The sequence below is a fragment of the Glycomyces harbinensis genome (genome assembly GCF_900101745.1).
Lineage (GTDB): Bacteria > Actinomycetota > Actinomycetes > Mycobacteriales > Micromonosporaceae > Glycomyces > Glycomyces harbinensis.
The window spans coordinates 226,607-283,751 of sequence record NZ_FNAD01000001.1 but is presented as its reverse complement, the minus strand read 5'-3'; the positions used below and the strand labels follow the sequence as shown (position 1 = coordinate 283,751).

The 57,145-nt window shown below is 71.3% G+C and carries 50 protein-coding genes (2 of these 50 cut by a window edge); 28 read left to right on the top strand and 22 right to left on the bottom strand.

Annotated features, from left to right (window positions below; genetic code table 11):
- Positions 1-356: the start of a short-chain fatty acyl-CoA regulator family protein gene (locus BLQ63_RS01210; RefSeq protein ID WP_177154769.1), read on the bottom strand. The gene continues 1,063 nt to the left of window position 1, outside the view; only the first 356 of its 1,419 coding nucleotides appear in the window; it begins with the start codon at positions 354-356; its stop codon lies off the left edge, out of view.
- A 154-nt stretch (positions 357-510) separates the two neighbouring features.
- Here BLQ63_RS01210 and BLQ63_RS01205 point away from each other — a divergent pair, with 154 nt between their 5' ends.
- From BLQ63_RS01205 to BLQ63_RS01165, 9 genes are all read left to right on the top strand, one after another.
- The gene (locus tag BLQ63_RS01205) at positions 511-2,013 is read left to right on the top strand and encodes an MmgE/PrpD family protein (protein ID WP_091027320.1); all 1,503 of its coding nucleotides are present in this window, start codon (positions 511-513) and stop codon (positions 2,011-2,013) included.
- A complete protein-coding gene (gene prpB / locus BLQ63_RS01200; protein ID WP_091027319.1) occupies positions 2,013-2,918 on the top strand; it encodes a methylisocitrate lyase in 906 nt (301 codons plus the stop codon). Before BLQ63_RS01205 ends, prpB begins: the two co-directional genes overlap by 1 nt.
- Positions 2,915-4,045, top strand: coding sequence for a bifunctional 2-methylcitrate synthase/citrate synthase (locus BLQ63_RS01195; protein WP_091027318.1), 1,131 nt, complete (start codon positions 2,915-2,917; stop codon positions 4,043-4,045). The genes prpB and BLQ63_RS01195 overlap by 4 nt, the downstream gene beginning before the upstream one ends.
- Positions 4,046-4,244: 199 nt before the next feature.
- On the top strand, positions 4,245-4,733 hold the full coding sequence (locus BLQ63_RS01190; RefSeq protein ID WP_091027317.1) for a GNAT family N-acetyltransferase: 489 nt from the start codon (positions 4,245-4,247) through the stop codon (positions 4,731-4,733).
- Between the two features lie 104 nt (positions 4,734-4,837).
- Positions 4,838-5,200 carry a DUF2089 domain-containing protein gene (locus BLQ63_RS01185; protein ID WP_091027316.1) on the top strand — a complete coding sequence of 121 codons (363 nt, stop codon included), beginning with the start codon at positions 4,838-4,840 and terminating at the stop codon, positions 5,198-5,200.
- A complete protein-coding gene (locus BLQ63_RS01180; protein WP_091027315.1) occupies positions 5,197-5,457 on the top strand; it encodes a hypothetical protein in 261 nt (86 codons plus the stop codon). The genes BLQ63_RS01185 and BLQ63_RS01180 overlap by 4 nt, the downstream gene beginning before the upstream one ends.
- Before the next feature lie 32 nt (positions 5,458-5,489).
- Complete coding sequence (locus BLQ63_RS01175; RefSeq protein WP_091027314.1) at positions 5,490-5,912, top strand: SHOCT-like domain-containing protein; 423 nt, start codon at positions 5,490-5,492, stop codon at positions 5,910-5,912.
- A 182-nt stretch (positions 5,913-6,094) separates the two neighbouring features.
- Complete coding sequence (locus tag BLQ63_RS01170) at positions 6,095-6,895, top strand: ABC transporter ATP-binding protein (RefSeq protein ID WP_091027313.1); 801 nt, start codon at positions 6,095-6,097, stop codon at positions 6,893-6,895.
- Positions 6,895-7,656, top strand: coding sequence for an ABC transporter permease (locus BLQ63_RS01165; protein WP_091027312.1), 762 nt, complete (start codon positions 6,895-6,897; stop codon positions 7,654-7,656). Before BLQ63_RS01170 ends, BLQ63_RS01165 begins: the two co-directional genes overlap by 1 nt.
- Positions 7,657-7,682: 26 nt before the next feature.
- Here the strand turns inward: BLQ63_RS01165 and BLQ63_RS01160 are convergent, their stop codons facing one another.
- Positions 7,683-8,405 carry a TioE family transcriptional regulator gene (locus BLQ63_RS01160; RefSeq protein WP_091027311.1) on the bottom strand — a complete coding sequence of 241 codons (723 nt, stop codon included), beginning with the start codon at positions 8,403-8,405 and terminating at the stop codon, positions 7,683-7,685.
- Between the two features lie 80 nt (positions 8,406-8,485).
- On the opposite strand from BLQ63_RS01160, the gene BLQ63_RS01155 reads away from it, so the two are divergent.
- The gene (locus tag BLQ63_RS01155; RefSeq protein ID WP_091027310.1) at positions 8,486-9,613 is read left to right on the top strand and encodes an erythromycin esterase family protein; all 1,128 of its coding nucleotides are present in this window, start codon (positions 8,486-8,488) and stop codon (positions 9,611-9,613) included.
- 46 nt (positions 9,614-9,659) lie between these two features.
- Here the strand turns inward: BLQ63_RS01155 and BLQ63_RS01150 are convergent, their stop codons facing one another.
- From BLQ63_RS01150 to BLQ63_RS01100, 11 genes are all read right to left on the bottom strand, one after another.
- Positions 9,660-10,643, bottom strand: coding sequence for an aldo/keto reductase (locus tag BLQ63_RS01150; RefSeq protein WP_091027309.1), 984 nt, complete (start codon positions 10,641-10,643; stop codon positions 9,660-9,662).
- Positions 10,644-10,703: 60 nt separating this feature from the next.
- Complete coding sequence (sigJ, locus tag BLQ63_RS01145) at positions 10,704-11,603, bottom strand: RNA polymerase sigma factor SigJ (RefSeq protein WP_091027308.1); 900 nt, start codon at positions 11,601-11,603, stop codon at positions 10,704-10,706.
- Between the two features lie 75 nt (positions 11,604-11,678).
- Positions 11,679-12,650, bottom strand: coding sequence for a carbohydrate kinase family protein (locus BLQ63_RS01140; RefSeq protein ID WP_091027307.1), 972 nt, complete (start codon positions 12,648-12,650; stop codon positions 11,679-11,681).
- On the bottom strand, positions 12,647-13,924 hold the full coding sequence (locus BLQ63_RS01135; protein ID WP_091027306.1) for an AGE family epimerase/isomerase: 1,278 nt from the start codon (positions 13,922-13,924) through the stop codon (positions 12,647-12,649). Before BLQ63_RS01135 ends, BLQ63_RS01140 begins: the two co-directional genes overlap by 4 nt.
- On the bottom strand, positions 13,925-16,024 hold the full coding sequence (locus tag BLQ63_RS01130) for an alpha-galactosidase (protein ID WP_091027305.1): 2,100 nt from the start codon (positions 16,022-16,024) through the stop codon (positions 13,925-13,927). It abuts the gene before it with no gap.
- 65 nt (positions 16,025-16,089) lie between these two features.
- A complete protein-coding gene (locus BLQ63_RS01125) occupies positions 16,090-18,636 on the bottom strand; it encodes a glycoside hydrolase family 2 protein (protein ID WP_091027304.1) in 2,547 nt (848 codons plus the stop codon).
- A 57-nt stretch (positions 18,637-18,693) separates the two neighbouring features.
- Positions 18,694-19,608 carry an ABC transporter ATP-binding protein gene (locus tag BLQ63_RS01120; protein WP_091027303.1) on the bottom strand — a complete coding sequence of 305 codons (915 nt, stop codon included), beginning with the start codon at positions 19,606-19,608 and terminating at the stop codon, positions 18,694-18,696.
- On the bottom strand, positions 19,605-20,570 hold the full coding sequence (locus BLQ63_RS01115; protein ID WP_091027302.1) for an ABC transporter ATP-binding protein: 966 nt from the start codon (positions 20,568-20,570) through the stop codon (positions 19,605-19,607). Before BLQ63_RS01115 ends, BLQ63_RS01120 begins: the two co-directional genes overlap by 4 nt.
- Positions 20,567-21,610 carry an ABC transporter permease gene (locus BLQ63_RS01110; protein ID WP_091027301.1) on the bottom strand — a complete coding sequence of 348 codons (1,044 nt, stop codon included), beginning with the start codon at positions 21,608-21,610 and terminating at the stop codon, positions 20,567-20,569. The genes BLQ63_RS01115 and BLQ63_RS01110 overlap by 4 nt, the downstream gene beginning before the upstream one ends.
- A gap of 15 nt (positions 21,611-21,625) precedes the next feature.
- Positions 21,626-22,615, bottom strand: a complete 990-nt coding sequence (locus BLQ63_RS01105) for an ABC transporter permease (protein ID WP_091027300.1) — start codon at positions 22,613-22,615, stop codon at positions 21,626-21,628.
- 28 nt (positions 22,616-22,643) lie between these two features.
- The gene (locus BLQ63_RS01100; protein ID WP_091027299.1) at positions 22,644-24,323 is read right to left on the bottom strand and encodes an ABC transporter substrate-binding protein; all 1,680 of its coding nucleotides are present in this window, start codon (positions 24,321-24,323) and stop codon (positions 22,644-22,646) included.
- Positions 24,324-24,463: 140 nt separating this feature from the next.
- Between BLQ63_RS01100 and BLQ63_RS01095 the strand changes: the two genes are divergently transcribed.
- The 3 genes from BLQ63_RS01095 (at position 24,464) to BLQ63_RS01085 (ending at position 29,377) form a co-directional block, all read left to right on the top strand.
- A complete protein-coding gene (locus BLQ63_RS01095; protein WP_091027298.1) occupies positions 24,464-25,684 on the top strand; it encodes an ROK family transcriptional regulator in 1,221 nt (406 codons plus the stop codon).
- Positions 25,685-25,872: 188 nt separating this feature from the next.
- On the top strand, positions 25,873-28,008 hold the full coding sequence (locus BLQ63_RS01090) for an alpha-galactosidase (protein WP_177154732.1): 2,136 nt from the start codon (positions 25,873-25,875) through the stop codon (positions 28,006-28,008).
- Between the two features lie 157 nt (positions 28,009-28,165).
- Entirely contained in the window at positions 28,166-29,377 is a 1,212-nt protein-coding gene (locus BLQ63_RS01085) for an ROK family transcriptional regulator (RefSeq protein WP_091027296.1), read from the top strand.
- Here the strand turns inward: BLQ63_RS01085 and BLQ63_RS01080 are convergent.
- Both BLQ63_RS01080 and ligD read right to left on the bottom strand, forming a co-directional pair.
- Positions 29,374-29,772: a DUF427 domain-containing protein gene (locus BLQ63_RS01080; RefSeq protein WP_091027295.1), complete on the bottom strand. Its 399-nt coding sequence runs from the start codon at positions 29,770-29,772 to the stop codon at positions 29,374-29,376. The two genes, BLQ63_RS01085 and BLQ63_RS01080, sit on opposite strands and share 4 nt — an antisense overlap.
- A gap of 102 nt (positions 29,773-29,874) precedes the next feature.
- Positions 29,875-30,816: a non-homologous end-joining DNA ligase gene (gene ligD, locus BLQ63_RS01075; protein WP_091027294.1), complete on the bottom strand. Its 942-nt coding sequence runs from the start codon at positions 30,814-30,816 to the stop codon at positions 29,875-29,877.
- A 285-nt stretch (positions 30,817-31,101) separates the two neighbouring features.
- Between ligD and BLQ63_RS01070 the strand changes: the two genes are divergently transcribed.
- From BLQ63_RS01070 to BLQ63_RS01040, 7 genes are all read left to right on the top strand, one after another.
- On the top strand, positions 31,102-32,772 hold the full coding sequence (locus tag BLQ63_RS01070) for an extracellular solute-binding protein (protein ID WP_091027293.1): 1,671 nt from the start codon (positions 31,102-31,104) through the stop codon (positions 32,770-32,772).
- Complete coding sequence (locus BLQ63_RS01065; RefSeq protein WP_218124979.1) at positions 32,769-33,752, top strand: ABC transporter permease; 984 nt, start codon at positions 32,769-32,771, stop codon at positions 33,750-33,752. Before BLQ63_RS01070 ends, BLQ63_RS01065 begins: the two co-directional genes overlap by 4 nt.
- Positions 33,749-34,639: a carbohydrate ABC transporter permease gene (locus BLQ63_RS01060; protein ID WP_091027292.1), complete on the top strand. Its 891-nt coding sequence runs from the start codon at positions 33,749-33,751 to the stop codon at positions 34,637-34,639. Before BLQ63_RS01065 ends, BLQ63_RS01060 begins: the two co-directional genes overlap by 4 nt.
- Positions 34,640-34,714: 75 nt before the next feature.
- Positions 34,715-35,305, top strand: coding sequence for a TetR/AcrR family transcriptional regulator (locus BLQ63_RS01055; RefSeq protein WP_091027291.1), 591 nt, complete (start codon positions 34,715-34,717; stop codon positions 35,303-35,305).
- A 112-nt stretch (positions 35,306-35,417) separates the two neighbouring features.
- On the top strand, positions 35,418-36,371 hold the full coding sequence (locus tag BLQ63_RS01050) for an NAD-dependent epimerase/dehydratase family protein (RefSeq protein ID WP_091027290.1): 954 nt from the start codon (positions 35,418-35,420) through the stop codon (positions 36,369-36,371).
- Positions 36,372-36,449: 78 nt separating this feature from the next.
- On the top strand, positions 36,450-37,958 hold the full coding sequence (locus BLQ63_RS01045; protein WP_091027289.1) for a multicopper oxidase family protein: 1,509 nt from the start codon (positions 36,450-36,452) through the stop codon (positions 37,956-37,958).
- A gap of 219 nt (positions 37,959-38,177) precedes the next feature.
- Positions 38,178-40,172 carry a glycosyl hydrolase gene (locus BLQ63_RS01040; RefSeq protein ID WP_218124978.1) on the top strand — a complete coding sequence of 665 codons (1,995 nt, stop codon included), beginning with the start codon at positions 38,178-38,180 and terminating at the stop codon, positions 40,170-40,172.
- Between the two features lie 51 nt (positions 40,173-40,223).
- Here BLQ63_RS01040 and BLQ63_RS01035 read toward each other — a convergent pair whose 3' ends face one another.
- Positions 40,224-40,988, bottom strand: coding sequence for an SDR family oxidoreductase (locus tag BLQ63_RS01035; RefSeq protein WP_091027288.1), 765 nt, complete (start codon positions 40,986-40,988; stop codon positions 40,224-40,226).
- A 111-nt stretch (positions 40,989-41,099) separates the two neighbouring features.
- Here BLQ63_RS01035 and BLQ63_RS01030 point away from each other — a divergent pair, with 111 nt between their 5' ends.
- Positions 41,100-41,939: a helix-turn-helix transcriptional regulator gene (locus BLQ63_RS01030; RefSeq protein WP_091027287.1), complete on the top strand. Its 840-nt coding sequence runs from the start codon at positions 41,100-41,102 to the stop codon at positions 41,937-41,939.
- A gap of 40 nt (positions 41,940-41,979) precedes the next feature.
- Here the strand turns inward: BLQ63_RS01030 and BLQ63_RS01025 are convergent, their stop codons facing one another.
- The 6 genes from BLQ63_RS01025 to BLQ63_RS01000 all read right to left on the bottom strand — a co-directional run bounded on the left by BLQ63_RS01025 (position 41,980) and on the right by BLQ63_RS01000 (position 48,376).
- Complete coding sequence (locus BLQ63_RS01025; protein WP_091027286.1) at positions 41,980-42,669, bottom strand: response regulator; 690 nt, start codon at positions 42,667-42,669, stop codon at positions 41,980-41,982.
- A complete protein-coding gene (locus tag BLQ63_RS01020) occupies positions 42,666-43,805 on the bottom strand; it encodes a sensor histidine kinase (RefSeq protein ID WP_143014721.1) in 1,140 nt (379 codons plus the stop codon). Before BLQ63_RS01020 ends, BLQ63_RS01025 begins: the two co-directional genes overlap by 4 nt.
- Entirely contained in the window at positions 43,802-44,473 is a 672-nt protein-coding gene (locus tag BLQ63_RS01015) for a DUF2306 domain-containing protein (protein WP_091027284.1), read from the bottom strand. The genes BLQ63_RS01020 and BLQ63_RS01015 overlap by 4 nt, the downstream gene beginning before the upstream one ends.
- Positions 44,474-44,593: 120 nt before the next feature.
- Entirely contained in the window at positions 44,594-45,673 is a 1,080-nt protein-coding gene (locus tag BLQ63_RS01010; RefSeq protein WP_091027283.1) for a tartrate dehydrogenase, read from the bottom strand.
- 107 nt (positions 45,674-45,780) lie between these two features.
- The gene (locus BLQ63_RS01005) at positions 45,781-46,662 is read right to left on the bottom strand and encodes a LysR family transcriptional regulator (protein ID WP_091027282.1); all 882 of its coding nucleotides are present in this window, start codon (positions 46,660-46,662) and stop codon (positions 45,781-45,783) included.
- Between the two features lie 85 nt (positions 46,663-46,747).
- Positions 46,748-48,376 carry an SLC13 family permease gene (locus tag BLQ63_RS01000; protein WP_091027281.1) on the bottom strand — a complete coding sequence of 543 codons (1,629 nt, stop codon included), beginning with the start codon at positions 48,374-48,376 and terminating at the stop codon, positions 46,748-46,750.
- Between the two features lie 250 nt (positions 48,377-48,626).
- On the opposite strand from BLQ63_RS01000, the gene BLQ63_RS00995 reads away from it, so the two are divergent.
- The 7 genes from BLQ63_RS00995 to BLQ63_RS00965 form a co-directional block, all read left to right on the top strand.
- On the top strand, positions 48,627-49,724 hold the full coding sequence (locus BLQ63_RS00995; RefSeq protein WP_218124977.1) for a cellulose binding domain-containing protein: 1,098 nt from the start codon (positions 48,627-48,629) through the stop codon (positions 49,722-49,724).
- Between the two features lie 104 nt (positions 49,725-49,828).
- Complete coding sequence (locus tag BLQ63_RS00990) at positions 49,829-50,842, top strand: LacI family DNA-binding transcriptional regulator (protein ID WP_091027280.1); 1,014 nt, start codon at positions 49,829-49,831, stop codon at positions 50,840-50,842.
- Between the two features lie 137 nt (positions 50,843-50,979).
- Positions 50,980-52,233: an ABC transporter substrate-binding protein gene (locus BLQ63_RS00985; RefSeq protein WP_091027279.1), complete on the top strand. Its 1,254-nt coding sequence runs from the start codon at positions 50,980-50,982 to the stop codon at positions 52,231-52,233.
- A gap of 76 nt (positions 52,234-52,309) precedes the next feature.
- On the top strand, positions 52,310-53,260 hold the full coding sequence (locus BLQ63_RS00980; RefSeq protein ID WP_091027278.1) for a carbohydrate ABC transporter permease: 951 nt from the start codon (positions 52,310-52,312) through the stop codon (positions 53,258-53,260).
- A complete protein-coding gene (locus tag BLQ63_RS00975) occupies positions 53,257-54,111 on the top strand; it encodes a carbohydrate ABC transporter permease (RefSeq protein WP_091027277.1) in 855 nt (284 codons plus the stop codon). The genes BLQ63_RS00980 and BLQ63_RS00975 overlap by 4 nt, the downstream gene beginning before the upstream one ends.
- Positions 54,108-55,367: a family 1 glycosylhydrolase gene (locus BLQ63_RS00970; protein WP_091027276.1), complete on the top strand. Its 1,260-nt coding sequence runs from the start codon at positions 54,108-54,110 to the stop codon at positions 55,365-55,367. The genes BLQ63_RS00975 and BLQ63_RS00970 overlap by 4 nt, the downstream gene beginning before the upstream one ends.
- A 159-nt stretch (positions 55,368-55,526) precedes the next feature.
- On the top strand, positions 55,527-57,145 hold the 5' portion of the coding sequence (locus BLQ63_RS00965; protein WP_143014720.1) for a WD40 repeat domain-containing protein. It continues 193 nt past the right edge of the window; 1,619 of the gene's 1,812 nt are visible here — the first part of the coding sequence; it begins with the start codon at positions 55,527-55,529; its stop codon lies off the right edge, out of view.

Here is a 57,145-nt window from a genome sequence, read left to right as displayed (position 1 = left end):
AGGGCGTGCCGGTAGCGGCGGTGGAGGTCGACGACGTAGCGCGCGAGTTCGGGGGCGCCCTCGGCGAGCTCCCGGGTCTCGGCGGGCGGCACCTGCTCGGCGTGGGCGGTGTCGGCGAGGGCGTCGCGCAGCTGGGCGGCGAGGCGGTCGCTCTCGGCGGCGGAGAAGCGCTGGACGTCCACGTCGTAGACCTCGGCGAGGCGCAGCAGGACCGGCCCGGTGATGGGCCGCTGGTTCGACTCCATCTGGTTGACGTAGCTGGTCGAGATGCCCAGGGCCGAGGCGAGCGCGGCCTGGGTGAGGCCCTGCTCCTCGCGGAAGCGGCGGAGCCGCAGCCCGACCTTCGCCTTCTTCAACGCCATGACCACGTCCTTTCACAAGATTCACAATCGTGCCCGAAAATTTCCACAAGAAACCACATTTACAGCTGTTTCAGGCGGATCAGGATCTGTGCATACTGTGAACCTACTCCTCGATCCGATGCGTCGAAGCAGTGCAGGGAGATGCCAGTTGAAGACACACGCCGTCCGCGCCCACGCGTCCGTGGAGGACTTGGCGCGCGAGGACCAGCTCGCGTGGAGACTCGCTCAGGTCGCGGTCGATCCGGTGGCGGTCGACGCCGACGTGGCCGAGATGATCGGGAACCGGGTCATCGACAACGCCGCCGTCGCGGCCGCTTCGCTGCGCCGCTCCCCGGTGGCGAACGCCAGGGCGCAGGCGCTGGCGCACCCGTACCGGCCCGGCGCGGGCGTGTTCGGCGCCGGGGCCGACGTCCGTGTCTCGCCGGAGTGGGCGGCGTGGGCGAACGGGGTCGCGGTGCGGGAGCTGGACTTCCACGACACGTTCCTGGCCGCCGACTACTCGCACCCGGGCGACAACGTCCCGCCGGTTCTGGCGGTCGCGCAGCACCGCGGCCTCGACGGTCGGGACCTGGTGCGCGGCATCGCGACCGGGTACGAGATCCAGGTCGCCCTGGTGCGCGGGATCTGCCTGCACGAGCACCGGATCGACCACATCGCGCACCTCGGGCCGTCGGCGGCGGCCGGCGTCGGGACGCTGCTGGGGCTGGACGCCGCCACGGTGTACCAGGCCGTGGGCCAGGCGCTGCACACCACGACGACCACGCGGCAGAGCCGCAAGGGCGCGATCTCGTCGTGGAAGGCGTACGCGCCGGCGTTCGCGGGCAAGATCGCGGTCGAGGCGGTCGACCGGGCCATGCGCGGCGAGGGCGCGCCGTCGCCGGTCTACGAGGGCGAGGACGGGGTGATCGCGCGGCTGCTCGGCGGCCCCGACGCCCGCTACGAGGTGCCGCTTCCCGAAGCGGGGGAGCCCAAGCGCGCGATCCTGGACACCTACACCAAGGAGCACTCGGCGGAGTACCAGAGCCAGGCGCTCATCGACCTGGCGCGGCGGCTCGCGCCGCGCATCGGGGACCTCTCGAAGGTCGCCGAGGTCGTGATCCGCACGAGCCACCACACCCACAACGTGATCGGGACGGGCGCGAACGACCCGCAGAAGACCGACCCGGGCGCGAGCCGCGAGACCCTGGACCACTCGATCCTCTACATCTTCGCGGTGGCGCTGGAGGACCGGGACTGGCACCACGAGCGGTCCTACACCCCCGAACGGGCGCACCGGGAGTCCACGGTGGCGCTGTGGCACAAGGTCCGCACGGTCGAAGATCCGGAGTGGACGGACCGCTACCACGACCCGGACCCCGACCGGCGGGCCTTCGGCGGCCGGGTGGAGGTGACGCTCGAGGACGGCTCGCGGGTCGTGGACGAGATCGCCGTGGCCGACGCGCACCCGAAGGGCGCGCGCCCGTTCGCGCGCGAGCAGTACATCGAGAAGTTCCGCCGGCTCGCCGAGGGCGTGGTCGACGCGTCCGAGCAGGACCGGTTCCTGGACCTGGCGTGCCGCGTCGACCGGCTCGACGCCGACGAGGTCCGGCGATTGCATCTGGCGGCCCCGGCCGGGGCCCTCACCGCACCGATTCGCGGAGGACTGTTCTGATGACGCAGCGGATCTCGCCTTCCCGCAAGCGCCGGCGCCTGCGCGAGGGCCTGGCCTCAGGAAGGCTCCAGCGGCTGCCGGGGGCGTTCTCGCCCCTGGCCGCGCGGGCCGTCGCCGATCACGGCTTCGACGGCGTCTACGTCTCCGGCGCCGCGCTCGCGGCCGACCTCGCCCTGCCCGACATCGGGCTGACGACGCTGACCGAGGTGGCCGGGCGCGGCGGGCAGATCGCCCGCGCCACGGACCTGCCGACGCTCATCGACGCGGACACCGGCTTCGGCGAGGTGTCCAATGTGGCGCGTTCGATCGCAGCGTTCGAGGACGCCGGGCTCGCCGGGCTGCACCTGGAGGACCAGGTGAACCCCAAGCGCTGCGGGCACCTCGACGGCAAGCAGGTCGTGCCGGCCGCGGAGATGGTCAGGCGCGTCCAGGCCGCCGTGCGCGCCCGGACCGACCCCGACTTCGTCGTCTGCGCCCGCACCGACGCCCGGGCCGTCGAGGGCCTGGACGCCGCGATCGACCGGGCGAAGGCCTATGTGGACGCCGGGGCGGACATGGTGTTCCCCGAGGCGATGCGCGACGAGGCCGAGTTCGCGGCGTTCCGCGCGGCGGTCGACGTGCCGCTGCTGGCGAACATGACCGAGTTCGGCGCCTCGCCGCTGCTCACCGTCGATCAGTTGCAGGACCTGGGCTACAACGCCGTCATCTGGCCGGTGAGCAGCCTGCGCGCCGCCATGGGCGCGGTCGAGGCGCTGCTGGGCACCTTGCACGAGCAGGGCACGCAGGCGAGCGTGGTGGACCGGATGCAGACCCGGGCCCGCCTGTACGAGCTGGTCGACTACGCCTCCTACGCCGAGTTCGACCGGGCGCTGTACGACTTCGAGATCCCCGGGAGGGACGCATGAACGCCGACATCCGCAAGGGCCTGGCCGGGGTGGTCGTGGACACGACCGCGATCTCCGAGGTCGTGCCCGAGACCAACTCGCTGACCTACCGCGGCTACCCCGTGCAGCAGCTCGCGGCCACCCGCTCGTTCGAGGAGGTCGCGCACCTCATCTGGTACGGCGAACTGCCGGACCCGATCGCCCTGCGGCGCTTCACCGACCGCGAACGGGCCCAGCGGGAGGTGACGCGCTCGACCATCGGCGTCATCGACCGCGTCCCCGACAACTGCCACCCGATGGACCTGCTGCGCACCGCCGTCTCGTGCCTCGGCGCCGAGGACCCGGCCGAGGACGACAACAGCCCGGTCGCCAACCAGGCCAAGGCCGAGGCGATGTTCGCCAAGCTCCCCACGGTGATCGCCCACGACCACCGCCGCCGCCGCGGGCTCGACCGCATCCCGCCGGACGCGGGGCTCGGCTTCACGGAGAACTTCTTCCACATGTGCTTCGGCGAGGTCCCCGAGCCGGAAGTGCTGCGCTGCTTCGAGATTTCAATGATCCTGTACGCCGAGCACTCCTTCAACGCCTCGACGTTCACCGCGCGCGTGGTCGCCTCCACGCTGTCGGACATCTACTCGGCCGTGACCGCCGCGATCGGCGCGCTCAAGGGCCCGCTGCACGGCGGCGCGAACGAGGCCGTCATGAGGATGATGCTGGAGATCGGCGACCCGGCCCTCGCCCGGCGGTGGCTCCTGGACCGCTTGGCGGCCAAGGAGAAGGTCATGGGCTTCGGGCACCGGGTATACAAGGACGCCGACTCGCGCGTGCCGACCATGAAGGCCGCCTTCACGGCCATGGCCGAGCGCACCGGCGGCGGGAAGTGGGTCGAGATGTACGCGAACCTGGAGGCGGCGATGCTGGAGGCCAAGGGCCTCCACCCGAACCTCGACTTCCCGGCCGGGCCCGCGTACTACCTCATGGGCTTCGACATCCCGATGTTCACGCCGCTGTTCGTCATGTCGCGCGTCACCGGCTGGTCGGCGCACGTCATCGAGCAGCTCGCCGCGAACGCCCTCATCCGGCCGCTGAGCGCCTACTCGGGGCTGGAGCAGCGCCAGGTGCCGGCCTCGGCGCCCGTGCTCACCTAATTGCAAGATATGTGCAATAGTAAGGTGCCGGCGGCGGGCGGACCCGCCGCGGCACCGACGCGGAAGGCGCCGATCGCCTCCCGTGACCTCGTCCTTCGGGTGGGGTGATTCCGGGGTCCGGCCGCGCGCTGAACACGGGCGGCCGGACCCGCCCGCTTCAGGCCCGCCGCTCCCCCGCCCAGGCGCGCATACTCGTCACATGAGCGAAGTCGAGGTTCGCGAGGTCGAGCCCGCCGAGCTGCCCGCCGTCGCCGGACTCCGGTGGCGCTGGCAGATCGAGGCGGGCGACGAGCAGACGGTCGACCGGGAGACGTTCGAGCGGGCCTTCACCAGCTGGGCGCAGGAGGCCGCGATGCACCGCTGCGTCGTGGCCGTCCGGGACCGGGAGGTCATCGGCATGGCGTGGATGGCGCTGACGCACCGCGTGCCGACGCCGCAGGTCCTCGATCGCACCGTCGGCGACGTCCAGAGCGTCTACGTGATCCCCGAAGCGCGCGGCCAGGGGCTGGGAAGCCGCCTCATGGAGGCGGTCCTGGCGATCGCCGACGCCCTCGGGCTCGAACGCGTGACCGTCCACTCGACCACGCGCGCCGTACCCGTCTACCGCCGCATGGGATTCGCCAAGTCGCACCGGCTCATGCAGTTCGAGCCCGAACCGCCGCCCGCGGACGCCTCGGATCGCAATTGATCAACCTCGGTATCAGAAAAATTAATATTCTGAAGTTGACTCCTTGAGAATCTCAAGGTACAACTGAAGAGTACGCAAGATACCGAGAGTGTGAAGGAGCCGGGATGGACTGGCAGGAGCTGACCGACCTGACGCGCGGGCAGCCGTTCGTCGTCGAGCGGGTCCGCCTGGCCGACAGCGGGATCGCGGTCGAGGGCGAGTTCGAGCCGCCGCAGCTGGCACAGCTGAGCGGCGAGGACCAGGTGTTCGTCGCCGCGTTCGTCCAGGCCCACGGCTCGATCAAGGAGATGGAGCGGATCTTCGGGGTGAGCTACCCGACGATCAAGGCCCGGCTGAACCGCATCGCGGGACTCCTCGACTTCGTCGACACCGACCCGGCCCCGACCAGCCACGACATCCTCGAACGCCTGCAGCGCGAAGAGATCAGCGTCGACGAGGCGCTGGCGGAGATGGAGGGGCGGCGATGATCCCGCAACTGGTCACGGTCCGCTACCGACTGCGCGACGGCCGCTTCCGGCGGTGGTGGATCCCGGTCGTGCCGGTGGTCCTGCTGCTGTCGCCCCTGCTGCTGCTCGCCGTCGTCGGCGGCGTGATCGCCTGCCTGATCTTCAAGATCAGCCCGCTGGGCGCGCTGGCCGGAGTCGGCCGGGTGATGTGGGCGATGCCGGGCGCCCGGTTCGAGATCGTGGAGGGCCGGACGGCCTTCCTGGTCAGCGTCAGATAAGCCACCCGGGAAACCAGGAGAGAAGCACCGTCATGAACGAGCAGCGCCGCCAGATCCTCCAGATGCTGGCCGAGAACAAGATCACCGCCGACGAGGCCGAACGGCTCCTCAGCGCCGTCGAGAGGGAGCCGGCCGACGCCCCTGCGGGCGCCGGGCCCCGGAAGGCCAAGGCCAGGTACCTCCGGGTGATCGTCCACTCCGAAGAGGACCCCAGCGGGCCCTCCCAGGTCAACGTCCGCGTGCCCCTGAAGCTGCTGCGGGCCGGGGTCCGGCTCACCAGCCTCATCCCCCCGGTGGCGATCACCCGGGCCAACGCGGAGCTGGAGAAGGCGGGGTTCCCGATCGACCTCTCCGAGCTCAAGCCGCAGCACCTCGACGACCTCGTCGAAGCGCTCGACGAGCTCACCGTCGACGTCGACGACCCCCGCAACAAGGTCCAGGTCTTCTGCGAGTAACCCCGCGGCGGCCGCCGGGCCGCTCGCGGGACCGCTGCGGTCCGGCACCCGGCACGGGTGCGCCGACAGGGGGCGGCCCTGCCCAGAATCTGTCCATATTAGACGAATGAACATGGGGTGATCCCGCCGTGCTCGACCTCGGGCTGCTGCTCACCCTCTACCCACCACCGAGACGAGGAGCCATGAACACCGCCAAACCCCCGGCGATCCGGATTCAAGGATTGCGCAAGTCCTACAAAGACCTCCAGGTCCTCAAGGGCGTCGACCTCGACGTCGCGTCCGGGAGCATCTTCGCCCTGCTCGGCTCCAACGGCGCCGGCAAGACCACGATTGTCAGAATCCTCGCCACGCTGCTCAAGTCCGATGAGGGGACCGCGAGCGTCAACGGGTACGACGTCGCCACCGAGGCCGCGCAGGTCCGCGAGTCCATCAGCCTCACCGGGCAGTTCGCGGCCGTCGACGAGATCCTGACCGGCCGCGAGAACCTCGTCATGATCGCCAGGCTGCGGCGGGTCGAGGGGCCCAAGCAGGTCGCCGACGACCTGCTGGAGCGCTTCGGCCTCACCGACGCCGGCGCACGGCGGGTCGCGACCTACTCCGGCGGCATGCGCCGGCGACTGGACATCGCCATGAGCCTCATCGGCGAACCGGCCGTCATCTTCCTCGACGAGCCGACGACCGGCCTGGACCCCGAAGCGCGCCTGGAGGTCTGGCAGGTGATCCAGGACCTCTCCGACGGCGGCACGACGGTCCTGCTCACCACCCAGTACCTGGACGAGGCCGAGAAGCTGGCCGACGGGATCGCGATCCTCCACGAGGGCGCCATCATCGTCAACGGCACGCTCGCGCAGCTGCGGCAATTGCTCCCGCCCGCCAAGGCGGAGTACGTCGAACGCCAGCCCACCCTCGAGGAGATCTTCCTGTCGATCGTCGGCAAGGACAAGAACGGCAAGACCACTGCGAACGCGAAGGAGGCGCCGTGATGAGCGCCCACACCCTCTCGAACACCGGCGTGATGCTCGGGCGCTCGATGCGCCACGTCACGCGCAGCGTGGACACCATCATCACCGTCACGATCACGCCCATCGCGATGATGCTGCTGTTCGTCTACGTCTTCGGCGGCGCCATCGAGGCGGGCCCCGGCGACTACGTCGACTACCTGATGCCCGGCATCCTGCTCATCGCCATCGCGAGCGGGATCGCCTACACCGCCTACCGGTTGTACGCGGACCTCCAGCGCGGCATCTTCGACCGGTTCAACTCGATGCCCATCTCGCGCTCGGCGGCGCTGTGGGGCCACGTGCTGACCTCGCTGGTGTCCAACATGATCTCCGTGGTCGTGATCGTGCTCGTGGGGCTGCTCATGGGCTTCCGCTCCTCCGCGGGGATCGGGGCCTGGCTCGCCGTGGCCGGAATCCTCGTCCTGTTCACGCTCGCGCTGACGTGGATCGCCGTGATCGCGGGGATGTCGGCCTCCTCCCCCGACGGGGCGAGCGCCTTCTCCTACCCGATCATCTTCCTGCCGTTCATCAGCTCGGCCTTCGTTCCCACCGACACGATGCCGGCGCCGGTGGAGGCGTTCGCGGAGAACCAGCCGGTGACCTCGATCGTGAACACGATCCGGGCGCTGCTGGCGCAGCAGCCCGTGGGCGACGACATCTGGGTCGCCCTCGCCTGGTGCGTCGGCATCCTCATCGTCGCGTACGCGCTGGCGATGGTCGTCTACCGCCGCAAGGTGGCCTGAGGCGCGGACGCCGCGCCGCGGACGTCTCAGGGCGTTCGCGGCGCGGCGTCGTGCCGCGCGTCGGCGACGGCCAGGTAGTCGTTGAGGCGCGCGGCGGCTTCGAGCATGGCGAGTCCGCGCCGGGTCAGCCTGCCCCGCCAGTCCTCCAGGGCCTCGGCCAGCGCCTCGGTGCCGCCAGCCGACCGGACCTGCCCCATCACGGTGGCGATGTGCTCGAGCGGGTAGCCGCCGCGCCGCAGCAGATGGGCGAGTTCGGCGTCGCGGACGTCCTCGGCCCGGAAGCGGCGGTGGCCGGTGGCGCGGTCCCGTTCGGGGGTGAGGATGCCGGCGTCCTCCCAGTTGCGCAGGGTCGCCGGGGTGAGGCGCAGGCGGTAGGCGAGTTCCCCGACGCTGAAGGGGCGCAAGGCAGGAGCGCCTTCGGCCGTGAGGCCCGCGACCGCCGCCCGCACCGATTCCAGGGTGGCCCGGTCGCGCAGCAGCTGCTCGTGGCCGCGGTCGACGACCATCAGGGCGTCGTCGAGGTCGCCTTCCCCGAGCGCGTGCATGACCTCGGTGGCGGTGGCGTGGCCATAGGCGCGGACGAGGGCGAGGAACGCCCGCAGCGCCGCGGCGTGGACCTCGGTGTAGATCCGGTAGCCGCCGGGGGTGCGCTCGGCGGGCGGCAGGCACCCGTCGCGCTCGTAGTTGCGCACCGCCTGGGCCGAGAGGCCGTGCTCGCGCGCGAGATCCGAAGGGCGAAGGTGCATCATCGGTTGAGACTTTAGCGGATGTATGCGAGTTCGGATGCGGTGCAAGTCTCAACCGCTGTTTCAACGATATGTTTGAGGCCATGACTCAGGACATTCGCGAATTCGTCAACGGCGCCTGCGACCTGCTGGGGCTCGGCGAGCCGACGCATCACGAACCGGCCTTCGGGCGGATCCGCAACGAGCTGTTCGCCCAACTGGCCGGCCTCGGCTTCCGGTCGATCGCGTACGAGAGCGACCGCGTGGCGGCCTTCATCGTGGACGACTACGTCCGCAAGGAGACCGGCTCGCTCGACGAGGCGATGGAGGAGGGCTTCTCGCACGGGTTCGGCGCCCTCGACGCGAACCGGCGGCTGGTCGCGTGGATGCGCGAGTACAACGAGCGGCGGCCGATGGAGGAGCGCCTGGCCTTCCACGGCATGGACTCCCCGTTCGAGTTCACCGCGGAGAGCCCGCGCCGCTACCTCGAACACGGCCGCGACTACCTGGGCCTCGAACTCGACCTCGCGCCGCTGGTCGGCGACGACGACCGGTGGGGCGGCATGGAGGCCGTCACCGATCCGGACCGCTCGCCCGGCGGCACGGACGAGGCGCGGCGGCTGCGGGTGATCGCCGACGACCTGCTCATCGGGCTCTACACCGATGCGCCCCGGCTGATCGGGGCCACGTCGCGGTCCGAGTGGGACCGGGCCAGGGTGCACGTCACCACCGCGCTGGCGCTGCTGCGCTACCACCGGCAGGCGGCGCACCGGACCGAGGAGGGCGACCGGTGGTCGCGCCTGTCGGGTGTGCGGGACGCGATCATGGCGCAGAACCTGCTCGACATCCGCGGTCTCGAAGCGCACCGGGGTCCGACCCTGGTGTACGGCGCGAACGTCCACTTGCAGCGGAACCGGAGCCGGATGTCCATGGCGGGCATGGACCTCGCCTGGTCCGGCACCGGCGCGGTCCTCGCGTCGCTCCTGCGGGAGCGGTACGTCTGCGTGCTCGGCAGCCTCGGGCGCAGTAGCGGGCTGGGCCTCGGCGCGCCCGACCCGGGCACCGGGGAGGGCTTCCTTCAGGAACGGTTCGGCGACTGGGGCCTCGCGGCCGCCGACGAGGTCGAGGCGGCCGCCGCCCGCGAGGACGCGCCGGCGGCGCGGGGCTACTTCCCGCTCGACCGGGCGGCGCTCGAGGGCGCCGACGCGATCCTGCACGTCAGCGGGGCCTGAGGGCGCTTGCGGCCGGCCCGGACGGGATCCGGGCCGGCCCGCAGGGCTACCAGCGGTGGTGGACCTGCTCGCGGATCTTCTCGTCGTAGAGGTCGCGCACCGCGTCGAGGGTGGCCTCCGGCAGGGGCGCGAGCGCGGCGGCCTCGGCGTTCGCGCGGGCCTGCTCGGGATTGCGCGCTCCGGGGATCACGGTCGAGACGCCCGGCTGCTGGAGGATCCAGCGCAGCGCGGTCTGCGCGGGGCTGGCGCCTTCGGGCGCGAGGGACGCGAACGCCACGGCCGCTTCGACACCGGTGGCGTAATCGACGCCGGAGAAGGTCTCGCCCTGGTCGAAGGCCTCGCCGTGCCGGTTGTAGGCGCGGTGGTCGTTCGCGGCGAAGACGGTGTCCTTCGTGTACTTGCCCGAGAGCAGGCCGCTGGCGAGCGGGACGCGGGCGATGACGCCGACGCCGGCTTCGGCGGCCGCGGGCAGGACCGCTTCGAGCGGCTTGAGCCGGAACGGGTTCAGGATGATCTGGACGCTGGCGGTGCCGGGGCGGGCGATAGCCGTCAGGGCCTCGTCGCAGGTCTCGACGCTCACGCCGTAGGCGGCGATGCGGCCTTCTTCGACGAGGGTGTCCAGGGCGTCGAAGGCGGCGTCCGAGGAGTAGACGGGCGTGGGCGGGCAGTGGAGCTGGACCAGGTCGAGCCGGTCGACGCCGAGGTTCGCGCGCGAGCGGTCGGTCCAGGCCCGGAAGTTGTCGAGGGTGTACAGGGCCGGGTCGAGGTCGGCGCGGCGGCCCATCTTGGTCGCCACGAGGACGCCGGCGTCGGGGCGCTCGCGCAGGAACCGGCCGATGAGCTGCTCGGAGCGGCCGTCGCCGTAGACGTCGGCGGTGTCGAAGAAGGTCACGCCGGAGTCGGCGGCCGCCTCCAGTACGGCGAGGGCGTCGGCTTCCTGCACGTCGCCCCAGTCGGCGCCGAGCTGCCAGGTGCCCAGTCCGACCACCGACGCCCGCTGGCCGCTCCTGCCGAATGCGCGCTGCTCCATGGGTCTCCCTCAGTCCGGCGACGGGACGGCCCCGTCGAGTCCTGCGCCAGTGTATCGGCGTTATCTGATATCGGCCTCGGGCTCGGCCCGGTTCCAGGCGCGGAGCTTCTCGGGGTTGCGGATCACCCACAGGGCGGTGATGCGGCCGTTCGCGGTGTCGAAGGCGATCACCGTGTCGGTGACGCCGTCGCGCTCGGCGACCAGGCCGGGCCTTCCGTTGACGGCGCGTTCGAGGAACCGCCGGCCCTCCATCACGGCGAGGACGGCCACGAGGCCCCGCGCGACGAGGTCGCGGCCCTGGACGGGGTACGGGTGCGCGCTGGCGATGCCGCCGCCGTCGGCGACCGCGCGGACGTCCGGGTCGAGCAGGCCGATGAGCGCGTCGACGTCCCCGGCCCGCCAGGCCTCCTTGAAGTCCCGGACGATCGCGGCGGTCGGCTCGACGGGCCCGCGGACCTCGCGCACGCGGCGGCGGGCGGAGGTCGCGAGCTGTCGGCAGGCGGCCGGGGTGCGGCCGACGATCGCGGCGATCTCCGCGAACGGGTAGCGGAACACGTCGTGGAGGACGAAGGCGACGCGCTCGGCCGGGGTCATCGTCTCGAGGACCACGAGGAGCGCCATGTCGACCGATTCGTCGAGCGTCACCCGGTCGGCGGGGTCGGCGGCGGCTCCGGACGAGCCGACCGAGCGGTCCGGCAGCGGCTCGGGCAGCCACGCCCCGACGTACCGCTCGCGGCGGGTCTTCGCCGAGCCGAGCACGTCCAGGCAGACCCGGCCCGCGACGGTGGTGAGCCAGGCTCCCGGTACCCGGACGGCCGCGCGCGCTTCGGGGTCCAGGCGGTACCAGCGCAGGTAGGTCTCCTGCACGGCGTCCTCGGCGTCGGCGAGGGAGCCGAGCAGCCGGTAGGCGAGGTTCGTGAGGCGGCCCCGTTCGTCCGACACCGCCGCGCCGTCGCTCATGGTCTCGCTCCTTCGATCGCCGGTCCCCCAATGATGCCGACGATGCGGTTCCAGCGGCGGGGTCCGACGGGAAGCTCACACTCCGATCGGCCGGGACTGCGCGCGGAGGGCGAGTTCGGCCCTGGTGGGCGGGTCGGCGCCCGGGCGCGAGACCGTGATCGCCGCGGCGTGCGCGGCCCAGGTCGCGGCCCAGCGCAGGTCGTCGGGCGCCAGGTCGCCGAGCGCGTCGCGGGCGTGCGGGCCCTGCGCGCCGAGGGTCAGGAGCGCGTCGATCAGCGCGCCCATGAAGGTGTCGCCCGCGCCGATGGTGTCGGCGACGGCGACCGGGACGCCCGGGACGGTGACCGGTTCGTGCCCGTCGCGGACCAGGACGCCGCCGTCCGCGCCGCGGGTGAGGACGACCAGGACCGGACCGGTTGCGGCCCAGTCGCGGGCGGCGTCGACCGGGTCGGCGCCCGGGTGGTACCAGGCCAGGTCCTCATCGGACACCTTGACGACGTCGCTCGCCGCGACGAGGCGTTCGACGCGCGCGAGGGCGTCGTCGCGGTCGGGCGTGAACGTGGGCCTGGCGTTGGGGTCGAACGTGACGAGCGAGCGGCCGCGGGCGGCCAGGAGCGCGGCCTCGACCGCGGAGGCGCCCGGGTCGAGGACGGTGGCGATGGAGCCGGCGTGCACCGCGGCGGGTTCGTCGGCGGCGAGTCGCAGCGTGGCGGTGTCGAGGTCCCAGGCGAGGTCGAATTCGTATGCGGCCGAGCCGTTCCGGTCGAAGCGCACGGCAGCCGTGGAGGTCCGGCCCGAGGCCGGGGCCTGGGCGAGGACGTCGACGCCGGAGTCCTCGAGCCAGCGCCGGGCGGTCTTGCCGCGGTCGTCGTCGGCGAGGGTCGTGGCGAGCAGCGGTCGGCGGCCGAGCCTGCCGAGGACCACCGCGACGTTGGCCGGGCTGCCGCCGGGCAGTTCGCGGACGCCGTCGGCGGCGGGCACGATGTCGATGAGGGTCTCGCCGATGACGAGCACCGTCGGGGACGGCTGTGCCGTGCGGTGGTTCATGCCGCTCCTTCGAGCACGGTGGACAGTCGGTCTTCGCGCAGGGCCCGGGCGATGCCGGGCGCGAGCGGAAGCCGGGGTACGAGGGTGGCCTGCACGGCGTGGTACAGGTCCGGTTTGCCGGGCCAGACCGAGGCGGCCGGGGTGTTGTCCGGGTCGAGTTCGTGGCGCCAGGACCCGTGTTCGCGGTCGATGAAGTGGCGTTCGGCGTGGTCCCACCAGGCGGCGTAGCGGTCGGCGAAGCGCTGCTCGCCGGTGCGTCGGTGGAGTGCGGCCGCGGCGGCGATCGCCTCGGCGGCGACCCAGTGCATCCGCTGGCGCACGACGGGCCGGCCGTCCCAGTCGACGGTGTAGACGAAGCCGTCGGCGCCGTCGGCGGCCCAGGCGTCGTCCACGGCGGTGTCGAACAGGAGGGTCGCGGCCCGCAGCAGGGACTCGTCCGGTTCCAGCATCGCTTCGCGCTGCGCCGCTTCGGTGTTGAGCAGGAGGCGGGCCCATTCGAGGCCGTGTCCGGGGGTGGCGCCGAAGGGTTTGAACGGGTCGTCGGGGCGGTCGCGGTTGCGTTCGAGGTCGGGGGTCCAGTCGGGTCCGAAGTGCTCGGGGAGGCGGCCGCCGTACCGGTCGGCGAGGTCGGCGCCGAAGCGGGCGATGCGCCCGGCCCGTTCGCGCCACGCGGCCGCGGCGGCCGGGTCGCGGGACGACACGGCGTCGGCGGCGGCGAGGAGTGCTTCGAGCGAGTGCATGGTGGCGTTGAGGCCCCGGTAGTCCTCGGGGCGGGTGAAGGCGGCGTCCCAGGCGTCGACGGGGAGTCCGGCCTTCTCGTCCCAGAACCGTTCGAGGTAGACGGAGGAGGCCTCCTCGAGCAGTGCTGCGGCGCCGGGCCGTTCGGCGAGGACGGCCGAGGAGGCGGCGAGCAGGACGAACGCGTGGTCGTAGCAGGACTTGCCGGACGCGCGGTCGGGCGTGCCGTCGGCGAGGAGGGCGTGGTGCCAGCCGCCGTGCCCGCCGTCGCGCAGGCGCCCGGTCAGGCCCGCGAGCGCGGCGTCGGCGATCGGGGCGCTGCCGGGGATGCCAAGGAGGGTGCCGAGGGCGTAGACGTGGGCGGTCCTGGCGGTGATCCAGGTGCGGACGCCTTGGGCGGCATCGGGTTCGCCGGTCTCATCGAGGTAGGCGGCGCCGCCTCGGGGCAGGCCGAGGTGCGCGCCGAAGGCGAGCAGGCGGCGGCATTCGGCGTCGAGCCAGCGGTGGTGGTGCGGGGAGTCGGGCCACGGGGTCACTTAGGGTCGCTCTTTCGTCAGGCGCAGGACGCGCGCGGTCGGCGCCGGGACGTCGGTCGCGATGCGCAGGACGCCTTGGGCGGCGTTCCAGGTCCAGCCCCATTCGCCCATGCCGGTGGTGCCGGGGGCGGGGAAGACCTGGTCGCAGGCGAAGTGGTCGCCGCGCAGGGCGGGCAGTGCGAGTTCGAGGTCGGCGGGTGCGCCCGGGAGGCGCCAGACGGTCAGGACCGTGGCCTGCTCGGTGTGGAGCGCGAAGGCCTGCCAGGGTCCGCGGTGTTCGAGGCCGAGCGGCCAGGAGGGGACGGCGGTCGCGTTGTGCGGCAGGAGTTCGCGGTGCGCGGCGACGGCGGTGGCGACGAGCGCGAGCTGCTCGGGGTCCATGCGGGCGAGGTGGCCGCTGAGGTAGAGGCGGCCGGTGATGCCGGCGACGAGGGTGAACGCGGATTCCTCGGCGCTCATCTCGGGTTGGGCGTAGCCCCAGTGGCCGGCCTGCTCGGGCAGGATCGACGCGGGGGTGGCGGCCGCGATCGCGGGGTACAGCACGGGATCCTGCTGGTCCGATGTGGATTGCAGGTGGAGGCGGGAGAGGGTCGCGTAGTCGGCCCTCATGCCGCCGGAGGCGCAGTTCTCGATGAGGAGCCCCGGGTGCCTGGCGAGGACGGCGTCGATCCAGTCGAGGTAGGCGCGGCAGTGCTCCAGGAGGCCCGCGCCGGGGGCGAGGCCGCCGACGTCGGTGCCGGGCCCGGGCATGATGTTGTAGTCGAGTTTGAAGAAGCCGACGCCCATGCCGACGAGGCGGTCGACCACGGCGTCGAGGTGATCGCGGGCGGCCGGGTGGCGCAAGTCGAGCTGGTAGCGGCCGTGTTCGACCACGCGCTGTCCGCCGCGCTGGAAGAACGCTTCGGCGGGCAGGGTCCGCGAGATCTCGGAGCGGACGCCGACGACTTCGGGTTCGAGCCAGATGCCGGGGACCATGCCGAGCTCGCGGATGTAGGCGAGGACGGCGTCGAGGCCGTCGGGGAAGCGCGAGCGGCTGGGCTCCCACTCCCCCACGGCGTCCCACCAGCCTCCGGCGTCGTCGTCGTACCAGCCGGCGTCGATGCAGTAGTAGTCCGCGCCGGCGCGGGCGGCGGCCTCGGCGAGCGGGAGGATCTTGGCCGCGGTCGGGTCGCCCATGAGGGTGTTCATGTAGTCGTTGAAGACCACGGGCAGGGGGCCGTCGAGTCCGGCGGTGCCCTTGGCGGCCACCAGGGATCGGCGGTGGGCGGTGAGGCCTGCGAGGGCGGCGCCGACCGGGTCGGCGGCATCGTTCGCGACCGTGACGGCCACGGGGACGGACGTGAAGGCCTCGCCGGGCGCGAGGTCGACGGTCCACTGGTGTTCGGCGTCGGTGGGGCCCAGGAGGGCGAGCGAGGCGCCGGTGCGGTCCTCGCCGATCTCCCAGTGCCAGGCGCCGTTGTGCTCGATCTGGAAGGCGAGGCCGCAGCCTCGGCCGACGATGAGGCCGGTCGGCAGCCGCTCCCCTGTGGACCAGGAGCTGCGGGTGGTGACGGCCATGCGGGCGCGGTTCATGTGGTGGTGCACCGCGGGGTCCATGGCGGGCAGGCCGACCTCGCGCAGCGGGGCGCGGTGCCAGCGCGACTCGGCGACCCAGTCGTTGTCGCCCCACAGGACGTCGAGGTCGTCGACGGTGGTGTCCTCGGTGACGAAGGTGCCCAGGACCAGGGAGGTCACGGCCTGGACGGTGATCGGCCGGTCGCCCGCGCGCAGCACGGTCCAGGCCCGCACGGCGCGGCCGGAGGGGCTGAGGACGCTCGTGGCCCGCAGGCCGGTGACCGGGTCGGCCTGGTGGAGGTGCAGTGCGCCGCCGGTGATCTCGTGGCCGGTGTAGCGCAGGCGCGAGCCGACGGTGGTGCTGGAGTAGCGGTGGCTGCCGGGGAAGCGCCCGTGGCCGAGCGCCTGGACCTCGACCAGTGGCGGGGTGCCTGCGGCCGGGGCGGGCGTCGCGTCGGCGGGGGTGAGCGACCGGAGGGAGACCGGCGCGTCGGCGCCGGTCGCGAACTCGAAATCGAAGTCCCCAGTGGACCATCGCAGTGTCATGTCACGTCTCCAGGTGTTTTTCAAGCCGCGCCGCCCGGCCCCACCGGGCCGGGCGGCGTGTCGAACTACTTGAGCAGGTCGTTGGCGCAGCGCAGGGCGTCGGCGAACGCGTCCGGGTCGGCCCCTGCCGGGGTCTGGACGCGGATCACGGCCGTCTGCCCGGCCCGGAGGGTGATCATGCCCCCGTCGGCGCGGGCGAGCGGGTCCACGGTGTCGGCGTGGCAGAACACGTCACGCGCCAGCGAGGTCGCGGTCAGGCGCAGTTCCACGGCACTGCCCGTACCGGCACTGTCGACCGCGGCGGCCTCGACGCGCAGCGGGCTCGGGTCGAGCCGCTGCGCGACCACTTCGGCCCCGTACCGGAAGGCCGGGGCGAAGGCGCCGTCGTCGGCGACGGCCACGACGGCTTCGGCGGCCGGGTCGCCGAACGCGGCGACCTCGGCGGGGACGGTGACGGTGGTGGCCCCGCGAGCGGGCACCGCCGCCCGGAGCACGGTCTTGGCGAGTTCGGTGCCGTCGAAGGACTCGCGGGTCACGGTGAAGGCGCCCTCGTAGTCCTCGCCGGTGTCGTTGACCAGGACGAGCGCGAGCGTGTCGAACTCGGGGACCGTGCCCTCCCAGGCGTCGGCAAACGCCTGCTCGGACGGGCGGGGCTGGAGCGTCGCCAGGCGCGGGGCGTACATGTCGCGCAGGGCGTGCCACAGCGGCTTGCGGTGCTCGGCGAAGTCGACCGCGGCCCAGGAGACCACGGGCCAGTTGTCGTTGAGCTGCCACAGGACCGTGCCGGTGTTGTGGGGCGTGAGCGAGCGGAAGTGCTCGACGCCGAACCGGATCGCGTGCGCCTGGTTGAGCTGCGTCGTCCAGTGCCAGTCCTCGATGGACTCGGGGTCGGGCAGGTGCCCCTGCCAGCCGCGCTCGAGCTTGGCGTTGCCCTGGTTCGCCTTCTGGTGCACCAGCATCTGGTGCCCGAAGGGGTACATCGGCTCATCGTGGACGACCTCGGCGAGGGTCGACCACGCGGGCGGGGCCTGGAAGCCGAACTCGGCGACGAACCGCGGCCGGTAGTCGGCGTAGACGCTGTAGTCGACCCGGTTCCAGACGTCCCAGATGTGCATCGAGCCGTAGCGCTCGTCGTTGGGGTACCGGTAGTCGCCGAAGGAGTACGGGCTCGCGGGCGAGTACGGGCGGGTCGGGTCCAGTTCGGACAGCACCTCGGGGATGAGGCCGTTGTAGTAGGCGTCGCCCCAGCCGCGGCCGTCGAGGCGGTGCGCCCAGCTCCAGTCGACCGAGCCCCAGGTGTTCTCGTTGTTGCCGTTCCACAGGATGAGCGAGGGGTGCGGGCTGAGGCGGGTCACGTTCTCGCGGACCTCGGCCTCGACCTCGGATCGCAGCGGGTCGTCCTCGCTGTATGCGGCGCAGGCGAACAGGAAGTCCTGCCACATGAGCAGGCCCCGCTCGTCGGCGAGCTCGTAGAGGTCGTCGGACTCGTAGATCCCGCCGCCCCACACGCGCAGGAGGTTGACGTTGGCCTCGAGGGCGTCGTCCACGCGCCGGGCGTACCGGTCGCGGTCGATCGCGGTGAGGAAGGCGTGGTCGGGGATCCAGTTCGCGCCGCGCACCAGGACGAGCTCGCCGTTGACGCGGATGTCGAACGGGGCTCCGGAGGGGTCCGGGGCGGTGTCGAGTTCGACCGTGCGGAACCCGACCCGGCCGCGCCAGGCCGCCCGGCTCATCTCGATGGTCACGTCGTACAGCGGCTGGTCGCCGTGGCCGACGGGCCACCAGCGGCGCACGTCCGGCACGTCCGACACGATCGCGATCGAGGTCTCCCCGGCGGGGACCGTGGCGGAGGTCTCCAGTGGACGGCCGTCGGGGCCGGCGACGACCAGGAGGACCTCCACGTCGCCCTCGTCGGCCGCGCGCTCGATCTCCAGGTGCACGGTGAGGACGCCGTCACGGCCGCCGTCGGCGTTCTCGACCACGTCGACCAGCGGCCGCACGGAGGCGATCCGCGCCTCTGACCACGAGTCGAGCCCGATCGGCTTCCAGATCCCGGCGCCCGCGACGTCGATGCCCCAGTCCCATCCGAAGGAGCAGGCCATCTTGCGCAGCTGGTTGTACGCGTGGTGGTTCGTGTGCGGCAGCGCGCCGTCGCGCTCGGCACGGGCCGCGGCCTCGGGCACCGGCGCGGCGAAGACGACCGCGAGGGTGTTCGACCCTTCGCGCAGGTGCTCGCGCACGTCCCAGCGGTAGGAGCGGAACATGTTCTGCGTGCGGCCGACTTCGACCCCGTTGACCTCCACGGCCGCGACGGTGTCGAGGCCGAGGGCGACCAGGTCGTGGCGGGCGGCGCCGTCGTCGGTCCACTCGAAGGTGGTCGCGAAGCGCCAGGCCGTGTCGCCGATCCACTGCTGCGCGGCCTCGTTGTCGCCGTCGAACGGGTCCTCGATGAGCCCGGCGCGGTGCAGGTCCAGGTGCGCCTCGCCCGGCACGGCCGCCGGGACGCCGGCCGCCAGCGCCGCCGGGTCGACGGGGGCGTCCTGGGGCAGTGCGGCGGCGGTCAGGGTCCAGCCCTCGTGGAGCGGACGGAACGTCTCGGGAAAGTAGGTCATATGGGTCCTTACGGTCGTGGGTGTGCAGCCTCGCGGGAGCGCCGGTCCCGGTTCGGTTCAGTCGGCGCGGGTGACGGCCTTCGCCTCGGCGGCCGGGACGCCGGCCTCGCGCCATTCGCCGGCGAAGTGGTCGTAGCAGGCGCTGTTGTCGATCGCGTCCCGGTCGACCGGGTCTGCGGCGGTCACGCGCCCGGGCCGCTCGGGGTCGGGCGCGGCCGCGGCCAGCAGTTTCGTGTACTCGTGGTGCGGGTCGAGGATGACCGCGTCCGCGGGTCCGCGCTCGACCACGCGGCCGCGGTAGAGCACGGTGATCTCGTCGGAGAAGTGCCGCGCGGTGGCGAGGTCGTGGGTGATGTACAGGACGGCGAGGTCGTCCTCGCGTTGCAGGCGGCCCATGAGGTTGAGCACGCCGAGCCGGATCGAGACGTCCAGCATGGACACCGGCTCGTCGGCGATGAGGACCTTGGCGCCCGGGGCCAGCGCGCGGGCGATCGCGACGCGCTGGCGCTGCCCGCCGGACAGCTCGTGGGGTCGCCGCGGCGCGATGTTCGCCGCCGGGGTCAGGTTGACGCGCTCGAGCATCTCCAGCACGCGTTCGCGGGTCTCCTCGCCTTTGGCCGTGCGGTTGTGGATGCGCAGCGGCCGGGCGATGTGGTGCTCGATGGAGTGGAACGGGTTGAGTGAGGCGAAGGGGTCCTGGAAGACCATCTGGACCTCGCGGCGGTAGGCGGAGCGGTCCACGGTCGTGCCGTCGTCGCGCTCGACCGCGACGGTGCCGGCGGTGGGCTTCTCCATGCGGGTGAGGATCTTCGCGATGGTGGACTTGCCCGAGCCGGACTCGCCGACGAGGGCGACGGTGCGCCCCGGCGTCAGCTCGAGGCTCACGTGGTCGACCGCCCGCAGCCGGGTGCGCTTGAGGCCGTTGCGGATCGTGTAGTCCTTCACCAGGTCGGTGACGTGGACGCTGGTCATGCTCGCTCCTCGGTCGGGGCTTGGGCCGGCACGGTCGGGGTCGTCGCCTCGGGCGTCTCCTCGCCGGGCGCCGTCTCGTCGACGCCGGTGCGGATGAAGGCCCCGCGCTCGCCCGAGAGGCTCGGGAAGGAGCCCAGGAGCTTTCGCGTGTACGGGTGCCTCGCTTCACGATAGAGCTTCTCGGCGGTCTCGAGTTCGACGATCTCGCCTTCGAGCATCACGGCGATGCGGTCGCTGATCTCCAGCAGCAGCGGCAGGTCGTGGGTGATGAAGACGACCGCGAAGTCGAGTTCGTCCCGCAGGCGCACGATCTCGCGGAGGATGTCGCGCTGGACGACGACGTCGAGCGCGGTGGTCGGCTCGTCCATGATCATGATCTGCGGCTCCAGGAGCATGGCCATGGCGATCATGACCCGCTGGCGCATGCCGCCGGACAGCTCGTGCGGGTAGGAGCCCAGGCGCCCCGGGTCGACGCCGACGCGGCGCAGCACTTCCTCGGAGCGTTCCCGGACCTCCTTGCGGGACATGCGGGGCCGGTGCGCGAGGAGGGTGTCCTTGAGTTGGGCGCGGACGGTCGTGACCGGGTTGAGGGCGTTCATCGCGCCCTGGAACACCATCGAGAGCTTGTCCCAGCGGAAGGCCCGCAGTTCGGCGTCCTCCAGGGCGAGGATGTCGACGTCGTCGCCGTCCTTGTCGTGGAAGGTGATGCGGCCCGAGGAGATGCGCGCGGGCGGGCGGTGGAGCCGGTTGACGGCGTAGGCGAGCGTGGTCTTGCCGCAGCCGGACTCGCCGGCGAGGCCGAGGATCTCGCCGCGGTGGAGGGTGAGGCTGGCGTCCTTGACGGCGGTGACGGGCTGTTCGACCTCGTAGACGACCGTGAGGTCTTCGACGGTGAGCACCGGTTCTGTGAGCGCCGGTTCGGTGAGCACCGCTTCGTCGCGGCGGTTGTCGGCGGCGGTCATCGCGCGGACTCCTTCGATGCGGTGGCGGCGGGGCCGCCCCGGCGCGCGGCCTGGGCGAGCTCGCGTTCGAGGCGGGCGGCGCGGCGGGCGCGCTTGCGGTGGAGGCGGAGGTTCTTCAGCTTGGGGTTGATGATCTCGTCGATGGAGAAGTTGACGAGGGACAGCCCGGTGCCGAACAGGGCGATGATCAGGCCCGGAGGGATGAACCACCACCATGCGCCGAGGGACAGGGCGAACCCGTTCTGGGCGTAGAAGAGCATCGTGCCGAGCGTGGAGGAGTTCGAGGCGCCCAGGCCGATGAACGACAGGCCCGCCTCGCCGAGGATCGCGGCGATGACGGCGAAGACGAACTGGGAGGCGATCACCGGGAGGAGGTTGGGCAGGATCTCCACGATGATGACCCGCCAGGGCCGTTCGCCGGAGACCTGGGAGGCCGCCACGTAGTCGCGGTTGCGCACCGAGAGGGTCTGGGCGCGCAGCACCCGGGCCGAGCCGGCCCAGCTGGTGACGGCGAGGACGACGGCGATCGTCCACAGTCCGCGGCTCTCGGCCGGCACGAATCCGGAGATGACGATGACCAGCGGCAGGCCCGGGATCACCAGGAACACGTTGGTGAACAGCGAGAACACCTCGTCGACGGCGCGGCCGCGGTAGGCGCCGTAGATGCCGAAGAAGGCGGACAGCGCGGTGGCGAGCAGGCCGACGATGACGCCGATCTGGAGGGAGCCGCGGGTGGCGTGGGCCAGTTGCGCGAGCACGTCCTGCCCGGTCTGGGTGGTGCCGAGCCAGAAGTCGGCGGACGGGCCGGTCAGGCCCATGTCGCGGATGGCCCGCGGGTCGCCGACCAGGTACGGCCCGATCACGCCGAACAGGGTGATGGCGACGATGAGGCCGAGGCCGATCGCCAGCCAGGGCGTCATGGTGGGCAGGAGCATCCGCCAGCCCGAGCGGACGGGCCGGCCGGATTCGGCCGAGGTCTCGGCGAGCAGTTCTGCGCTGTCGGCGACCGAGGGCTCGCTCGTGGGTTTGAGGTTCGTCATGGTTCGGGTCTCCCGTCAGGACCGGGCGCGGGTGCGCGGGTCGATCAGGCCGTACAGCAGGTCGACCACGAGGTTGGCGCCCAGTACGGCGAGGGTGATGAAGAGGAAGAGTCCCTGCATGAGGGCGTAGTCGTTGTTCGACACCGCGCCCAGCAGTCGTCCCCCGATGCCGGGGTACGAGAAGACCTGCTCGGTGATGACCGAGCCGGAGACCACGAAGCCGAGCGAGATGGCGAAGCCGGCCACGGACGGCAGGACGGCGTTGCGGGAGGCGTAGGAGCGCAGGATCTTGCGCGGCGAGAGCCCCTTCGCCTCGGCGGTCAGGATGTAGTCCTCGGAGAGGGTGGAGACCATCATGTTGCGCATGCCCAGGAGCCAGCCGCCGATCGAGGCGAGCACGATCGTGAGCGCGGGCAGGAAGCCGTAGGTGATCGCCGACAAAATGAACTCGGCGTTCCATCCGGGGGTGAGGACGACGTCGTAGCCGCCCTGGAGCGGGAACCAGCCGAGCACGCGGGCGAGCAGGTAGGTCAGGAGCAGCGCCAGCCAGAAGTACGGGACGGCGGCGAGCAGCGTGGTGGCGGGGATGAGCGAGTCGAGCCAGGTGCCCGGCTTCCACCCGACGAAGGCGCCGAGCCCCACGCCGAGGACGGCGGCGATGATCGTCGCGAGGCCGACGAGGATCACGGTCCACGGCAGCGACTGCCCGATCACCTCGCTCACCGGCGCCGGGTAGTAGCTGACGGAGACGCCGAGGTCGCCGCGCAGCAGGTTCTTGAGATAGTCGACGTACTGGACCCACAGGGGTTCAGAGCTGTCGCCCCCGAGGAGAAGCGCATAGGCCTCCCTGGTCTCGGGGCTCACCGTGCCGCCGCGCTGCTGGAGCTTGGCCAGCAGGATGTCGACCGGATTGCCCGGGAGCAGACGAGGGATCGCGAAGTTCAGCGTCAGCGCTGCCCACAGGGCAACGGCGTAGAAGCCGATTTTGCGCAGGAAGTAGCTCATGGTTCTCCTTCGGGGGCGACGAGGGGGGTCAGCCCTGCGGCTCGAGGTGCTTGAAGATCTCGGCGGCGTCCAGCGCCGACCAGACCGCCGGGAAGGCGTACAGGTCGTCGTCGGAGGGCCACCCGGAGAACTTCGCGGTGTTCCACACGCTCGTCGTGCCGCCGGTCAGGATCGGGATGTACGGCATGTCGCGGACGATCTCGGCCTGGATCGTGTCGAAGTACGGCTGGCGGGCCGCGGCGTCGTCCAGGGGGAGGTTCGCCAGCGCGTTCACCGCGTCGTCGACCACCGGGTTGTCGTAGCGGGAGTAGTTCAGGCCCGCCGAACCGCCGACCTCAGCGCCCGAGCTGGAGTCGAAGAAGTAGTTGTACAGGTAGTAGGGGTCGGCCGTCGGGCCCTGGTAGAGCGAGTCGATGATGAGCTCGAAGCTGCCCGAGCCCTTCTTCTCGGTCCACTCGTTCCACGACGACTGCGCGGCCTTGACCTCGATGCCGGCGGTGGCCGCCTGGGAGGCGATCGTGTCGACGGCGGTGATGTAGTCGGTCCAGCCGGTGACGATCTCGACGGTCACCGAGAGGGTCTCGCCGTCCTTGGCGTAGAAGCCGTCGTCGCCCTTGGTCCAGCCGGCCTCCTCGAGGATCTGGCCGGCCTTCTCCGGGTCGGGCTCCATCGGGACGGTCTTCTCGGCGATGTCGGCCGAGATGAACTCGTCCTGGCTCGGCGTCAGGGCGAACGTCGGCGACTCGTCGCTGGCGGTGTCCATGAACGCGAGGCTGTTGATCTGGGTGCGGTCCATCGCGTAGTAGAGCGCCTGGCGCACGGCCGGGTCGGTCTGGGGGCCTTCGCATCCCAGGTCGGCGCTGGAGCACGAGGCCAGGACCATCTGGTTCTGCGCCTGCGTGTACGCGTCGTAGTTCGGGAAGTTCTCGTTCGTGTTCAGGATGTCCGGGATGGGGCCGGTCTGCCAGTCGATGGTGCCCGCGGCGATCGCGTCGGCGCCGGCCTGGTTGCCCGAGAGCGACAGGAAGCGGATGAGCGTCACTTCGGGCTCGCCACCCCAGTAGTCGGGGTTGGCCTTGAGGGTGAACGCCTGCGGCTTGAACTCGTCCAGCGTGTAGGCGCCGGTGCCGACAGGCTCCTCCATGACGTCTTCGACGGGGTTGACGTCCTTCCAGAGGTGCTCGGGCACGATCGGGATGCTGAGCAGGTCGGGGCCCTTGACGAACGCGGGCGCGTCGAAGGCGAAGACGACGTGGGTGTCGTCGACGGCGGTGATCTCGCCGTCCCAGCCGGCGTTGTTGATCGAGGGGTTGGCCTTGATGAGGTCGAAGGTGAAGACCACGTCGTCGGCGGTGAACGCCTCCTCGTCGCTCCACTGGACGTCCTCGCGGAGGGTCACGGAGAGCTCGGTGCCGTCCTCGTTCCACGCCTGCTCGGTGCCCAGCAGCGGCAACGGGTCGGAGACCTGGGCCTTGTTGTGGAAGAAGAGCGGTTCGAAGATCGTGCCGAGGCCGCCGATCTTCGTGGGAGAGAAGGGGTTGAAGTTGATCTGGTAGTCGCCCGCCTGGCCGGTGTAGGCGATCAGGGTGGAGGCGTCCGCCGAACTGTCGGCGGAGCCTCCGGAGCAGCCGGTGAGCGCGAGGCCGAGCACGGCCGTGCCCGCGAGGGCGGCCGCGGCGCGGCGCCGCAGTCCGTTGTTGGGTGACATCGTCGTCCTTTCGGGTCCGGGGCGCCTTCGCCCGCGGAACTGGAGGGGGTACGCCCGCTTGGGCGTCCGGCCAATTATTAACCTGTTAAATTTAAGGTGTCAAGAATAAGATCCGATGAACTTCCGAAGGAGGCCGCCAGATGCGCCATCCGGGCGGGTCCCGCGCCGGCGCGGCCCGACGCGTCCTCGACCTCCTGCGGGCCGAGGGCACCATCAGCCGCGTCGAACTCGCCGAGCGGACCGGGCTGACGGCCGCCACCATCACCAACGCCGTGCGGCCGCTCATCGTGGACGGGCTCGTCCGCGAGATCGGCCGCGACCCGCAACCGGGCCGCGGCCAGCCGCGGCGCCTCCTCCAGCTCGTCGCCGGCGCCTGGCACGCCGTGGGCGTCCAGGTCGACCGGATCACCACCACGATCGTGGTCCTCGACTTCGCCGGCGACCGGGTCGCCGCCGAGAGCCTGCCGGGCACCGGCGGGCGCGGCCCCGAGGACACCGTGCGGACCCTGGCGTCGCATGTGGACTCGCTGCTCGAACGCGCCGGCGTGCCGCGCGAACGGGTCCTGGGCGTGGGCCTGGTGACCCACGGGCCGCAGGACCTGGAGCGCGGGATGCTGCTGACGGCCCAGCCCGGCCCCGAATGGCTCGAGTACCCGCTGACCGGGACGCTCGCCGAACGGCTGGGGCTGCCGGTGCTGCTGGAGAACGACGCGAGCGCGGCCGCGTTCGGCGAGTTCTGGGCCGGGTCCCCGCCGACGGACACGTTCGGCCTGATCTACATGGCCTCGGGGATCGGCGGCGGCGTGATCGTCGACGGCGAGGTCTACCGGGGCCGGGCCTCGAACGCGGTCGAGATCGGGCACGTGGCCCTCGCCGGCGGCCGGGAGCCGTGCGTGTGCGGCAGCAGCGGCTGCGCGCAGGCCGAGGCCGCACCGCAGGCCGTGGTCGCGCGGGTCCTCGCCGACGACGGGCTCGCCGACCGCTTCGCGGTCCGCGGCGGCCCGGACGGCACCCTCGCCGATTTCGACCGCATCGCGCAGGCGTGGCGCGCGGGGGATCGGGACGCGGCCGCGATCCTGGAGCAGTCGGCGCGCTGGATCGGCCAGGCCGCGGTCACCCTGGTCAACCTGTTCGACCTCGACACCGTGGTGCTCGCCGGGCCGGCGTTCGTGGTCGCCGGGACGCTGTACCGCGACCACGTGGCCGCCGAGCTGGAGCGGCGGGCGCTGAGCCGGGCGCTGAGCCGCCCCAAGGTGATCGTGTCGTCCAACGTCGACTCCGCCGCGGCGGTCGGCGGCGCATTGCACGTGCTGCGCACCATGCACATCGGGGAGCCCCCGCGCCTAGGGCCTGTCCCGTGAACCAGGGCGAGGCGGGGTCCGAGTCCATTCGTTCGCTCGCAAAGCGGAAGTGCCTCCGAATACCGGTGTTGTATTCAGAGGCACTGACAACGCGGCGAGCGGGCAAATGGGCCGGACCCCGACCGTTCTGATTCACGGGACAGGCCCTAGGGCCCACAACAGCCTGAACCTGCCAACGAAGGAGCATCGTGAACTCAAGGAACTGGACCGTGCTGCGTCGCGACGGCGTGTCGCTGATCCTCGCGCACCCGGCGGCGGGACTGCCGTCGGTGCTGCACTGGGGCGCCGACCTGGGCGACCTGGGCGAGGCCGACCTCGCCGGGTTCGACCGGGCGACCAGCCGCCAGAGCGCGCCCGGAACGCTCGACGCCGCCTGGCGCCTGCCGCTGGTCCCCCAGGACGCCGACGGCTGGTCGGGGCGGCCGGGACTGCTCGCCACCCGCGAGGGCCGGCCGGTCTTCCCGAGGTGGACGACGGCCGTCGAGGAGGCCGGCGAGGCGCGGCTGCGCCTGACCGCGACCGACGACGCGTCGGGTCTGGTGCTGCGCACCGCGATCGCGATCGGCGAGGGCGGCCTGGTGCTGGTCGACCACGAGCTCGACAACACCGGCGAGGGCGAGCTGGACGTGGCATGGCTGGAGGCGACCCTGCCGGTGCCGAAGACCGCCGACCACCTCACCCAGTTCGCGGGGCGCTGGGTCCGGGAGAAGTCGCCGCTGACGACGCCGATGCCGCGCGGCACCACGGTGCGCGAGTCGCGCCGGGGCCGCGGCGGCCACGACGCGCCGTGGGTCACGCTGGCCTCCAACGGCGCACCGCGCAACCGCGGCGGCGAGGTGTGGGCGGTGCACCTGGGCTGGAGCGCCGACGTGCGCCACCGGGTCGACCGCGTCAACGAGCACGTGTCGGTGCTCGGCGCCGGAGAGCTGGTGCGCCCCGGCGAGATCAGGCTCGCCCCCGGCGGGACCTACGCGACGCCGACCGCGTACTTCGCTTGGGCCGCAGACGGACTCGACGGGATCAGCGCGCGGTTCCACACCTGGATGCGCTCGCGGCCCCAGCATCCGAAGACGCCGCGCCCGCTGGTGCTCAACACCTGGGAGGCGGTCTACTTCGACCACGACGGGGACCGGCTCGAAGCGCTCGCGCGCAAGGCCGCGGCCGTGGGCGTCGAGCGGTTCGTGCTCGACGACGGCTGGTTCCACCTGCGGCGCGACGACAAGGCGGGCCTGGGCGACTGGACCGTGGACCCCGAGGTCTGGCCCAAGGGGCTCGAACCGCTGGCCGGACTCGTGCACTCCCTCGGCATGCAGTTCGGGCTGTGGTTCGAGCCCGAGATGGTCAACCTCGACTCCGATCTGGCCCGCGCCCATCCCGAATGGCTGCTCGCCAACCCGGCTTCGGTGCCCGCGCCCGAGGGGTTGTCGTTCCGGACCCAGTACGTGCTGGACCTGGCGAACCCGGGCGCGTTCGAGCACGTCAGGTCGCAGATGTCGGCGCTGGTGGGCGCCTTGGGCATCGACTTCATCAAGTGGGACCACAACCGGGACCTGGTCGAGCCGCTGCACGCGGGCGCGCCCGGCACGCACGAGCAGACCCTCGCGGCCTACCGGCTCATCGCGCGGCTCAAGTCCGACCACCCGGGCCTGGAGATCGAGTCGTGCTCCTCGGGCGGCGCCCGCACCGACCTGGGCATCCTGGCGCACACCGACCGCGTGTGGGCCTCGGACTCCAACGACCCGGTGGAGCGCCAGGAGATCCAGCGCTGGACCGAGCTGGTGCTCCCGCCCGAACTGATCGGCGCGCACGTGGGCCCCTCCCCCGCGCACTCGTCCGGCCGGGCCACGGCGCTGCCGTACCGGATCGCGACCTCGCTCCAGGGCTCGGCGGGCTTCGAATGGGACCTCCTGTCGTGCGACGACGAGGAGACCGAGCGGATCACGGCGTTCGCCGCGGTCTACAAGGAGCTGCGGGGGCTGCTGCACACCGGGACCGTGGTCCGGCCCGACGTGCTGGACCCGGCGCTGCGGGTGCGCGGCGTCGTCGCACCCGACCGGTCCGAGGCGGTGTTCACCGTCGCGACGGTGGCCTCGCTGGAGGACTCGCTCGCCGAGCGCCTGCGCCTGGACTGCCTCGATCCCGAGCGGCGCTACCGCGTCCGGGTGCGCGACGAGATCGGCGCGGCCCGGTGGGGCTGGGTGACCCCGGCGTGGCTCGACGGCGGTGAGACGGTCCTCTCAGGACGCGTCCTGGCCGAGGCGGGCCTGCAGCTGCCGGTGCTGTGGCCGGTCCAGGCGATGCTGGTGCACCTGACCGCGGTCTGACGGTCCGGGGCCGTCCGTCCGGGAACGGGCGGGCGGCCCCGCCAGTGTGCGCGGCCGCCGCCGATTTCGCCCGGCCGCGGTCCGAGCGCGTCCAGTAAGGTGATCCCTGCCCGCCAGGGGTTCACCGACCCCGCTCGCCCCGAGTAAGGAGACCGCATTGCGCTCGTTCGGCGCCGACACCCGACTGCCGACGCTGGCCGTGGTGCTCGACATCATCCGCGAGCGCGGGGCCGTCAGCCGCGTCGAGCTGGCCGACGCCACCGGCCTGACGCAGGCCACGATGACGCACGCGGTCCGCAAACTCACGGCGCTGGGCCTGGTCCACGAGGTCGGCACCGCGCCCGCGAACCGCGGGACCCCCAGGCGGCTCATCGGGATCAGGGCCGACGCCTGCTACATGGTCGGCGTCCAGCTCGACCAGTTCGCGGCGGTCGGCGTCGTGGTCGACCTGGCCGGCCGGGTCGTGGTCCGCCACGACATGCCCGGCTCGGGCAAGCGGCCGATCGCCGAGGTCGTCGCCGACCTCGCCGGGCAGGTGCGCTCGATGCTCGACGAAGCGGCCGTGCCCCGCGAGAAGGTGCTCGGCCTCGGGCTCGCCACCTACGGGCCCCAGGACCGCGAAGCGGGCGTGGTGATCACGCCCCACCCGACGCCCGAATGGCTCCGGTACCCGCTGGCCGAGACCCTCGCCGCCGCGACCGGACTGCCCGTGGCGCTGGAGAACGACGCGACCGCCGCGGGGCTGGGCGTGCAGACCCAGGGCGGGTCGGGCTCGAACTTCGCGGTCGTGTTCATGTCCGGCGGCATCGGCGGCGGCGTCATCCTCGACGGGCACCCCTATCGCGGGGTGACCTCGAACGGCGTGGAACTCGGCCACATCTCGGTCGACGCGCTCGGCGAGGAGTGCCCGTGCGGCAACCGCGGGTGCCTCGACCCGATCGCGGGTCCGCGCCCGGTCGTCGAACGGGCCCTTGAGAACCCGGCGCTCGCGGCCCGGCTGGGCCTGGGCGCCGACACGCTCACCGACTTCAACCTCATCGGGCGCGCCGCGCGCGAGGGGAACGCCGAGGCGGCCGCGCTCATCGCCGACTCCGCGCAGCGGCTCGCGATCGCCACGGTCTCGCTGGTGAACATGTTCGACGTGGGCCGGGTCGTGCTCGCCGGGCACGCGTTCACCGAGTCCGGGCCGGCCTACCGGGACGTCCTCCAGGTGGTGCTCAACCGGCGGGTGTTCATGCGGCACGTGCACACCGTGGAGGTCGAGCTCGCCGGGGACGTCGCGCAGGCGACGGCGGTCGGCGGCGCGGCCGTGGTGCTGCGCAACCTCCTCGAGTCCCCGAACCCCGAACTGCGGACCGCGGTCTCCTAGTCGCCGCGGTCCTGTTCGGACTCGGCGACGGTGGTCTCCACGTACTGCGGGTAGAAGGCGACGTGGCCCGCGATCTCCGGCACGGCCGCGTGCGGCCGCTCGTAGACCCACACCGCGTCGGCGATCTCCTTCCCGGCGGTGACGAGGCTGTAGTAGGACGCCTCGCCCTTGTAGGGGCAGTAGGTGTGGCTGTCCGTGCGCGCCAGGAGGTTCTGGTCCACGTCGGCCAGTGGGAGGTAGTCCACGGGCGGGTAGTCGGCCTCGCTGAGGGTGAGGGCGGCGGTCGTGTCGGCGATGACCTCGCCTCCGTCCTTGGCGGTCACGCGGAGGCGATTCGGGTTCCGGCGGACCTCGATCGGGTGGTCCGGGCCGGGAATCCTGATCTCACGGGACATCGGGCGTCTCCTTCGTCGTCGTTGCGGGGCTGACCGGACCGGCCTCGCCGCCGGGGCGATCACACGGTCGACCGTACTCCGGGAAGGGCCGGGGGCACCGGCTCACCGGGGATTTCTGGGCGCGTCCTCGAGCGCGTCGAGGCGCTCGCGGGCCTCGCCCGCGGCGCCCGCGTGGTCGTCGATGCCGGCCCACGGGTCGGTCTTGCGTGCCAGGCGCCTGCGGATGCTCGCGACGGTGCTGCCGTTCGGGGTCGCGCGGCCGAGCTCGGACCAGTCCAGCGGCGTCGCGACGCCCGCGCCGGGCCGCGCGCGCAGCGAGTACGGCGCGACGAAGGTCTGGCCGTAGGCGTTGCGGTTGACGTCCAGGAAGATCCGGTCGCCGCGCTTGTTCTTGCGCTGCTCGGTGGTCAGCAGGTCGGGCTCCTTCGCCGCGAGGCGGTCGGCGAGGCGGTCGGCCAGGTCGCGGACGAGGTCGAAGTCGGCCGAGCGGTCCAGCGGCGCGACCACGTGGAAGCCGCGCCCGCCGGTGGCCTGCGTGAACGGCGTCAGGCCCACGTCGGCGTAGAGGTCGCGGGCGTGGCGCGCGACCGCGCGCAGGGTCGCGACGGTGACGCCGTCGGGCGGGTCGATGTCGATCACCAGGCGGTCGGGGTGGTCGGGCTTCTCGACGGTGGAGAGCCAGACGTGGAACTCGACGGTGTTCTGGTTGGCGAGGTAGACCAGGGCGGCCTCGTCCTCGGCGATCGCGTGGTCGACCGTGCCCTCCTCGCTGCGCATGGGCATCTCGGCGGTGCGGAGCCAGTCCGGGAAGTAGTCCGAGGCGTGCTTCTGGAAGAAGCCGCCGGAGTCGATCCCGTCGGGGTAGCGGCGCATCGTCAGCGGGCGCCCGGCCAGGTGCGGGAGCATCGCGGCCGACACCGCCCGGTAGTGGTCGACCACGTCGCTCTTCGTGATCCCGTCGTCCGGAAAGAGCTCCTTGTCCGGATGCGTGACCTTGACGTCATGGCCGTCCACGTGAATCGTCTGCGCATTCGTCGGTGCCATGACCTGCGGCTACCCCGGCGAAGGGGCCGCAAACAGGGCGGCGGGCCGAGGCGGTTTCGCCACGCCGCACCAATACCGACCACTATGGACTATCAGTGGGCGTGATGAGCTGGACGGGAGTCGTTCAGTGGGGTGGGTGTTGCGCGGGTCTCATCGATGTAGTTATATTTGATCGTACGTCCCTACAAAATCCGAACCCTCGCAAACTCCATACACCCGGCATTGGCGACGCCTGCGGCCATAAACCAGCAGAGCACCTCGACTCCCCCTACGAAAGGCATCGCCATGGGCGACACCTCCAGCGGACCCGAGTACCGCGTCCAACGCCGAACCCTCTTCCAGGCCGGCGGCGCCGCCGCCGTCACCGTCTCGCTCACCGCCTGCGGCGACCTCGACGAAGGCCCCGAGGGCACCGCCGCCGGGTCCGACGAACTCGCCGACCTGCTCCCCACGTACACGCCGTACGAGGGCGGGATCGAGCCCGATCTGCCCGGCGAGCCGGACGGCACCGTGACCCCCGGCTTCCTCTCGCGCCCGGCCGAGCCGGTCACCGCCGTCACCGAGCCCGTGATGACCACCGGCGAGGACATCACCGCGATCACCCCGCTGTGGAACCCGACCCCGCCCGGCCTGCCCGACAACTCGTACTTCACCGCGGTCAACGAGATCCTCGGCGGCACCGTCGTGTTCAACATCGCCGACGGCAACAACTACCTCGACAAGATCACCACGACCCTCGCCGGCGGCGACGTCCCGGACATGTTCCAGATCCCGGGCTGGGAGATCGTGAACCTCTCCGACTTCACCGAGGCCGCGAACGAGCTGTTCGCCGACCTCTCGCCCCACCTCGCCGGCGACAAGGCCGCCGCGGACTACCCGCTGCTCGCCTCCTACCCGACGGCCGCGTGGGCGATGGGCGTCTTCGGCGGCAAGCTCCTCGGCATCCCCTGGGAACGGTCGCCCTACACGAACGCGATGTTCGCCCGCCAGGACATCCTGGACGAGCTGGGCCTGGAGCATCCGACCAATCTCGACGAGCTGCTCGCGATCGCCGAAGAGGTGAACGACCCCTCGAACAACCGCTGGGCGTTCGCCAGCCTCGACCAGACGGTCCAGGAGGCGATGGGCGTGCCCACGCTCTGGAAGGTCGAGGACGGGAAGCTGGTCCACAAGTTCGAGACCGAGGCCTTCGCCGCCGCCGTCGAGTTCACCAGGAACGTGTTCGACAAGGGCCTGGTCCACCCCGACTACGTGGCCGACCGCAACACGAACGCGAAGGAGATCATCGGCTCCGGCCAGGCCGTGTTCTACGAGGACGGTCTCGGCGCCTGGCACGAGATGTTCGCGACCTACCGCAACGTGGAGGGGTTCGACCTCCAGGTCGTGAACCCGATGGCACGCGAGCCCGGAGGCACGCCCACGATCTGGCGCGACGACCCCGCCGGCATGTTCACCTTCATCAAGAAGGACCTCTCCGAGGAGCGGGTCAAGGAGTGCCTGCGGGTCGCCAACTGGTGCTCGACCCCGTTCGGCACCGTGGAGGCCGACCTGGTCTCCGACGGCGTCGAGGGCGTCCACTTCGTCGTCGACGCCGAGGGCGTGCCCCAGCGCACCGAACTCGGCCAGACCGAGGTCGCGCCCACCTACATGTTCCTCTCCGGCCGGTCCAACGCCAACAACAAGTTCCAGTACCCGGGCATGGTCGAATCCCTGCACGCGTGGGAGACCAACGCCGCGCCGTTCCTGGACCCCAGCCCGTTCCAGGGCCTGCGCGTCGAGATGCCCTCCGACCTCGCCGCCGAGAACGAGCCGATGAAGGACGCCCACCACGAGATCTACCGCGGCCAGCGCGACGTGGCCGCCTGGACGACCATCGTGGAGGACTGGCGCGCCAAGGTCGGCGACGCCGCCCGCGAGTACTACACCGGCGTCGCCGAGGACAACGACCGCCTGTGACCGCTCCGACCGTCGAGTCCCCGGCCGCGAAGGCCGGGGACGCTCCGAAACGCGCGGTGAAGCCGAAGGTGCACTGGAGGACCCGGCTGCGCCGGGACTGGCCGCTGCTCCTCATGGCCGCGCCGATGATGATCCTGGTGTGGGGGTTCTGGTGGATCCCGACGCTGGGCAACGTGGTCGCCTTCCAGGACTACAAGCCCTACACCGGCGGGATCTTCGGCTCGCGCCTGGTCGGCTTCACGCACTTCCAGATGCTGTTCTCGGACCCGGAGTTCATGCGGGCCATGGTGAACACGCTGTCGATCACCGCGTTCCAGCTGGTGTTCTACTTCCCGGTGCCGATCATGCTGGCGCTGCTGATGCACTCGCTGGTGTCGGCGAAGCTGCGCTCGCTCCTACAGAGCGTGGTGTACCTGCCGTACTTCTTCTCCTGGGTGCTCGTGATCGCGATCTTCCAGCAGATGCTCGGCGGGGCGGGCCTGCTCAACCAGCTGCTGCGCGCCGGGGGCTTCGAGGGCGTGGACTGGATGACCGATCCGGACACGTTCCTGCTCCTGGTGACCTCGCAGGCGATCTGGAAGGACGCGGGCTTCGGGGCGATCATCTTCCTGGCGGCGCTGGCCGCGATCGACCCGAACCTGTACGAGGCGGCCGCGGTCGACGGGGCGGGGCGGTGGCGGCGCCTGTGGCACATCACGCTGCCGGGCATCCGGCCGGTGATCGTGCTGCTGCTGATCCTGCGGCTGGGCGACGCGCTCAACGTCGGGTTCGAGCAGTTCTTCCTGCAGCGCAGCGCGGTCGGCTCGCAGGCGTCGGAAGTGTTCGACACCTTCGTGTACTACAGCGGCATCCGCACCGGCGACTTCGACTACGGGGCCGCGGCGGGCCTGTTCAAGGGCGTGGTGGGGCTCGTGCTCATCCTCGCCGCCAACAAGGCCGCCCACATGATGGGCGAGCGGGGGGTGTACTCCAAGTCATGAGTGCTGTGAAACGCGCGGCGTGGGAGGAGCGGCCCACCGTCGCGGGGAAGGCGACCAAGGGCGCGGCGATCGTGGTGATCGCGCTGCTGGTCCTGTTCCCGCTCTATACGATCGCGCTGACGAGCCTGTCGAGTTCGGAGACGGTGAACCGCGTGGGCGGTCTCGTGGTCTGGCCGGGCGACGGGATCACCTTCGACGCGTACGAGCAGATGTTCCGCAACCCGGTGGTGCTCAGGTCGCTGATCGTGTCGCTGGCGATCACGGCGGTCGGCACGGTCGTCAGCGTGGTCGTCTCGGTCCTGGGGGCGTACTCGCTGTCGCGCCCGGGTTCGTTCGGGCACAAGACGATCCTGTTCTCGGTGCTGATGATGTTCGTGGTCTTCCCCGGGCTCATCCCGGTGTACCTGTGGGTCAGCGCGATCGGCCTGCGGGACAACTACCTGGCGATCATCCTGCCGATGGCCGTGTCGGCGTTCAACGTGGTGGTGCTGCGGGCGTTCTTCATGAGCATCCCGCAGGAGCTGTTCGACGCGGCCCGCATCGACGGGGCCGGGGAGTTCCGCGTGCTGTGGCAGATCGTGGCGCCGCTGTCGAAGGCGGTGATCTCGGTGGTCACGCTGTTCTACGCGGTCGCGTACTGGAACAACTGGTTCAACGCGTTCCTGTACCTCGACGACACGTCGAAGTGGCCGCTGGCGCTGGTGCTGCGGACGTACGTGGTGGAGTCGGCGCCGCTGCCGCAGGCGTCGGGGCTGAGCAACGCGCCGCCGACGCTGGCGGTGAAGATGGCGATCGTGATGATCGCGATCGTGCCGGCGCTGATCATCTATCCCTTCGTGCAGAAGCACTTCAAGAAGGGCGTGATCATCGGGGCCGTGAAGGGCTGACCCGGGAGGTCGAGCCGGGCCGCTTCGCGCGGCCCGGCTTGACATCGCGAAAAGAATGAGTGTACAGTCACTCACATGAAATCCGATCGCGTGCTCTCCACGGCCGACGAACGTCGTGCGAAGGTCGTCTCCAGTGCGGTGGCGACGTTCGCGCAGGGCGGCTTCCACGCCGTCACGATCGCCGACGTGGCGAAGCACGCGGGCATCTCCCCCGCCTACGTGCTCAAGCTCTTCACCTCCAAGACGCAGTTGTTCACCGCCGCGCTCGAGGAGTGCTACCGGCGCATCATGGCGGAGTTCAAGCGAGCGGGCGACTCGGCGGAGGACGCCTCGCCGACGGGAGTGCTCGACGCGATGGGCGAGGCGTACGCCGACCTCATCGGGGACCGCGACCTCCTCATGCTCCAGGTGCACGCGCAGTCCGCCGCGACGGTCGAGCCGTTGATCGGCGAGGCGGTGCGCGGGGGCATCGCAGCACTCACCGACTACCTCGCGTCCCGCACGCGGGTCGAGGGGTGGCGAATCCAGCAGTTCCTGGCCGTCGGCCAGCTGTGCCACCTGCTCACCACGATCGACGCCTTCGACGTCGACGCCCCGTGGGCGAAGCTCTTGACCGAGGGCATCCGCCACGCGGACGCCAGGCCGAGCGGATCGCCCGCCGATTGACCACGGCGTTCGCGCCCCGCGGACGTCGAGAACGAGCACCCGCCTCAGGCGGGCGTTCTTTTGACCAAAATAGTGAGTGAACAGCCACTCATTCAATTGAAGGAGTACCGCCATGAACGAGCAGCACCTCCACGTCGTCCTCGGCGCCGGACCCGCCGGGACCGCCACCGCCGCCGAACTCGCCTCGCGGGGCCACCGCGTCCGCCACGTCTCCCGCGGGGAGATCCCCCAGGTCGACGACCGCATCGAGCGGTTGAAGGCGGACGTCTCGACGCCCGAGGGGGCCATCGCGGCCACCGAGGGCGCCGCGGTGATCTACCACGCCGTCAACGTGGCGTACCACCTCCAGGTCGCGACCCTGCCGGGCGTCACCGAGGCGATCATCGGGGCCGCGTCGGCGCACGACGCGCGCCTCGTCGTCCTCGACACGCTCTACCCCTACGGGACCGCGGACGGCGAGGCCATCACCGAGCAGACCCCGTGGGCCGCGACCAGCCGCAAGGGCGCGATGCGAGCGCAGCTCGACGCGCGGTACCTGGCGGCGCACCGCAGCGGCGAGGCGCGCACCGTCCTGGGCCGGGCCGCCGACTTCTTCGGCCCCGGCGTCTTCAACGCGACCTTCGGCGGGGCGTTCTTCCCCGGAGCGATCACCGGGGGGCCGGCGCTGGCCATCGGCGACATCACCCTGCCGCACAGCTTCACCTACATCAAGGACGTGGCCCGGGGGCTGGCGACGCTGGGCGCCGACGACGGGGGCGACGGCGAGGTCTGGCACCTGCCGACGAACCCGGCCGTGCCGACCGCCGACCTCCACCGGGTCATCGAGTCGATCACCGGGCGCCCGCTCGCGATCGAACTCATCACCGAACCGGTCCCCTACGGGCCCTTCGACGAGCAGTTCATGTCCGAGTTCGCCGAGATGTTCTACCAGTACCAGATCCCGCAGAACATGGTCTCCGCCGCGTTCGAGTCGACCTTCGGCGTGCGGCCCACGCCGATGCGGCAGGCGCTGGAGGAGACCGTCGCCTGGTTCCAGACCGCGCTCGCCGGCGACGCCTTCCACTAGTCCCGCCAACGGATGCGGCGCCCCGGGCGGGGCGCCGCCCGACCCTCCCCCATCGCGACCACCTCGAAGGACACGAACATGCGACGTCGCAAAGCAATCGGTCTCACCATCGGCATCGGCGGCGGGGCCCTCGTCCTCGGCGGCACCGGCGCCTTCGGCGTCCAGCTCGCCACCGCGAGCCTCGACACCGTCGGCAAGGTCGACTTCGACCGCCCGCTCGCCATCCCCCCGCTCGCCCAGTCCACCGACGACCCCTCGGGCGCAAGGGTGTTCGACCTGGAGATCCAGGCCGGGCGGACCCGGTTCACCGACGGGCCCGCCACCGACACGTGGGGCGTCAACGGGACCTTCCTCGGACCGACGCTGCGCGCCAGGCGCGGCCAGGAGATCGCCTTCGCCGTCCATAACGGACTGGACGAGGCGACCTCGCTCCACTGGCACGGAATGCGCCTGCCCGCGGTCATGGACGGCGGGCCCCACCAGGAGGTCGCACCAGGCGAGACCTGGACGCCGCAGTGGACGGTCGACCAGCCCGCCGCGACCCTCTGGTACCACCCGCACCCGCACGGCAAGACCGCCGCGCACCTCCTCCGCGGCCTCGCGGGGATGTTCATCGTGGACGACGACGAGTCCGAGGGCCTGAACCTGCCGCAGACCTACGGCGTGGACGACGTGCCGATGATCGTGCAGGACCGGAAGTTCGACGGCGACAACCAGTTCGACGACGGAGCCACCCTGTTCGGCGCGCTCGGCGTGATCGGCGACCACCTGCTCGTCAACGGCACCGTCGGCCCGTACTTCGACGTCACGACCCGGCTGGTGCGCCTGCGCCTGCTCAACGGCTCGGCCGCCCGCATGTACCACTTCGGGTTCGGCGACGACCGGCCCTTCTCGCTCATCGCCACCGACGGCGGCCTGCTGCCCGAGGCGTGGGAGACCGACCGACTCCAGCTCTCGCCCGGGGAGCGGGCCGAGATCGTGGTCGCCTTCGAGCCCGGCGAGACCGTGGACCTGCGCTCCTTCCCCACCGACATCGGCGGCGTGATGGGCCGGCTCGACGGCTTCGCCGACAAACTGGACGTCTGCCGGTTCCGGGCCGCCGAGTCCCTTGCGGACGACACCGAGATCCCCGCCGCGATGGGCGCCGCGCCCGACCTCGACCTCGGCGCGGTCGCCGAGGAGCGGTCCTTCACACTGGGCGAGGACGCGATCAACGGCAACCCGATGGCCATGGAGCGCATCGACTTCGGCGTCCGGGTGGACACCGTCGAGGTGTGGGAGGTCGTCAACGACAACGGCTTCCTGCACAACTTCCACGTCCACGACGTCCAGTTCCAGGTCCTCGAGGTCGCCGGCGAGGAGCCGCCGCCGCACCTGCGGGGCTGGAAGGACACCGTGCCGCTCATCCCCGGGGAGCGCAACCGGCTGGCGCTGCGCTTCAGCGAGTACACCGACCCGAACGTGCCGTACATGTTCCACTGCCACGTGCTCCAGCATGAGGACGAGGGCATGATGGGCCAGTTCGTGGTCCTCGGCGACGGCGAGGAGGTCGGCGCGGTGGCCGCCGCCGCGCACGACCACGGGTGAGGCGGGACCGCATCGCCGCCGCCCGACGGGACCGCGGGGTTCCGTCGGGCGGCGGCGATGCGCGACGTGGGAGCGTTGCGCACTGGCGGCGCCGTTTCCATTGACATCGACATATTCCTATGTCTATTATGAATCCTGCTTAACCGCTTCAGACACTGTTTTCCCAGTTCCGATCCCCTCTCTCCCCCCTCAGGGTCCATCGTGCCAAAGGAGACACCAGTGCCATTCCCAACATTTCGCGCGCCTCGCCGCGCGGTGATCGTCATGGGCGCCGCCGCCCTCGCCGCGACAGGAGCGGCCGTCCCGGCATCGGCCGCCGGACGGCCGACGCCCGTGCGGATCGTCGACGACAAGGCGACCCGCGAGACCCGCGCCCTCTTCCAGTACATGCAGGACCTCAAGGGCCGCGGCGTCATGTTCGGCCACGAGCACTCGCTCTCGGACGGGTTCACGTTCTCCGGCATGGACGGCGAGTCCTCCGACGTCGAGGCCACCGTCGGCGACTACCCGGCCGTCTTCGGCTGGGACACCCTGATCCTCAACGGGTTCCAGAAGCCCGGCGTCTACGGCGGCACCGTCGAGGAGAACATCGAGGCCCTCAGCTGGGCCCTGGAGCAGTCCGACGCGCGCGGCGGCGTCAACATCCTCAGCGCCCACCTCTACAACTTCGTCACCGGCGGCGACTTCTGGGACACCACGGGCCGGGTCGTGAGCCAGATCCTGCCCGGCGGCGCGAAGCACGCCGACTTCAACGAGTTCCTCGACCGCATCGCGGCGGCCGTCAAGGGCGCCAAGCGACCCGACGGGACGCTCATCCCCGTGGTCTTCCGGCCGTTCCACGAGAACAACGGCGGCTGGTTCTGGTGGGGCGCGGGGCACACCACCTCCGCGGAGTTCATCGAGATCTTCCGCTACACCGTGGAGTACCTGCGCGACACCAGGAAGGTCCGCAACCTCCTCTACTCCTACTCGCCGAACTCGAGCTTCGGCGGCGACCCGGCCAACTACCTCAAGACGTACCCGGGCGACGAGTTCGTGGACGTCCTGGGCTACGACGCCTACGACAGCACCGCGGGCTCGGCCGAATGGCTGGGCGCCACCGTCACCGACCTGGCGATGGTCGTGAACCTCGCCGCCGAGCGCGGCAAGGTGCCGGCCTTCACCGAGTTCGGGGAGTCCGGAGAGGAGGGACGGAACCTCACCTGGTTCACCGGCCTGCTCGGGGCCGTCGCGGCCGATCCGACCGCGAAGCAGGTGACCCACATGCTCACGTGGGCCAACTTCGGCGGGACCAACCGGGCGTACGTGCCGTTCCCGGGGCACGCCTTGGAACCGGACTTCGTGGACTTCCACGCGGACCCGTACTCGCTGTTCACCTCCGACCTCGAAGGCGTGTACGACGCGAACACCTGCGCCGTGGCGAACGCCCCGTTCCTGCACTTGGCGACCCCCACCGACCGCCAGCGCATCTCGGCCGCGGAGACGCGGATCCGGGTGCGGCTCAACAACGCGACGCCGTCAAAGGTCACCTACTCGCTCGACGGGGCCGCGCCGGTGACGCTGCGGCGCGACGCGGCCGGGTACTACTCGGGGGCGTGGTCGATCGACCCGTCCTGGCTGGACAACCGCTCGGTGGAGGTGACCGTGAGCGCCAAGGTGGGGCGCCGGACGCTCACCGACTCGGCGCTGGTGCTGCTGGGCGAGGTCGAGCCGCTGCCGGCGGGTTGGGTCGACGACTTCGAGAGCTACGCGGGCGACGACCTGACGCTGAGCGAGGCGTACAGCCACGTCAACGCGAACACCACGGCGCTGTCGGCCGAGCACACGGCTTCGGGCGCTTACGGTCTGGCGTACTCGTACGACTTCTCCAGCGCCGGGTACACCGGCATCGGGAAGTCGGTGGGCGCGGACTGGACGGCGTTCTCGGCGTTCAAGCTGTGGATGCGGGGCGACGGCTCCACGAACGGCGCGACGTTCCAGATCGTGGCGAAGGGCGCGTACTTCGAGTACAACGTGGGGCTGGGGAGCACGAGCGGGCAGGACGTGGAGGCGCCGTTCGCGGACTTCCGGCCCGCGCCGTGGGACACCGGCCACGCGGACGAGCTGCTGGACGCCGAGCACCTGGCGGACGTGACGGCGTTCTACCTCTACCTGGGCTACGGCGGCACGAACGCGACCGGCACGGTCTACTTCGACGACATCAGGGCCGAATAGCCCGGCGCCGAAATCGCCTCGCGGGTCGGGCCCGCGAGGCGATTCGGCCGTTCAGTCGTTGTGCGGGTCGGCGGCGTTGAGGGCGGCCACCACCTGGTCGTAGTCGCCTCGGGCTTCGCCGTAGCGCAGGAACTTCACGCGCTCGACCTGGATCTCGGTCGCGTCCGGCTGGGATTCGATGAGGCCCACGGCCTCGGCGATGTACGCGTCGAGCGGCATCGCGTGCTCGTTCTCCTCGTGCCCGGGCATGAGCGCGGTCTGGACCGACGGCGGCACCAGTTCGACCACCTTCACCGTGGTGTCGGCGAGTTGGAGGCGGATCGACTCGCTGAGCATGTGGACGGCGGCCTTGGAGGCGTTGTAGGTGGGCGTGACCTTGAGGGGCGTGAACGCCAGGCCCGAGGAGACGGTCATGATCGTCGCGTCCGGCCGGGTCTGGAGGTGCGCGACGAACGCGCCGATGAGGCGGATCGGGCCGAGGACGTTGGTGGTGACGGTGGCCTCGGCGGTCTCCAGGAAGCCCTGGGGGCGGTGCCAGTCCTCGGGGCGCATGATCCCGGCCATCGTGATCAGGACGTTCAGGTCGGGATGGCGGGCGATGACGTCCTTGGCGGCGGCCTCGATGCTCGCCGGGTCGGCGGTGTCGACGCGGACGGTGTCCAGGCCCGGGTGGTCGGCGGCGATCCGCTCCAGGAGGTCGGCGCGGCGGCCGCCGACGATGACGGTGTTGCCCCGGGCCTGGAGGGCCAGCGCGAGGGCGAGGCCGATGCCGCTGGTCGAGCCGGGGATGAAGATGGTGTTCCCTGAAATCTGCATGCCTTGATTCTGCGCGGTTCGGGGCGTTCGGGGCAGAGATCGCTTATCGGGGGATCGGCGATCCCTGGCTCGCGGTCGCATCGGGCGGGTCGGGCGCACGATACTGGAGGCATGGATCGCATCGCACTGGCCGAGTTCCTGCGTCGCCGCCGCGAGGAGCTGCAGCCGCAGGACGTGGGGCTTCCGGCCGGGCTGCGGCGCCGGGCGCCGGGCCTGCGCCGCGAGGAGGTCGCGTCGCTGGCGGCGATGTCGACGGACTACTACACCAGGCTCGAGCAGCAGCGCGGGCCGCAGCCGAGCGTGCAGATGCTGGCCTCGCTGGCGCGGGCGCTGCGGTTGTCGAACCAGGAGCGCGACTACCTGTTCCAGACGGCCGGGCACAACCCGCCGACGAGTGTGGGCGCGGCCGACCATGTGGCGCCGGCGCTGCTGCGGGTGCTGGACCGGTTGGAGGACACGCCCGCGCTGATCCTCTCGGTCCTGGGCGAGCCGCTGGTGCAGAACCGGTTGGCGGTCGCGCTGTTCGGCGACCGGACCGCGTACACGGGGCTCGAGCGGTACGACGTGTACCGGTGGTTCACGAGGCCGGCGGACCGGAGGATCTACCCGGAGGACGATCACGGGCGGCAGGGCCGGGCCCTGGTGTCGAGTCTGCGCGCGGCGTACGGCCAGATGGGGCCGAAGTCGCGGGCCGGGGAGTTGATCCGGGCGCTGCGCAAGGAGTCCGCGGAGTTCGGCGAGCTGTGGGACCGGCACGAGGTGGCCAAGCGCTTCGCCGACCACAAGACGCTCGTCCACCCCGAGGTCGGCCCGCTCGAACTGGACTGCCAGGTCCTGTTCACCGAGGACCAGTCGCAGGCGCTGCTGGTGCTGACGGCCGCGCCGAGGAGCGAGGCCGAGGAGAAGCTGAAGCTTCTGGCGGTCCTGGGTCCGGCCGACAACCGCTCCTGACCGGCGACTGCTCGCGGGGATCGGTTCGGTCAGTCGCCGGTCAGTCGAGGTCGCGGCGGCGGAGGTGCGGATCTTCGGGCGCGTCGCCGCGCACGCGGCCCGATTCGTACGCCCACATCGCGGCCTCGACGCGGTTGCGAAGGCCGAGTTTCGCGAGGATGCCGGCGATGTGGGTTTTGACCGTGCCGAGCGAGAGGTAGAGCCGTTCGCCGATCTCGACGTTCGTCAGTCCGGTGGCGAGCAGCGCGAGGACGTCCTCCTCGCGGCCGGTGAGCGGGGAGGACGGCTCGCGCACCCGCGGGGCCGGGCGTGAGAACTCGCCGAGCAGCCGCACCGTGATCTGCGGCGAGATGAGGGCGTCGCCGTTCGCGGCGGCGCGGACGGCCTCGCCGATCAGGTGCGGGCCCGCGTCCTTGAGCAGGAATCCCTTGGCGCCGGCGCGGAGCGCGCCGTGCACGTACTCGTCGAGGTCGAAGGTCGTGATGACGACGACCGGGATCGGCTCGGCGACGTGCGCGCCCGCGAGCAGCGACGTCACCTCGATGCCGTTGAGCCCGGGCATCCGGATGTCCAGCAGGGCGACGTCGGGGCGCAGGCGCCGTGCGAGCCGGACGGCGGACACGCCGTCCTCGGCCTCCCCCACGACCTCGATGCCCGGCTGCGCTTCGAGCAGCAGGCGCAGGCCGGTGCGGACGGGCTCCTGGTCGTCGGCGACGAGTACACGGATCACGCGGTGCCCTTCAACGGGAGTGCGGCGCGGAGCTTCCAGCCGCCGGCGGGGTCCGGTCCGGCGGCGAGGTCACCGCCCAAGAGCGCGGCGCGCTCTGACATTCCTTGCAGCCCATGGCCGTCGCCGGATGCGGGGTAGGCGGGCGCGCCGTCGTCGCGGACGACGACACACGCGGTGTCCGCCTCCATCGTGACGGACACGCCGATCTCGGTGGCGGCGCGGGCGTGGCGGCGCGCGTTGGTGACGCCTTCCTGCGCGATCCGGAAGAGGGTCGAGGCGACGACGACCGGCAGCTCGTCGGGCACGTCGATGCGCACCGTCACCCGCGGCGGACCGGCGTCGGCGAGGCGCGCGAGTTCCTCGATCCCCGCGGAGGGGGCGTAGTCGGCGGGCGCGCGGAGCGCGCGCACGAGCGTGCGCATGTCGGCGAGCACCGCCTGGGCCTCGCGCTCGATGACGCCGAGCGACTCCGTCACGAGCGGGACGTCGTGCGGGTGCCCGCCCGCCACCTGCGCGCGGATCACGATGGCCGAGACGTGGTGGGCCACGGTGTCGTGCAGGTCGCGGGCGAGGGCTTCGCGTTCGCGCGACCGCACGGTCTCGAGGCGCCGCGCGCGCGATTCCCGGCGCTCGCGCCGCAGCGCCCCGATCAGGCAGGCGCCGCCCATGAAGACGATCCCGGCGGCGGTGTCGGCGATCGGATCGCTGCCGAGCGAGCTGGAGAACAGGAGGCCGGTCGCGACGACCGCGGCGCCCGCGATCCGGTCGCGCCCCGACCCCCACCGGAACACGGCGTAGGGCACCGCGAGGAACGCGAAGGAGGTGATCAGCGCGTTCGGTTCGATGCCCGCGAAGGCGTGCGCGAGCGCGAAGGCCGACGTCGAGCACATCATGGCGACGACGGCGGCCAGCGGCCGCGTGCGCCGCCACAGGAGCACCGGCAGGATCGCGATGGTCACCAGCGTCGTGGCGGTCGGCCATACGAGGTCGGGGCGCGTCGCGCCCTCGACGATGGACACCGCGGCCAGCGCGGTGATGACGACGGCGTCCCTCGGCTTCGGGCCGTCGGCGCCGGCGGCGCGGGGGCGCGACCACGCGGCGCCGATCATGCTCTGCATCCCCCGCAGTCCGCTCACGCGGCGACGGTAGCAGGGCGGCGCCGCGACGCCGCGCGTCGGCGGGCGATCACCCATTCGGCCACTGCGGCGTTGACGAGCCATCCGGCCGCCAGCTGCACGAAATGTCCGAAGGCGCCGGGCTCGCCGAACACCAGCACGGATGCTCCCGCCGTGAGGACCTGGGTGCCCGCGCCCATGGCCAGCGCGTAGGCGCGGATCATCCACGAGCCGTGGGAGGAGTAGTCGCGCCTGGCGATCGCGGCGACCCCGAGCAGGATGAACGCGAACATGAGGGCGCCGACGACGTACCGCGTGATCGCGACCGCGCCGTCGGCGATGGCGGGCGTGTCGTAGAACGCGGTCATCCACAGTCCGCTCGCGGCGACGGTCAATCCGGCCGGGACGAGCAGGTAGCGCCCGGCGAAGCGGTGCCAGGCCGTGTGGCGCCGGCGCAGGCCCGGCAGGAACTGGAACGCGCCGACCAGTGAGTAGACGAGCGCGCCGACGATGTGCAGGACCACGGGTAGGGGCATCTGGATGAACCGGGCGTTCTCGGCCGTCTCGGGTGCGCCCGAGGCGATCTCGCCGATGCGGAACGCCCCGGCGATCGAGGGCACGAGGGCGAGGAGGATGAGGCCGGCCGCGATCAGCCACTCGCGGCGGGGAGTGCTCCGAGGTTCGTTCATACGGCAATCCTGGTCGCGGCGGCGATTCCCGCGCTTCAGCCATGTGGCCTAACCTGACCGGGCCGCGACGTGAGACGCCGCAGCCGCCGTTCCAGGCCGGGTCGGCGTCCGGGTGCCGTCTCAGGCGCCGAGGTTGGCGATGATCGCCTCGGTGACCTCGGCGGTGTCGGCGGTCCCGCCCACGTCCCTGGTCTTGACGCCCTGCGCCGTGGTGGCCTCGATCGCCCGGTTCACAGTCTTCGCCTCGTCGTGCAGGCCCAGGTGGTCGAGCATCATCGCGGCGCTCCCGATGGCGCCGATCGGGTTGCACACGCCCCGGCCCGCGATGTCCGGGGCCGAGCCGTGGACCGGCTCGAACATGCTCGGGAAGCGCCGCTCCGGGTTGAGGTTCGCGCTCGCGGCCAGCCCGAGGCTCCCGGCGAGGGCGCTCCCGAGGTCGGACAGGATGTCCGCGTGGAGGTTCGAGGCCACCACCACCGAGAGGTCCTCGGGGTGGAGCACGAACTTCGCCGACATCGCGTCCACCAGGACGCTCTCGGTCTCGACGTCGGGATAGTCGGCGGCCACGCGCTGGAACGTCTCGTCCCACAGCACCATCCCGTACTGCTGGGCGTTGCTCTTGGTGACGCTGGAGACCTTCTTGCGGGCGCGGGTGCGCGCCAGGTCGAACGCGAGGCGCATGATCCGCTCGCAGCCGACCTCGGTGAACAGCGCCGACTGGACGGCGACCTCGCCGCCCCGCCCGCGCGCGGCGAGGTTGCGGCCGCCGATCCCGGCGTACTCCCCCTCCGAGTTCTCGCGGACCACGACCCAGTCGAGGTCGGTGTCGTCGGCCTTGCGCAGCGGGCTGGTGACGCCGGGCAGGAAGTTCACCGGCCGGATGTTCGCCCACTGGTCGAAGTTCTGGCACACGCGCAGCCGCAGGCCCCACAGGCTCACGTGGTCGGGGACGGTGGGCCACCCGACGGCGCCGAAGTAGATCGCGTCGAATCCCTGCAAGGTGGTCAGGCCGTCCTCGGGCATCATCGCGCCGTGCTCGGCGTAGTAGTCCGAGCCCCACGGGAACTCCTCCCACGCGAGGGCGAAGCGGCCCGCGGCGCTCAGTTCGACCGCGTCGAGGACGGCGCGCCCGGCCGCGACGACCTCGCGGCCGACCCCGTCGGCGGGAATGGCGGCGATGCGGAAGCGCGGCGCGTCCATGGGAACTCCGAATCTCTCAGGCCCGTGAGGCGGGCGGTGATTCGAGTGAACTATGCCGGGGGGACCCGCGTCCAACACCGGTCTCCGATGGGCGTTATCGGGCGTTCCTATCGGTCTGCGGCCGGGGCCATGTCGATGAACGCCCGGGCGGCGGGGGTGAGGCCGTCGGGGCGGCTCACGAGCGAGGCGCGCAGGTGCAGCGTCGGCTCGATCCGGTGGACGGCGGCGCCCGCGCGCTCGGCGAGCGGCGTCCACGACGCGGGCATGACGGCGTGCCCGAACCCGGCCAGGACCAGCGGCAGGATCGAGGTGCGGTGGGCGATCTCGGCGGCCAGGAAGATCTCGGTGCCGCCCGCGACGAGGTCGTCCACGAAGCGGCGCATGAGGCTTCCGCGCTGGGAGGCGATCACCCGCAGACCGTGGAAGTCCTCGTGCCGCACCGTGTCGCCGGGCGGGAACTCGTGGTCGGGCGGGGAGATGAGGACCAGCGGCTGGTCGCCGATCGGCAGGACCCGCAGCCCGGCGGTGTGCAGCGCGCCGGAGGAGCCGAGCAGGCCGATCTCGGCGACGCCGGTGCGCACGCTCGCGACCACCTCCTCGGCGGTGAAGGCGCCGTCCACGTTGAGCGTGATCCCGGGGTGGGCCTCGGCGAACCGGCACATCATCGTCGTCAGCGGCTCGATGCCCGGCGAGGGCATGGAGATCAGGTCGAGGCGCCCGCGCTGGAGGCCCTTCACCGACTGGGCGACCGAGCGGGCCGCCTCCAGGTCGCGCAGGACCTGGCGGGCCGGCTCGACGAGGAGGGCGCCCGCCTCGCTGAGCACCACGCCGCGCCCGACCCGGTGGAACAGGGGGACGCCGAGCTCGCGCTCCAGGTTCGCGATCGCCTGGGAGAGCGAGGGCTGCGCGATGTGGATCTGATCGGCGGCGCGCCCGAAGCCGCCGTGGTCGACCACTGCGAGGAAGTAGCCCAGCTGGCGTGCGTCCATGCCCCTCCGTCCCGAGTTCCGACAGGTCCCGTCCCATAGATAGGCGTCGCCTATCGGAAGTCTAGACAGAGGGGCACGGCGCGGCTCAGCTTCCGATGCCGGCGGCCGCCACCATCACGCCGATGAGCGACATGATGACGATCGCGCCGATGACGTCGAACGTGACGCCCGATCTGATCATCCGCGTCATCGGCACCGCGCCGGTGCCGTAGACGATGGCGTTCTGCGGGGTCGAGACCGGCAGCATGAAGCCCATCGACGCCGCGAAGGTCGCGGCCATGGCCGGGACGAGCGGATCGATGCCCGCCGCGACCGCGAGCGGGATGATGATCGGCACCACGACCGCCGCCGAGGCGGTGTTGCTCGTGGTCTCGGAGATGAGGATCGCCAGGAGCACCGCGAACGCCGTGATAGCGAACGTGCTGGAGATGCCGAGCGTGTCCGAGGCGCCGTTGCCGATGGTCTCGGCGAGCCCGGTGGAGGACAGCAGCGCGCCGAAGATGATGCCGGTGCCGAACAGCAGGATGGTGCCCCAGTCGATCTTCGCGGCGTCCTTCCAGGTCAGCGTGGGCTCCTGGCGCTTCCAGCTGATCGGCAGGATGAACAGCAGCGACGCGCCGATGACGGCCGAGACGCCCTCGTCGAGCCGGTCGGAGACCGTGGCGTACGCCGAGGAGTCGGTGCCGGAGATGAGGCCGACGGCGGCGGGGATGAGCCACAGCGTCACGGTGACCAGGAACGCGATCACGGTGTTCTTCTCGGCGCGGCTCATCGGGCCCTGCTCGGCGCGGCGCTCGCGGATGTACTCCTCGACGCCCTCGATGCGGCGGATCTCCGGCTTGTTGACCAGGATCAGCACGACCGCGAGGACCGCGAACATGATGGCGCAGATCGGCAGCGCCATGACCATCCACTGCCCGAAGGAGATGCGCTCGCCGGTGGCCTCCTCGATGAGGCCGCGGCCGATGAGGTTCGGCGGCGAGCCGACCGGGGTGAGGAGCCCGCCGACGCTGGCGCCGTAGGCGAGCATGAGCATCAGGGCGGCGCCCACGCGCAGGCGCAGCGGGTCGAAGTCGGGGCGGACGGTCCCCTGGTCCTGCATGAGCTTCGCGATGACCGCGAGGATGCCCATGGCGGTGGGCATGAGCATCGCGACCGTGGCCGTGTTGGAGATGAACGCCGAGAGCAGGCAGGTGATGGCGCCGAAGGCGACGATGGTCCGGACGGTGGACTTGCCGACGCCGGGCAAGCCCAGGACGAAGTAGGCGACGCGTTGGGCCACACCGTGTTTGAGCATCGCCTGGGCGAGGATGAACGCGCCGATGAACGTGAAGACGGTACTGGAGCCGAAGGGCGCCAGCACGTCGTCGGAGGGCGCGACGCCGAGTATGACGACCGCGCCGACCCCGATGAGGCCGCCGACGGGGATGGGGATGGGCTCGCAGATCCACAGGACGACCACGCCGAGGAGCACGGCCGCGAGGGTCTGCTGGTCGCGCGCCATGTCGAACGGGAGGAAGTAGAAGACGATCGACACCAGCGGGGCGAGGAACCAGCCGACGAGCCGCCGGCCCTTCTCGAACTTCTCCTCGGCGCCCGCGCCGAGTTCGGTGAGACTGCGGTAGGTGGAGCCGCCCAGCAGGGCTTTGTCCACATCGGTGCGTGGGGCGTCGGGAGCATCGGGGGATGCCTGCGAGGCTGCGTCGGACACCATGCCTCCTCCTTGAGGGATAGGTTGTGATGACTGTCTCATCCACTCCCGCTCCCAGTCCAAGAGTTGTCTCCTTTGCGGCATATAGGGAGTGCCTATCGAAAAATACAGTGACGCGGCCTATGGATCCCTAGGCCGCGGGCCTGGGATGCACACATTTCCATACTTGACTGACTAAATTAAAGCTTGCTACGATCCGTTCACCTCGACACTCACTTTGGGAGCGCTCTCTCACACTGAAGGACAACGACATATGCGAACGACTCGAAACCGCAAGCGCCTCACGGTGACCGCGATGGCGGCCGCGGCGCTCACCACCGGCGCCCTCGCGGTCGCCACGGCGAACCCGGTACTCGCCGAAGACGGCTGCGAGGTCGACTACACCGTGGTCAGCAGCTGGGGCTCGGGATTCCAGGCCAACGTCGCCATCACGGCCGGAGAGGCCATCGACGGCTGGGACCTCGAGTGGACGTTCCCCGCGGGCACCACCGTCACCAGCGCCTGGAACGTCGACTGGGACCAGAGCGGCACCGCCTTCACCGGCTCGGACGTCGGCTGGAACGCCGCCATCGCCTCGGGTCAGACCCGCGAGGTCTTCGGCTTCATCGGATCCGGCGCCACCGCGGCCCCCGCCGCGGTCACCGTCAACGGCGACCTGTGCGACGGCCAGGTCGACCCGACCGATCCGCCGACCGATCCCACCGAGACGCCGACCGAGGACCCCGGCGGCGGCCCGGTGAGGATCATGCCGCTGGGCGACTCGATCACCGGCAGCCCCGGCTGCTGGCGCGGCAACCTGTGGAGCCTGCTCGACCAGGCCGGCCACGAGGTCGACTTCGTCGGCTCGCTCTCCCAGGCGTGCAACCCGACCGGGTCGGACCCCGACCACGAGGGACACGGCGGCTACCTGGTCACGCAGTCGGTCGCGAACGGGAACGTCCACTCCTGGCTGGAGCTGAACACCCCCGACGTGCTGCTGCTGCACTTCGCGACGAACGACGTGTGGTCGGCGATCCCGCCCGCCCAGATCCTCGCCGCGTACACGACCATCGTGGAGGACCTGCGCGAGCTGAACCCGGACGCGGTGATCCTGGTCGCCAAGATCATCCCGCTGCGCCCGGACGCGTCCTTCGGGTGCACCGACTGCCCGCAGCGGGCGATCGACTTCAACGCCGCGATCCCCGCCTGGGCCGCGGGCCTGACCACCGCGGAGTCCCCGATCACCGTGGTCGACCAGTGGACCGGCTTCGACCCCGACGTCGACACCTACGACGGGGTCCACCCCGACGAGGACGGCTACGTGAAGATCGCCGCGAACTGGTTCGAGGCCCTCGACCCGATCCTGGGCTAGTCGAGATCCGGCGCCCGTTTCCGGTGGGGAAGCGGGCGCCTTCGCTTTGCCCGGAGCATGTCCGTTTGCATCGTTGTAGGATCTTGGTGATTCGAGGAGGTGCCATGGCGGCGACCCTGCACGACGTCGCGGACCTCGCGGGCGTCTCGTTCAAGACGGTGTCCAACGTGATCAACGGCTACCCGCACATCCGCCCGGCCACCCGCGAGAAGGTCGAGCGCGCGATCGCCGAGCTGGGGTACCAGCCGAACCTCACCGCGCGGAGCCTGCGCTCGGGCCGCACGGGGGCCATCGCCCTCGCCGTCCCCGAACTCAACCTCAGCTACTTCGCCGAGCTGGCCGGCTTCGTCATCGCCGCCGCGGAGCGGTCCGACCTGGTCACCCTGGTCGAACAGACCGGCGGCGACCGCGACCGGGAGCTGGCCCTGCTCCAGAGCCCGCGGCTGCGAATGACCGACGGCCTCATCCTCAGCCCCCTGGGCATGCGCCAGGAGGACGTCGACGCGCTGGAGGTGCCCTTCCCGCTGGTGCTGCTCGGCGAGCCGGTGTTCGACTGGCCGAACGACCACGTCTCGATGCGCAACGTCGAGGCGACCCGCGCGGGCACCGAGTACCTCATCGCCTCGGGCAGGCGCCGCATCGCCGTCATCGGCGAGCACGAGGAGGAGGTCTTCGGTTCGGCCCGGTCGCGCCTGCGCGGTTACCGGGAGGCGCTGGAGGCCAACGGCATCGAGTACGACGAGCGCATCGTCGCCGGCGCGACCCTGTGGCACCGGGCCGACGGCGCGCGCGCCATGCACGAGCTGCTCGAGGGCGGCGCGCCGTTCGACGCGGTGTTCGGCTTCAACGACACGCTCGCGCTCGGCGCGATGCGCGTGCTCCAGGAGGCGGGTCTGCGCGTCCCCGGGGACGTGGCGGTGCTCGGGATCGACGACCTGGACGAGGCCGCGTACTCGATCCCCTCGCTCACGACGATCGACCCGGGCCGCGAGTGGATCGCGCGCACCGCGGTCGAGACGCTGCTCGAGCGGATCGCCCGCAGGGGCAAGGACCTCCCGCCGCGCACGAAACTGGCCGATTTCAGGATCATCGAGCGCGAGTCGGCGCCTCCCGGCTGAGCCGGAGGGGCACAGTGTTGACAGCGGTGTGACGGGCGACGTACGATCCAGAAATTACAACGTTGTAGAAGGCTCATGTTCTACAACGTTGCACTAGGCGCGGACAGCGCAGTCTCGCATCGAGAGGGAATACGGACATGACACGCTTGCGGATCTTGACGGGCGTCGGAGCGACGCTCGCGCTCTTGGCGGCGGGCTGCTCCAGCGGCGGCGACGACGGCGGCCCCGTCGAGCTCACCTTCTGGCACGGCTACTCCGAGGCCGACGGCGACGTGCTCGAGGGGATCGTCGACGACTTCAACGCCTCGCACGACGACATCACCATCGACACCGAGCTGAAGACCTGGGACAGCATCGACGACACGCTGCTCACCGCGCTCTCGGCGGGCGAGGGCCCCGGCCTCGTCGCCATGCCGGCCGAGCGCCTGCCGGTGTACGCCGCGAAGGGCGCGTTCGCCTCGCTCGACGACTTCTACGCCGACGAGGCGAGCAACACCGCGAACCTGGTTCCCGGCGCCGCCGCGATGGAAGAGGTCGAGGGCGAGAAGTTCGGCGTCCCGAGCGGCTTCGTGCCGCTGGCGGTCTACTACAACACCGCGCTGTTCGAGGCGGGCGGCGTGAGCGCCTTCCCGCAGACCTGGGACGAGTGGGTCGCGGCCTCGAAGCAGCTCACCGTGGACGAGGACGGCGACGGCACGCCCGAGCAGTACGGCGTCGTGCTCCCCGACCACGCGACGGTCGCCAATGGACTGTGGCCCTCCCTGTTCTACGGCAACGGCGGTGACATCGTCGACGGCGAGGACGCCGTGATCGACTCGCCGGAGAACGCCGAGACGCTCGAGTTCTGGAGCGACGCGATCGCGGCCGACCAGATCTCCCCCACCGGTGTCGACGGCATCGGCGCCGACGAGCTGTTCAGCGGCGGCAAGGCCGCCATGACCGTCGGCGGTCCCTGGATGGCCTCGATCGCCGAAGAGAACGGCATCGACTACGCGATCGCGCCGATCCCGGCCGGACCCGCGGAGCAGGCCGCCTCGGCGATCGGCGTCTCGATGGCGGTCACGGTCGACACCAGCAGCGCCGAGCAGGCCGCGGCCGAGGAGTTCCTCTCGTTCTTCCTCAGCGAGGAGAACTCGGTCAAGTGGTCGCTCGGCTCCGGATGGCCGCCGCTGCGGACCGACGTCCCGGCCGAAGCGGTCGCCGAGAACCCGGTGGTCGCCTCGCTGACCGAGATCGCCGAGACCGGCCGGCCCCTGCTGCCGGGAGTGGTCAACAGCGTCGACGTGCTCAGCGCGATCGACGAGCTGACGCAGAAGGCCGTCGCGGGCGAGGACGTCGACACGCTCCTCGGTGAGGCGCAGGCCGAGATCCAGGCCGCGCTGGACGACTGACACGGCGGCGGGGACGCCCACGGGGGGCGTCCCCCGCCGCTTTGACTTTGAGCCGCATGGACTTTGAGAGGAAACCATGAGTGCTGACCATCCGCCGGTCCGCCGGTACCGCCCGCCGGCGCCGCTGGGCGGACGTCGTCGCGCCACCGGCAGCCCGACGGGGCGGGGCGTGAAGGCGTTCCTGTTCCTGGCCCCGGCGCTGATCATCCTGGGCCTGTTCGTGGTCTGGCCGATGATCTCCGCGCTGCGGTTGTCGTTCACCGACGCGAGCGGGTTCGGCCGCGAGGAGTGGGTCGGGCTCGAGAACTACGTCACCGTCTTCACCGATCCCGACATCCTCAGCGCGGTGACCAACACGGCGCTGTACACGCTGCTGTTCACCCCGACCGCCGTGATCGCGGCGCTCGGATTGGCGCTGCTGCTCAACAGCCCGCACATGCCGTTCCGGTCGTTCTTCCGCACGGCGCTGTTCGTGCCGTTCGTGGTCTCGTTCGCCGTGGCCGCGTTCGCGTGGAGCTACCTGATCGACCCGCAGGTGGGCCTGCTGAACTACTGGCTGCGCGGCGCCGGGATCCAGATGGGGAACGTGCTGGAGGACCCGGGCCTGGCCATGCCCGCGGTCGCGCTCGTGGCGGTGTGGAAGCTGTTCGGCTTCTACTTCGTCATCTTCCTCGCCGGACTCCAGGACATCCCGAGCTCGCTGTACGAGGCCGCGCGGATCGACGGGGCCGGGCCGTGGTCGCGCCTGCGGCACGTCACGCTGCCGCTGCTGTCCAACACGATGGCGTTCGTGCTCGTCTTCGCGACCATCGCCGCGCTCCAGGCCTTCGACCAGATCTACGTCATGACCGGCGGCGGTCCCTACGGCCACACGCAGACCGTGGTCATGGAGATCTACGAGTCCGGCTTCAAGAAGCTCGACATCGGCTTCGCCTCGGCGCTGTCCTATGTGCTGCTCGTCGCGACGCTGATCCTGAGCCTGGTGCAGTTCGTGTTCTTCGGCCGCAAAGAAAAGGACATGGCATGAGCGTCCTCGCCTCGACGCGCAGGAGGCTGCGCGAACTCCGCCCGAGCACCGTCCTCGCGACACTGGCGCTCCTCAGTGTGAGCGCGGTCGTGCTGCTGCCCATCGCGATCATCGTGTTCACCGCGTTCAAGCCCGCCGGGGAGGTCAACGCGTTCCCGCCGAGCCTGATGCCGGACACGTGGACGCTGGACAACCTCCAGGAGGTCACCTCCGAGCTGCCGTTCCTGCGGCTGATCGGGAACAGCTTCCTGTTCGCGGGCGGCGTCACCGTCTTCGCGCTGGTCTTCGACTCGCTGGCGGCGTACGCCCTGGCGCGCATCGACTTCGCCGGTCGCAAGGTGCTCCTGATCGCGATCATCGCGACGCTGATGATCCCGTTCCAGGCCACCCTGATCCCGCTCTACCAGCTGGTGGCGGACCTGGGCTGGGTCAACACGTACACCGGGCTCATCGCGCCGCGCGCCGCGGACGCGTTCGGGATCTTCTTCCTGCGCCAGTTCTTCCTCGCGCTGCCCCGCGACATCGACGCGGCCGCGCGCATGGACGGCGCGGGCGAGTTCCGGGTCTTCCGCTCCATCGTGCTGCCGAACGCGATGCCCGCGCTGCTGACCCTGGGGCTGTTCACGTTCGTCAACAACTGGAACGACCTGCTGTGGCCGCTCGTGTTCACCACCGACGCCGAGATGGGCACCATCACCTCGGGCCTGACGCTCCTGACCGGGCCGAGCGGCATCGTGCCGCACGGCGTGATGATGGCCGGCTCGCTCGTCGCGATCGTGCCGCTGGTCGTCGCGTTCCTCTTCGTACAACGCCGCTTCATCGAGAACATCGCCACGACAGGAATCAAATGACCGCTCCCCCGCAATGGCACCGCGACGGATCGCTGCACTTCGCCGTCGGTGTCGAGGACACCTTCGTACCCCAGGCCGGCCCCGGGCAGCGGCCGATCGACGAGTACGAGCTCACCGAGCACTACGCGAAGTGGCACGCCGACCTCGGCCTGGCGAGCGACGCGGGCGCCGAGCTGGTGCGGTGGGGCGTGCCCTGGTACCGGATCCAGCCCGAGCCCGGACGCTGGGACTGGGGCTGGCTCGACCGCGTCATGGACCGCTTCGCGGAGCTGGGCCTGCGGCCGGTGGTGGACCTCATGCACTACGGGACGCCGTTGTGGCTGGAGGGCCAGTTCGCCAACCCGGACTACCCCGAGCGGGTCGCGGCGTACTCGGCGCGGGTCGCCGAGCGCTACGCCCACTTGGGGTTCGGCGACTACACGCCGGTGAACGAGCCGATGATCCACGCGCAGTTCTCCGGCGAGTACGCGTACTGGCCGCCGTACCTGTCGGGCCCGGAGGGCCTGAGCGCCATCGTGAAGCAGCTCGGGCGCGGGTTCGTGCTGGCGCAGCGCGCCATGCGCGACGTCCTGGGCGACAAGGCGGTCTTCGTGCACGTGGACGCGGGGATGCGGTACGTGGGCGACGTCGAGGCGCCCGAGCACCGCGAGCACGCGGCGCGACTGAAGGAGCAGGTCCACCTCGTGGAGGACCTGGTGACCGGCCGCGTCGGCGGATCGCATCCGCTGGCGCCGTTCCTGACCGCACACGGGTGGTCCGATGAGGACCTGGCGTGGTTCGCGGCCGGCCCGGTGCACCCGGACGTGGTCGGGGTCAATTACTACCCGCTGCACTCGACCGAGGTGTTCGAGGCCGGGGTGTTCCACTCCGGCGGGTTCCCCGATCCGCGCCCGGCGCGCGACGACGGCACCGCCGGGCTGGTCGAGCTGCTGCGCGGGGCGGCGGAGCGCTACGGGGCGCCGGTGATGCTGACCGAAACGTGCGTCACCGACTCGGTGAAGGCGCGCATCGACTGGCTCGACGAGTCCGTAGCGGCGGTGCGGGACCTGCGCGAGTCCGGTGTGGACGTGGTCGGGTACACGTGGTGGCCGCTGTTCGACATGTACGAGTGGACCTACCGGCACTCGGAGCGCGAGCGCGAGGCGCACCGGCTGACGATGGGGCTGTGGGAGCTCCAGGAGCGGGGCGGCGACCTCGCCCGGGTCGAGACCGCGGTGGCCGACCGCTTCCGCCACCACGCCGCAGGCGGGCGCTGAGCGACGGACCCGAGGCCGTTCGCCGCCCTGCTCAAGGGTTCCGGCCGTCCCACCGCTGCCGAGTTCGCAATGCTCGTCCCCCATGACCGTTTCGTGACCGATCGGGGACTCCTCTGCCGAGGATGAGCCGGTCCGTCCGAGCGAACTGGAGTTGGCAGCATGGCAAGTCGAGCGTTGGTCATCGCGAACCGGCAGTACACCGACCCGGGGCTGGGGGAGGTTCCCTCCGCGACCGTTGACGGCGAGGCGCTCGCCGGGGTCCTCTGCGACCCGCGGTCCAGGTGCGGCTTCACGACCGGGTTCCTCAACGATGTCTCCCGCGGCGCGGCCGCTCGGGCTCTGGAGCCGTTCTTCGTCGAGTCCGGTCCGGACGATCTGGTCTGGCTCCATCTCGCTTGTCGCGCCGTGTCCGACGAGCGCGGCCGATGGCACTTCGCCATGGGGGACACGCAGTCCCGGTACCCGGGTTCCACCGCGATCGCCGTCGACCTGCTGGACGAGTGGATGACCAGGTGCCCTTCGCGGCGGATCGTGCTCACGCTCGACTGCCTGTGGGAAGGCGGCGGCGTCGACCTCTCGGCGGCGCTGGACGGACCCGGGCGGTTCGTCATCACTGCACCGGTCCCCACCGAGAACGTCGGCGGCACTGGAGCATCGCCGCCGGTCCCCCGCACCGTCCTCACGGAGGCGATCGTGCGGGGCCTCCGGACCCGGGCCGCGGACGGCGACCGCGACGGCTACGTCTCGGCCCGTGAACTCTACGACCACCTCGCTGCCGAGACCGGCGCCGAGCTCGCGGTCGACACCCTGGGGCGCACGGTCTTCGTCGCCGCGCCGGTCGACCTGCTCGGCCCGCACGCCGTGCGGCCGCTCCAGCCGGTGGCTGGAGCAGAGGCCGGGCCGGGTCCGCTCGCGGCGCCGGTGCGGCGCCGCGGCCTTCTCTACGGCGGCATCGCCGCCGGCGCCGCGGCGGTCGCAGGTGGCGGTGCGTACGCGTTGACCCGCCGAGGCGGATCGGACGGGAAGTGGACGTTGGAGGAGGTCATCGAACCGGAGGCGGCGCTCGCCGTGACGGTCAGCCATGACGGGAAGCTGCTGGCCCACACCCGGTCCCTGCTGGTCGACGTGAGCCAGGGCAACGAGACCGTGCTGCGGGAGTTCGGGACGTGGAAGGAGATCGCGACGTTCCCGACGTCCTATGGCGCAGAGCTGGCGCTGAGCCCGGACGGCGGGCTGCTCGTGGTCGGCACCGGTGGTGAGTACACCCATGAGGGCTTCATCGAGGTCTGGGACACCGGCAACGGCACGAAGACCGGCGAGTGGGCCGTGGAAGGCGCTGTGGCAGGGGCCGCCTTCCGTCCGGACGGGTCCGCGTTCGCGACCGGCGGCCACGGTGAAGGGCTGGTGCGGATCTGGGACGCCGCGACACTGGAGTTGATCGCGGACTTCGACAGTCGGATCTGGGTATCGGAGGAGCGTCCCGCGATCTCGATGGAGCACCTCGCGTACACCCCCGACGGAGCGTTCATCGCCGCGGGCGCGGCCTTCGGCGACTTCATCGGGATCGCGAACGCCGACACGTTCGAACCGGTCGCGGGCACCTACGTTTCCGGCGAGCTGCGGTGCATCGCTTTCAGCGCCGACGGGAGCACGCTCGCCGCGGGGGCCGTGACCGACACCGGCGACGGCGTCGTGATGCTGTATGACTGCACCGGATTGGACTCCTTCGAGTTGAACGAGCTCAACGCCTTCAACGAGCCCACGGACGAGGTCTGGTC

Bases quoted from the DNA above. Each gene is read 5' to 3' on its own strand.
- BLQ63_RS01035 (WP_091027288.1), bottom strand. From the start codon at position 40,988: ATGCAGATTTCAGGGAACACCATCTTCATCCCCGGCTCGACCAGCGGC.
- BLQ63_RS01165 (WP_091027312.1), top strand. From the start codon at position 6,895: ATGAGCGCCCACACCCTCTCGAACACCGGCGTGATGCTCGGGCGCTCG.
- BLQ63_RS01120 (WP_091027303.1), bottom strand. From the start codon at position 19,608: ATGACCAGCGTCCACGTCACCGACCTGGTGAAGGACTACACGATCCGC.
- BLQ63_RS01175 (WP_091027314.1), top strand. From the start codon at position 5,490: ATGAACGAGCAGCGCCGCCAGATCCTCCAGATGCTGGCCGAGAACAAG.
- sigJ (WP_091027308.1), bottom strand. From the start codon at position 11,603: ATGAGCGACGGCGCGGCGGTGTCGGACGAACGGGGCCGCCTCACGAAC.
- BLQ63_RS01100 (WP_091027299.1), bottom strand. From the start codon at position 24,323: ATGTCACCCAACAACGGACTGCGGCGCCGCGCCGCGGCCGCCCTCGCG.
- BLQ63_RS01160 (WP_091027311.1), bottom strand. From the start codon at position 8,405: ATGATGCACCTTCGCCCTTCGGATCTCGCGCGCGAGCACGGCCTCTCG.
- BLQ63_RS01150 (WP_091027309.1), bottom strand. From the start codon at position 10,643: ATGGAGCAGCGCGCATTCGGCAGGAGCGGCCAGCGGGCGTCGGTGGTC.
- BLQ63_RS00970 (WP_091027276.1), top strand. From the start codon at position 54,108: ATGACCGCTCCCCCGCAATGGCACCGCGACGGATCGCTGCACTTCGCC.
- BLQ63_RS01095 (WP_091027298.1), top strand. From the start codon at position 24,464: ATGCGCCATCCGGGCGGGTCCCGCGCCGGCGCGGCCCGACGCGTCCTC.
- BLQ63_RS00990 (WP_091027280.1), top strand. From the start codon at position 49,829: ATGGCGGCGACCCTGCACGACGTCGCGGACCTCGCGGGCGTCTCGTTC.
- BLQ63_RS01155 (WP_091027310.1), top strand. From the start codon at position 8,486: ATGACTCAGGACATTCGCGAATTCGTCAACGGCGCCTGCGACCTGCTG.
- BLQ63_RS01105 (WP_091027300.1), bottom strand. From the start codon at position 22,615: ATGAGCTACTTCCTGCGCAAAATCGGCTTCTACGCCGTTGCCCTGTGG.
- prpB (WP_091027319.1), top strand. From the start codon at position 2,013: ATGACGCAGCGGATCTCGCCTTCCCGCAAGCGCCGGCGCCTGCGCGAG.
- BLQ63_RS01045 (WP_091027289.1), top strand. From the start codon at position 36,450: ATGCGACGTCGCAAAGCAATCGGTCTCACCATCGGCATCGGCGGCGGG.
- BLQ63_RS01010 (WP_091027283.1), bottom strand. From the start codon at position 45,673: ATGGACGCGCCGCGCTTCCGCATCGCCGCCATTCCCGCCGACGGGGTC.
- BLQ63_RS01185 (WP_091027316.1), top strand. From the start codon at position 4,838: ATGGACTGGCAGGAGCTGACCGACCTGACGCGCGGGCAGCCGTTCGTC.
- BLQ63_RS01130 (WP_091027305.1), bottom strand. From the start codon at position 16,024: ATGACACTGCGATGGTCCACTGGGGACTTCGATTTCGAGTTCGCGACC.
- BLQ63_RS01115 (WP_091027302.1), bottom strand. From the start codon at position 20,570: ATGACCGCCGCCGACAACCGCCGCGACGAAGCGGTGCTCACCGAACCG.
- BLQ63_RS01030 (WP_091027287.1), top strand. From the start codon at position 41,100: ATGGATCGCATCGCACTGGCCGAGTTCCTGCGTCGCCGCCGCGAGGAG.
- BLQ63_RS01125 (WP_091027304.1), bottom strand. From the start codon at position 18,636: ATGACCTACTTTCCCGAGACGTTCCGTCCGCTCCACGAGGGCTGGACC.
- BLQ63_RS01000 (WP_091027281.1), bottom strand. From the start codon at position 48,376: ATGGTGTCCGACGCAGCCTCGCAGGCATCCCCCGATGCTCCCGACGCC.
- BLQ63_RS01005 (WP_091027282.1), bottom strand. From the start codon at position 46,662: ATGGACGCACGCCAGCTGGGCTACTTCCTCGCAGTGGTCGACCACGGC.
- BLQ63_RS00995 (WP_218124977.1), top strand. From the start codon at position 48,627: ATGCGAACGACTCGAAACCGCAAGCGCCTCACGGTGACCGCGATGGCG.
- ligD (WP_091027294.1), bottom strand. From the start codon at position 30,816: ATGGCACCGACGAATGCGCAGACGATTCACGTGGACGGCCATGACGTC.
- BLQ63_RS01055 (WP_091027291.1), top strand. From the start codon at position 34,715: ATGAAATCCGATCGCGTGCTCTCCACGGCCGACGAACGTCGTGCGAAG.
- BLQ63_RS01180 (WP_091027315.1), top strand. From the start codon at position 5,197: ATGATCCCGCAACTGGTCACGGTCCGCTACCGACTGCGCGACGGCCGC.
- BLQ63_RS01050 (WP_091027290.1), top strand. From the start codon at position 35,418: ATGAACGAGCAGCACCTCCACGTCGTCCTCGGCGCCGGACCCGCCGGG.
- BLQ63_RS01070 (WP_091027293.1), top strand. From the start codon at position 31,102: ATGGGCGACACCTCCAGCGGACCCGAGTACCGCGTCCAACGCCGAACC.
- BLQ63_RS01080 (WP_091027295.1), bottom strand. From the start codon at position 29,772: ATGTCCCGTGAGATCAGGATTCCCGGCCCGGACCACCCGATCGAGGTC.
- BLQ63_RS01110 (WP_091027301.1), bottom strand. From the start codon at position 21,610: ATGACGAACCTCAAACCCACGAGCGAGCCCTCGGTCGCCGACAGCGCA.
- BLQ63_RS00985 (WP_091027279.1), top strand. From the start codon at position 50,980: ATGACACGCTTGCGGATCTTGACGGGCGTCGGAGCGACGCTCGCGCTC.
- BLQ63_RS01140 (WP_091027307.1), bottom strand. From the start codon at position 12,650: ATGAACCACCGCACGGCACAGCCGTCCCCGACGGTGCTCGTCATCGGC.
- BLQ63_RS01195 (WP_091027318.1), top strand. From the start codon at position 2,915: ATGAACGCCGACATCCGCAAGGGCCTGGCCGGGGTGGTCGTGGACACG.
- BLQ63_RS01015 (WP_091027284.1), bottom strand. From the start codon at position 44,473: ATGAACGAACCTCGGAGCACTCCCCGCCGCGAGTGGCTGATCGCGGCC.
- BLQ63_RS01170 (WP_091027313.1), top strand. From the start codon at position 6,095: ATGAACACCGCCAAACCCCCGGCGATCCGGATTCAAGGATTGCGCAAG.
- BLQ63_RS00980 (WP_091027278.1), top strand. From the start codon at position 52,310: ATGAGTGCTGACCATCCGCCGGTCCGCCGGTACCGCCCGCCGGCGCCG.
- BLQ63_RS01190 (WP_091027317.1), top strand. From the start codon at position 4,245: ATGAGCGAAGTCGAGGTTCGCGAGGTCGAGCCCGCCGAGCTGCCCGCC.
- BLQ63_RS01060 (WP_091027292.1), top strand. From the start codon at position 33,749: ATGAGTGCTGTGAAACGCGCGGCGTGGGAGGAGCGGCCCACCGTCGCG.
- BLQ63_RS00975 (WP_091027277.1), top strand. From the start codon at position 53,257: ATGAGCGTCCTCGCCTCGACGCGCAGGAGGCTGCGCGAACTCCGCCCG.